The organism is Rhodococcus sp. PML026 (assembly GCF_000963615.1).
GTDB classification, from domain to species: Bacteria; Actinomycetota; Actinomycetes; order Mycobacteriales; family Mycobacteriaceae; genus Rhodococcoides; species Rhodococcoides fascians.
The window spans coordinates 1-57,671 of sequence record NZ_KQ031370.1 but is presented as its reverse complement, the minus strand read 5'-3'; the positions used below and the strand labels follow the sequence as shown (position 1 = coordinate 57,671).

Here is a 57,671-nt window from a genome sequence, read left to right as displayed (position 1 = left end):
GTGGTGGCGTCGTCGGGCCGGAACTGCAGGGCCTCGGTTCGACTCTGACCGTCGGGGAAGGTCACGGTGAATTCCGGGGCGTATCCGTGGCCGGTGAGGTAGATGCGTTCATCTCCGAGCCGGAGGGGTTCGTTGACTTTGAGTTGATAGTCGCGCCAGGTGTCTGCGGCGATGTCGTCGGCGGACTGGTAGGAGATGTTCGAGGTGAACATCTCTGCCTGGCCGTTCTCAAGGTAGTCGGCGTTGAAGTCCTTGACTCTGATGCAGAACGGCTCCAGCCCGGTTCCGTCGGTGCTGTTGCCGGCCCGGAAGGAGTCGTAGATGGCGGGCGAGGTGTTGCAGAAACCGGGCCCGTTGTCGGCGATGACGATGACCGATCCTTCGTAACCGAAGAGCTTGCCGATGGCGATGGCCGCGAGCAGACCGATCAGCGAGAAATGAAAAAGTAGGTTTCCCGCTTCGCGGGTATAGCCCTTCTCGGCGGAGAGGGTGAGCGCCCCATCGGGCTCGGGCCTAACGGCAGTACGCCACCCTCTCAAGTGGGGCGCGATGTCGTCGATGACGGTTTTCGGGCTACCGGCGAGAGCGCCCGAATGATGAAGCGGTAGTCGCGAAAGGTTTCGGGGTACGCGAACTGGCTGTGCGCGAAGGGCTTTACCGTGTTCGATCATTCGGGGAGTCAGGCAGCCGATCAACGACACAAACAGTAGGACGTAGATGGCGGTGAACCAGAAGCTTCCGAATACGTCGAACAATTCCAGCGTGTCCATGACGGCCCCGAGAGCCGGGCGCGCTGCGATGTAGGAATCAACCGCCTGGGTGTTGAGATTGCGCTGTGGCAGCAGGGCGCCTGGGATTGCTGCGATAGCGAGCAAAAACAGCAGCACCAGTGCCGTTCGCATCGAGGTCAGTTGCCGCCACCTGTTGCGCACCGCAGCGATTGCTCTGCGTAACCGTCCCTGCGATGTGAGCGCCGGGGTTTGATCAGCTGTCACACCGCCACACCCTTTCGACGATTGCATCTCAATTACTATGCAACATAGTAGTTGATGGGCCGTGTGCAGTTGTGTGCGGTAGTCGCCTCATATGGAGGTCGGCCTGTCAACGACGGCATGGTGAAGCGGTGGCACGCACCGTCGTGTGTGCCACCGCTTCCTGTTGCCGGGATGGTGATCGATGCGAGTGGGAGGTGAGCGTGTCGTAGTGTTCGACGCGTCGTCAACTCTCATATACGCGGGTTGGTTACCGCAGGACGGACTGTTTCGGCTGGAGTGGATCGCAAGTCTATGAGTCGAGCGTGATCCCAACGCGCAGTTGAGGATTGCTCATAGGCGGCTAGCGGGTCACTCCCAGACGCTCGGCCACATCCCACATCGTCGTCGACCGTTCATTCCGGACATCTATCCCGACGCAGATCGCTACTTCGGCGTCGGAGCTTCAGTCATTCCTCGAGCGTGGCCAACGACCAGCACCAGCCGGCCAGCTCTCGTGCGATCCCGGCATTGGCGACCACCGCACGTTTACCGCGTTCGTCGAAATGTTCCCACCGTGCGTGCAGCCGCCGGTTCGCTTGATGTCCTCGCGCTTTGGCTTTGGGAGTCGACGCCTTCCACCGTGCCACCAGTTCACGCCCCGGCCGATACGGCTTGCGATGATGCCAGGCAGCCTCGACCAGCAGTCGGCGTACGTGAGCATTGCCGGTTTTGCTGACACCGCCCTGCGACCGGGATTCACCGGAAGAATGCTCGGTCGGGATCAACCCGACGAACGCACCGATCGAGCGGCCGGTCAACCGGTCCCACTCACCGATCTCCGTCGCCAAACCGAACGCTGTCAACGTCGCCACCCCACGAAGGCACCCCAGCCGGGTCACCACCGGAGTGAACGACGAATGCGCAGCCATGTCCGCGATGGCGGTATCGAGACGATTCCGGCGTTCGGTGGTGGCGATGACGGTCTCGTAGGCGGTGTCGTAGGTGATCTGCAGTGCACGTGAATCGAACCGCTGGCGACGTAACCACAGATCGTGGGCTGCGGTCCAGGGTTTGCCGCCGCTGTAGATGATCCCTTGACGCAGCAGCACATGTGTCAGGCGATGCTGTGCGGACACCAGATCGCCGCGGCAGTCCTCCCTTGCTCGCACCAGATCACGAGCGGACTCCTGCTCGGTACTCGGAATCAGAACCGGCACAATAGAACTCAAATGAAGCAACCGAGCCAAATGCCGGGCATCACGGGCATCGGTCTTGATGCGGTCACCAGGGGGACGCTGAATTTTCGACGGTGCCGCCACCACACAATCGACACCGGCGGCCAACAGAAAACGGGCCAGACCGAAACCGGTCGGGCCCGCCTCGTAGACGACATGCACCAGTCCTGGCAGCGAACGAATCCACTCCAGGATTTCTTTGTGATCAGGCGACATGCGACGCTCGAACAACTCGCCCGTCTCGCCATCCAAACCGCACGCCACCACCGATCGTGCGTGCACATCCAAACCAACACTCGTACGATGATTCTTCACTGGGGCCTCCCACATCTGTGGCTCTACCGGCCAGGACCCACTCCTGTCGGCAACCCACGCTTACATGCGGAGGGGCCCCAGCCAAGACCTCCATACCGTCTATGATTCGACTCGATTCAATACTTTTGACCGTTTCATTACTTGCGCTAGCGTAATCGGCAACTTTGCCGCTAGGGTAGGTAAAACCGGCCGGTCTGCAACCGAGGCGGATTGCTGCAGACCTGTTGGTAGAGAACGCATTCGGTGCATTCTGCATTGATTCCGTTCGCGCTCGAATATGTCGACCAATGACAAGTCAGGAACAACGCCGGAGTTCCCAAAGCGTCGACGCGTGTTTACACGGCCTTCGGAAGCACTGTGCCGCAGGGTGTTATCGGCTCCAAAGCCCGCCTCTTCCGGGAGGGTGCGTTGTGCTCGGCGACGGACTACCAGTTCAACCTGTTCAACACGAGTTCTCAGACCGCTACGTCCACTCGAGACTGCGGACCCGGCTTCTACAACAGTCATGGATTCGTGGCGGTGTGGCCGTCCGGTGGAAACATGTCGGAGTACGTCACCTTCCCGTCCGACCCCCTCCAGTACCCTGCCCCCGCTGCCCTGGCTGCACCTCGCGCAGACGGCGACGCTGCGCGCGCACAAGGAACAAATCCGGACGGTGAGAGCTACGGAACCGGCGAGGCCGCGCAGGCAGATGCTGAACTCCCTGACCTGGTCAGCGCCATCGGTACCGATGGTGAGCTGGGGTACGTCAGGTCGGACGATTTGGTTGGTTCGGTAGTCGACGCTGCCGCGACGCCAGCTCCCCGGACGATTCCCCTGCTGTCACAGACCGGGGACCCCATCGGGTCGTTCCAGATCGGTTAGCATCTTGATCGTCGCCTCTGGCCTCGGCGCTTCGGCGGCCGAGGCCAGAGTTCGTTTCAGCCTAAAGGAGACGGTATGGCTCAATACTGGGGCGATTACCCGGTCGCGGATGACGAGGGTGAAATACCTGAAGGTCTGCCCACGGGTCGATACGTACCGCTCGTCGCCAACGGTCATGGGGCGTTGACTGCCTGGGCTGCGGGTCCGGGCCGATGCTTTCGGACGTCGTATCCAGCGGCGCTGCATCCGCCCGTGAAAGTGTCACGCGGTCACCAGGCAACCGGTGACCCGCAGGAAGTTTGGTTCGAGGCCTTCACTGAAGAAGATTTGCGTGCACAGAACGAGGACATCAATGCATACTTGGCCTCGGCAGGAGTTCGTCCACAACCGCGGGGTTACAAGTGGCACGTGCTGGTCCCCGACAACATCGTGAACGAAGATGCCCTCGAAGACGCGTTACGAGACAAGAACAATTATGTGGATCCCGTAGAAGTCTTCGAATCCATTGCACAGCTGTACGGAAATTTGTTCCGGTCCTGACCTTGCGAGCCGCCAATTTTCCTTGGCAGAGACAGAGGACGTGCGACCCCTCCTGTCGCCGTTTTGGTGTACCCGGTGGAAGTGTCTCGCCAAAGGAACCCGGGGCCGGACGTACACCGTGATGGGAGCTAATCGCTTAACCCGCAGGCGAACTGAGGTGCCGGTAGAGGGTGGCGCGGCCGATTCCGAGTACTGATGCGATTTCGGTTTTGGGTGTGCCGTCGTCGAGCATTCTGCGGATGTGACGAGCTTTGTCGGCGTCGATCTTGGCTGGTTGGCCACCGATGCGGCCGCGGGCTCGTGCGGCTGCGAGGCCGGCCATGGTGCGTTCTTTGACGAGGTCTCGTTCGAATTCGGCGAGGGAGCCGAAGATGTTGTAGGTCAGGCGTCCTCCGACTGTCGAGGTGTCGATGCCTTCGGTGATGCTGCGCAGTGTTGCACCTTTGGTTTCGATGAGGTTGACGGTTTCGATGAGGTGGCTCAGTGAGCGGCCGAGTCGATCGAGTCGCCATACTGCGACGACGTCGCCGGCGCGCACGCTCTCGAGGAGCAGCTGCAACTGAGGTCGGTCTTTGTCTGCTCCGGATGCGACCTCTTCCCAGATGCGGAAGCAGCCGGCGGCTGTCAGTGCGTCTCTCTGTAGATCCAGCGACTGATCGGTGGTCGAGACCCTCATGTATCCCAAAACGGCGCTCACGAGGATGACTGTCTCAGAAACGGCCGACAAGGCACAGGCGGCGCGTCAGAGCTTGAGACAGGTTTCTGAGACACATCACGATTGAGTCTCGATATCGATCCTGTCAGTTTCAGGAGTCGCGTTCACTGTGTCAGAAGTCGAATGCACTGAGCGCCAGCAATTGATGTGGGTTCGGCTCCTACTCCGGCTCGTCGGCGTTAGTGTTGCCTATGGGCATGTCGAAAGTGGTACCTGCGCTGCCGGTACGAGACATCGACACCGCTGTAGAGATATACGTCCGCGCGTTCGGCTTCACGACCCGGTACACCGACCCGACTTTCGCGAGACTTACCCGCGACGACGTCGAGATCCACTTGTGGGCCGCCGACGACGACAGCTGGAATACCCGTTCAGACCCTGCGGCATGGCCGGTATGCAGCGGAGCCGAGACGTTCCTTGCCGGCACAGCCAGCTGCCGCATCGCCGTGGACGAGATCAACGACCTTTACGCCGAGATGTCCCGCGCGGGAGTGCTCCATCCCGCAGACGCGGGTCGTCCCGTCTCGACGGACTGGGGAACGACGGAGTTCGCAGCTGTCGACACCGACGGCAATCTGATCACTTTCCATACCGATGAAAAAAGCCAACACGAGCCCACCACGGCAGGCAACGGCGCACCCTGACCGCACCCTCGAGCAGAAACTCGATGACCCGGACGTCCGTCGACGCGCTACGCGTGGTCATCGTCCTGAAATAAGCGCATGCTGGACTTGTCCACCCGCGCGCAGTCAGGCGACGGTCAGATAGATCAACGCGACATTGAGTGCGACGACGATTCCCGCGATGAGCCATGCCGCGTATGCCGTGATCCGGTGATTGACATCGCCGCCCATCAGGATGCGGTCCGAGGTGAACCGCACCAAGGGAATGAGCGCGAACGGAATACCGAAGGACAGGACGACTTGTGAGACGACCAGTGCCCGACTGGGGTCGACCCCCGCGGCCAGAATTGCCAGTGCGGGAACAAGTGTCACCAGTCGTCGCACCAGAATCGGAATGCGCTGACGTAGTAGGCCGTCCATGATCATCGCGCCGGCGTATGCCCCGACCGATGTCGATGCCAGGCCCGAGGCCAGCAGGCCCACCGCGAACAGCAGCGCTACCACCGGCCCCAGAGTGTCTCCTACTGCTGTGTGAGCTCCTTCGATGGAATCGACGCCCTCTCGGCCTCCCAGCGTCGAGGCCGCCAACAGCAGCATCGACATGTTCACTGCACCGGCCAGCAGCATCGCCAACCCGACATCGATCCGGGTGATCCGCAACAACCGCTGCCGGACAGGCCCTGCCTCGGGGTGTCCGTGCCGGTCACGTGCAAGGCCGGAGTGCAGATAGACCGCGTGCGGCATGATCGTCGCACCGAGCATAGCGGCGGCTATCAATACGCTTTCCGCGCCGTCGAACCGCGGAATCAACCCGGCGGCAGCGGCGGTGAACGATGGCGGTTCCACGACGACGCTGGCAAGAAATCCGACGGCGATGACACCGAGTAGACCGAGAATCACGAACTCGAACGGGCGCTGGCCCCGGCGATCCTGGACCAGCAACAAGATCATCGATACGGCTCCGGTGATGAGGCCGCCGATCAGGAGCGGCAGGTCGAAGAGCAAGTAAAGAGCGATCGCACCGCCGACGATCTCTGCGAGGTCGGTCGCCATGGCGACCACTTCTGCTTGCCCCCAATATGCCAGTCGCACACTCTTGCTCGACTTCTCGCGGACCACTTCGGGCAGTGTCATTCCGGTGACGATGCCGAGTTTGGCGGAGAGGAACTGCACGAGGCCGGCCATCACGTTCGCGGCGACGATCACCCAGACCAGCAGGTACCCGAACTGCGCGCCGGCGCTGACGTTGGAGGCGACATTGCCGGGGTCGACGTAGGCGATCGCGGCGACGAAAGCAGGACCGAGCAGAACGAGGCCAGACCGAAACCTCGAGGGCGGCCGAGACGATCGGCGCTGCAGCACAGACATGACCACACCCTCCGGCACCAACAATATGTCAGAACCCTGAAAATATAGTTCGGCCTCCCGAACAATGCAATGCGGCGTGGCGGTTCGGCGACATCACGATCAGATGGGCAGGATCACTGCACTGACGAATTCGTTGCGGATCCAGGCGATGAACAACCCCCACACCCCGGTCAGCAGTGCGATGCCGACGGCGATCATGATGACACCGCCCGCCACCTTGATCCTCTGAGAGTTCCTCCGAAGCCACCCCACACCGCGCATCGCCGAACTCGAACCGAACGCAAGAACGACGAACGGTAGGCCGAGTCCCAGGCAGTACGCGACGATGAGAGTGACCCCGCGGGCTGCGGTTGCACCTTCGGTGCCTGCCGCCACGGACAGCACGCCGGCAAGGGTCGGACCCAGGCACGGCGTCCAGCCGAGCGCGAACACCCCACCGAGCAGCGGCGCTCCTGCAAGGGACGAGATCTGCCGGGGTGCGAATCGGGTGTCGCGTTGCAGTGCGGGTATCAACCCGATGAACGCCGCACCCATGATGATCGTGATGACCCCGCCCACGCGTTGGAGTACTTGCTCGTTGATGCGCAAGGTGCCGATGACTCCGAAGACCGAGGCTGTGGCGAGGACGAAGACGATGGTGAACCCGGCGACGAACAACGACGCTGCACCGGCCACACGCCAGCGATTCACGAGACCCGTCGACGACGTACCGGCGGTCGCGGTGCTGGGTGTCCGGGCATCGGCTGACTGAGCCTCGCAGGCCGATTGGGTGCCGCGGGCTGATTGGGCGTCGCGGGCTGATTGGGCGTCGGCGCCGGCGATGCCTGCCAGGTAGGACAGGTATCCCGGCACCAGCGGCACCACGCACGGTGAGGCGAACGAGACCAACCCGGCGAGCATGCATGCCGCGATCGCCAGCAGTAGGGGCCCACTCGATGCCGCGTTCTGGAACGTCGACCCGATGTCTTGGGCGAGAAGAGTCGTCATTCCGCGGCTATCCGTTCGACGACGGGAAGCAGGTCTTCGGTGAGCAGGGCTCGCATGAAGACCGCGGCCACCCGGTGCTGGCGATCGAGTACCAGCGTCGAGGGAATGACGCTGGTCGGATAGTTCCCGCCGAGGGCGATCAGCGTCCGCATCGAGGGGTCGTAGATCGAAGGGTAAGTGACGTTGTTGTCGACCACGAAGTCCTGCGCTTTGTCCTTCTGCGGATCTCGGACATTGATACCGAGGAACTGCACACCGCGCTCACGGGTGGCCTCGTAGACCTCTTCGAGGTCGTCGGCTTCGCCGCGGCAGGGGCCACACCATTGACCCCAGAGATTGATCACGACGACCTTTCCGTCGTAGTCCGCCAGAGCGGTCGTCTTGCCCTCCTCCATCAGATCGGGGCCGGCGAGCTCGCCTATGGTTCCGCGTGTTTCGGGAGGGTCGTAGACGATGTCGGTTCGGCCACCGGGCGCGACGAAGTCGAAGCTCCCGCCGGACGGTGCAGCGTCGGCACCAGCGGAGCATCCGGAGATCAGTAGTACGACGGCAAGAATCGATCCGATTGCCGCGGTGGGCGTGCCGCCTTGTCGTCGAGTACCGACCCACACGGGTAGGAAACGTGTCATGAGGTGAAGTCCTTTATTGCAGTGCGGATCTGGTCTGTCGTCTCGAACACTGTCGGGTCGGTGATGCGCTCGATCGTTCCGTCCGGGCGGACGAGAAAACTCAGGGGAAGGACCGGCGGTGCCGAGAGCGCGTCCTGGACGCTGCCGCCGTCGATGTAGTTCGGATAGCGGATGCCCAGTTGCGTGAGCAGCGCGGCCGCGTCCGCGGGTCGGTCCTCGACGTTGATTCCGATGACTGGGATCGCGTCGGGTTCTGCGGCGTAGGCATCGACTACGGGCATCTCGGTGCGGCACGGGCCGCACCAGGATGCCCACAGGTTGATCAGCGTCACCTCGCTGCCGAGAACGTCGACGAGATCGACATCGTCGGCACTGCCGATGCAGCGCGCCATCACTCCCGCCAGCGGCCCACCTTCGTGTGGCACCGGCTGCGGACACAGCGGTAGCGCTGTTGCTCGTGCCGCGTCATCCGGCGGGCGGGACAGTGTGGGTTCGGGTCCGACCGGCGCGACATTGTTGGCGATGACGTCGGATGGGCCGCCCTCGACGCCACCGGAGCGGGGCCACAGTGCGACGATCGATGCAACGACAACGACGAGCATGACGATCGACCAGCCGCGCGTCATCGCCGTGACCTTCTTTCTCGAGAGATCGGCAGAGGGGCGAACGGTACGTCGCGGATCATAGGAGCGTGGACCAGTACGACCAGAAACGCTGCGCGATCAGGGCGATGAGGACGAGAAACCACACGGTCAGCGCAATCGAGTGATTGCGCATCAACACTCCCGCCCACTGCCGCCGGCCCGCACTCGGAGCCCCGCGGTCGAGGTTGCGCAGCGTGACGTACCAGAAGATCGGTACGGTGACCGCCCACACCGCCATGCAGTACGGGCACAGCGCGCCGATGTCGTAGAGGCTCTGCACGATCAGCCAGTGCACGAAGACCGCAGCAGCAGTGACACCGACCTGCAGTGCACTCCAGAACCACTGCGCGAACACGGCTCCGGCGAGCAGGGCGGCACCCACTGCCGCCACGACGGCGAAGCCCGCGATCCCGAGAAGGGAATTGGGAAATCCGAACGCAGACGCCTGCGGGGTGTCCATCACCGATCCGCAGTTGAGTACCGGATTGATACTGCAGGTCGGGGCGTAGGCGGGATCGAGCGCAAGGGCGAACTTCTCTACCGTGAGTACGAACGCGGCGGCCAGTCCGATCACGCCTCCTACCAGCAGCAGCCAGGGCAGGCTTCGGGCGAACGGTCCGCTGCGTCGGGTGAGAGCGGCTGCGCGGTCAGCCGAGTGCAGCGTCGAGGGCATCGGTGAGGTCTCCGTAGGTGGTGGGTTCGATCTTGGTGCCGTTGAGGAAGAACGTCGGGGTGCCCTGGACGCCGAGCGCGATCCCGTCGGCGACGTCGGCCTCGATGCGTTCGAGCGTCGCAGGGTCGGTGTAAGCGGCATCGAAGGCGCTCATGTCGAGTCCTTGCTCGACGGCGAAGCTCCGAAACAACTCGTCCTGCGGAACCTGCTGTTCGCCCCACTGCGCCTGCGTCTCGTACATGCGCTGATACATGTCCTCGAAGCCGCCCTGCTGTGCTGCGGCTTCGACAGCGCGTGCGGCGCGTTCGGCATTGAAGTGCGAGGCGATGGGAAAGTAGCGGGCCACGAAGCTCACCCGGTCGCCGTACTCCTCACGCAATTGTTCGATCGCTGGGTAGACAGACCGGCAGGCCTCGCACTCGAAGTCGAGGAACTCCACGAACGTGACCCGGCCGTCGGGCACCGAGTTCAACCGATGACTGTTCTCGCGCACCGCGATCGAGGCAGGGTCGGCGGCGGCCTGCTCGGCGGCGGCAGCATCCGGCGTGCCCGATCGGTCCACCACCAGAAATACAGCCAACGCGGCGGCGAACACGACCACCAGGGACAGGGAAATCTTCAACGCTCGGCTCATACAACTACCTTCTCGACTCGTTCGGACTGATCAACGGGCCCGATATGGGCGTTTCGACCCGTTGTGAGACTAACAATCGTACGAACGTCGACCGAAAGGTCTTCCCTGACGATCGCATGATTGTTAGATTGTGCCCATGGCCTTGGAACCTTTGGACTCGTGCGATCTGTTGTGTATGGACCTCCCTCACGCCGAGAGGGTGCGCGCAGCCTTGCCTGCTCTCGGCGATATCGAACCGGTCGCCGACGCTGCCCGAGCTTTCGGTGACCCCACCCGACTGACCATCGCGCTCGCGTTGAACGCCGGCGGGCAGATGTGCGGCTGCGATGTTGCGTGGATCGTGGGACAGAGCCAGAAGCTGGTCTCCCACCATCTCCGCAAACTCAAAGCCGCGGACGCCGTCACATCGAACAGAGAGGGAAAGTTGGTCATGTATTCGCTCACCGATCGCGGCGCCCGACTGCTCTCGATACTGACCGAGCCACTGGCCACCGCCTCGGCCACCGCTGATCTCACCGGGGTCGATCATGGCTGACGCGTGCTGCGGACCGACCCCCGCTGCGCCGACCACCGAACCGGCCGCCGACGGTACGGGCACGGCAGGTCCGGCTCCGACCGACGTACCCCAGAGGTTGTGGCAGGTCCGCGAGCTGCAACTCGCATCGGTAGCCGCGATCATCCTCGCCGCATCGTGGTTGCTCGGTCGAACGGGTGCCGATGCGGTCGCGACCGTCGGCGGTCTGATCGCTGCCGCGATCGCGGCCGTCACCTTCGTTCCCGCGACGGTGAGAAATCTGCGACACGGCCGCATCGGTGTCGGCACGCTGATGACGATCGCGCTCCTCGGTGCCATCGCATTGGGCCAGATCCCCGAGGCCGCGATGCTCGGCATCCTGTTTTCCGTCGCCGAGGGACTCGAGGAGTACGCGGTCACCAAGACCCGCCGCGGACTACGCGCACTTCTGTCCTTGGTGCCGCCGACAGTGTCGGTCCTGCGCGGTGGAACCGAGCAGGCCCTGCCCCCCGACGATGTCGTGATCGGGGACACCATGGTGCTGCGACCGGGCGAGCGAGCTGCCACGGACGGCACCATCGCACGCGGTTCGACGAATCTGGACGTGTCCGCGATCACCGGCGAGTCCGTGCCCATCGAAGCCGGTGTCGGCGACGAGGTGCATGCCGGTGCCATCAACGGCGGCGGAGCCATCGAGATCACCGTCACCGCGCCGGCATCGGAGAGTTCGCTTGCGCGCATCGTCCGCATCGTCGAACAGGCCCAGGACCGCAAAGGGGCCGGCCAGCGGCTCGCGGACCGGATCGCACGTCCCCTCGTGCCTTCGATCATGATTCTCGCCGCCCTCGTCGCCGGCGTCGGTGCGGTGCTCGGTGACCCCATGTTGTGGCTCGAACGCGCACTGGTGGTCCTGGTCGCGGCATCACCGTGCGCGTTGGCCATCTCGGTGCCGCTGTCGGTGGTGGCGGCGATCGGGGCTGCGAGCCGCAACGGGGCATTGATCAAAGGCGGTGCAGCAGTAGAAGAGCTGGGCCGCATCCGCGTCGTCGCCGTGGACAAGACCGGCACCCTCACCGCAGGACGACCGGAGGTCGTCGACGTCGTCACCGCTGCGGGAATCGGCCGCGACGCCGCGCTGGCCGTTGCTGCTGCGCTCGAAGCGCGCAGCGAGCATCCACTCGCCCGCGCCATCCTCGCTTCCGTATCGACCGTCGCGGCAGCCGATGATGTCACTGCCATCGCCGGACACGGCCTGACCGGCACCCTCGACGGAGCCGCGATCAGGCTCGGGAAACCGAGCTGGTTCGACACCCACCCCAGCTCCGAGGAGTTCCGCGCCGACGTCGCTCGTCTCCAAAGCAGCGGTGCCACAGTCGTTCTCGTCGAACGCGCCGGAGTCCTGATCGCTGCGATCGCCGTCCGCGACGAACTGCGGCCCGAGGCCGCCGAGGCTGTCCGCCAACTCACCGCGCTCGGTATCGACACTGCGATGCTCACCGGCGACAACGCACTCACTGCGCAGGCCCTGGCGACCCAGGCGGGTATCACCGCCGTCCACGCCGAACTACTGCCCGAGGACAAAGCGGCCCTGCTCGCCGACATCGCGGCCGGACGCAAGATTGCCATGGTCGGCGACGGCATCAACGACGCTCCCGCCTTGGCGACCGCAGATGTCGGTATCGCCATGGGCGCAATGGGAACCGACGTTGCCATCGAGACCGCCGATGTTGCCCTCATGGGGGAAGACCTCCGGCATCTACCGCAGGTGCTGGCCCACGCTCGGCATGCCCGCGGCATCATGGTCCAGAACATCGCCCTGTCGATCGCGATCATCGGCGTGCTCGTCCCACTGGCTGCCACCGGCGTCCTCGGTTTGGCGACTGTGGTGCTCGTCCACGAACTCGCCGAAGTCCTGGTGATCGCCAATGCGATTCGTGCCGCCCGCACCACACCGTTGGACGGGTTCGTCCCACCGCCTACGGCATCCGGTGCCCTCAATGTCACGATCGCACCCGCAGCGGCCTTCGAGGATGCCTGCTGCGCTCCGGCCCCGACGCCGAGGAACGCTGCGCCTCTCGCATCTGGGAACCTACTGGCCGCCACCACCGCACCGTCACCCTCGGCGATCGGAGCAGACGACGGCAGCAGCTCCGGGTGCTCGGATGGATGTACCTGCTGCACATCGACTCCCGCGCGAAGCGAACTCGGTCAGGGAAGGTAGAGACCTGCGGGCGGTGATCGGACTGCATGCAGGCTCTACGGGATCGACATGACCCCAGCAGCAGCGGCATCGACAACAGAGGTGCGCTGGCACCACCTCGAACGAACACACATCCTCTCGCAGCACTATCCGTGATTGCATGCTCTCAACCACGCCGCGATGGTGAAAGCTGCGGCGGTAGAACATGATCGGCGCGAATCCTGGGGTCAGGTGATCCGGATCGTGATCGCTGCTCCAGGATCGTGGTCGGGGCGATACCCGGCCGGTAACACCGGCCGGGTCGAGGCGGGACCGATGTCGCCGATGCCCATTCCGCAGGACCGTACGGACGCGCTGAGAGGCAGATAGCGGTCATCAGTTCAGGCCTGCGTAGGAGTGCAGGCCGGAGACGACCATGTTGATGATGAACAGATTGAACAGCATCGCCACGAATCCGGCGATGTTGATCCATGCTGCGCGGGTGTTGCGCCACCCGCTGGTGGCGCGGGCGTGCAGGTAGGAGGCGTAGACGATCCAGGTGATGAAGGAGACCGTTTCTTTCGGATCCCAGCCCCAGAACCGGCCCCACGCGGCTTCGGCCCAGATAGCGCCGAGGATGACGCCGACGCCGAAGAGCGGGAAGGCGAAGATCGTGGTCTTGTAGGCCACGATGTCCAGTGTCTGCGCGGAGGGCAGGCGGGCTGCGATCCGGCTCACGCGGCTGCCCGAGTCCTCGGGATGCTTCATGCGGATCAGGAACAGTATGCTCGCAACCCCGGAGATCAGGAACACCCCGCTGCCGAGCGAGACGATGGAGACGTGCACCGGCAGCCAGTACGACTGCAGTGCCGGTACCACCGGTGCTGCGTCGGCGTACAGCACGGTGCCGGCGACGAACAGCAGGATCAACGTCGGCACCAGAACGAACAACCACAGGGTGCGTAGCTGCGTCGAGCGCAGCACCACCAGTGCAGCGACTACACCTGCTGCGCAGGTGACCGAGACGAATTCGTACATGTTGCCCCACGGCGGCCTGCCGGTGGCGATCCCGCGAAGGATGATCGACCCGATATGCAGGGTCAGTGCCACCATCACCAGCCCGAGTCCGCTACGCCCGAAACGTTCGGATGGAACTCGCCGGGGTGCGTCGGGAATGCGTCCGGGCGTCGTCGACGTGGCAGCAATGATCCGAGCACGAAGTCGCTCCGTATTGTGCAGTTCCGCGCTACGGGTCGTTGCGAGCTGTGCGAGGAATGCGATCGCGGCGAGGAGATAGACCACGAAGGCGGTCTCGAAGCTGATGTCGCTCCACCGGGCGAGGGTGTCGTCGATCGGCATGGTGCTACACCGTTTCTCTGTCGTGGTTCTCGGACGGGCTCTGCGTGTGCGGCCAGATCTTCAACCGAAGGGTCTGGAATTCCGGTCCCCAGCCGGCGTGATCGGTGCGAGCCAGGCCACCCATGTCCACTGGCGAGAGACCGCGCTCGCCGGGGTGGACCCGGAACCAGACACGGCGACGTGTGATGACCAGGGACACCAGTAGTCCGGTCATCATCGTGACCGCGAACACGAGCACCCACCGCTGCGCGGGGTCGTATCCGACCTGGAGGTTCGCGAATTCCTTGGCACCGTCGAACCGGACGACGGTGCCGTCGGAGAGGGTCGTCGATTCTCCGGGCCGCAGGTTGACCCGGTCCTGCTTGACCAGCCGGCCCTGGTTGATCATCTCCTGGTCCAGGGAGAAGATCGACTGCGGGATGCCGGTGTCGAGACCGGTGTCGCCTTTGTAGATGTCCACTGCCACCGCGGGATCGACCAGTTCCGGGAAGCGGGAGGAGAGCAGGTTGCCGTTGAATTGCGCGGTGGGCGCGAAGAGTCCTTCGATGGCGATCTGCCCTCGGCGGCGCTCCTCGGCGGTGGCGTAGGTCCCCCCGGGTGGGTCGAATCGCAGCGCGCCGCTGCTGAGGAACGTGGTGGCGTCGTCGGGGCGGAACTGCAGCGCTTCGGTGCGGGTCTGGCCGTCGGGGAAGGTGACGGTGAACTCGGGGGCGTAGCCGTGTCCGGTGAGGTAGATGCGTTCGTCGCCGAGCCGGAGGGGTTCGTTGACTTTGAGTTGATAGTCGCGCCAGGTGTCGGCGGCGATGTCGTCGGCGCTCTGGTAGGAGATGTTCGAGGTGAACATCTCGGCCTGACCGTTCTCGAGGTAGTCGGCGGTGAAATCTCTGACCCGGATACAGAACGGCTCGAGTCCGGTGCCGTCGGTGCTGTTGCCGGCGCGAAAGGAGTCGTAGATCGCGGGCGAGGTGTTGCAGAAACCGGGCCCGTTGTCGGCGATGACGATGACCGAGCCTTCGTAGCCGAACAGTTTGCCGATCGCGATGGCCGCGAGCAGACCGATCAGCGAGAAGTGAAACAGCAGGTTCCCGGCCTCGCGGGTGTAGCCCTTCTCCGCCGAGAGAGTCAGTGCCCCATCGGGCTCGGGTCGAACGGCGGTACGCCACCCTTTCAAGTGCCGCGCGATGTCGGCGATCACCTTCTCGGGGTCACCGGCGAGGGTGCCCGAATGATGCAACGGTAGTCGAGTGAGGTTTCGCGGTACTCGAACAGGTTGTGCGCGAAGAGCTTTGCCGTGCTCGATCAACCGGGGAGTCAGACAGCCGATCAGCGACACGAACAACAGGACGTAGATCGCGGTGAACCAGGAACTCGCGAACACGTCGAACAATTCCAGCGTGTCCATCACCGGCCCGAGAACCGGACGCGCGGCAATGAAAGAATCGACGGCCTGGGTATTGAGATTGCGCTGCGGCAGCAAAGCGCCGGGGACAGCTGCGGCGGCGAGGAGGAACAGCAGCACCAACGCTGTCCGCATCGACGTCAGTTGTCGCCACCGGTTGCGCAGCATCGCCACTGTTCTGCGCACCAGTCCCGGCGAGTGCGCACGGGGGTGTTCGTCGATCGTCATCTCCGCACGCCCTTCACCGACCACCATCTAAATACTACGCGACATAGTAGTTTGCGGGGTTCGGTGTGATGGAGCGTGGTCGGCGCAGCAGCGAGAACGCCAGTGCTGCACCAGCGCCGGTGGCGGCAATCCATTCCGGAACGCTGCCGGTGATCGTCGCCGGGGTGAGGGTGGTGCTCAGTGACACCTCGGTGACGACAGCTGCGGGGGTGAACAGCTCCGTGCGCTCGACGACCTCCCCGCGTGCATCGATGACGGCGCTGACGCCGCTGGTGGCCGACACGACGACGCTGCGCCCGTGTTCGACCGCTCGTACCCGCGACATGGCGAGTTGTTGATAGGTCATGTTCGTCCGACCGAAAGTGGCGTTGTTGGTGGGCACTGCGATCAGCTGGGCACCGGCGCGCACGGAGTCGGTGAGCAACGAGTCGAAGGCGACCTCGTAGCAGGTGGCCACCGCGACGTGCACTCCGGCGAGGTCGAGGACGCCGTTGCCCTGGCCCGGGGTGAAGTTTCCTGCCTGGGCGGCATAGGGAGAGAGTGCGGTGACGATCGTGCGCATCGGCAGGTACTCCCCGAACGGCACCAGTTGCCGCTTGTCGTGCCTCTGCCCGGGCCCGGTGACGGGATCCCACACGATCGAGGTGTTGCTCGTGGTGCCGTCGTCTCGGCGGAGAACCGTGCCGACGAGTACGGGGACTCCGACGGCGCGGGCCGCGGCGTCGATACGTGCGGCGGCGTCGGGGTTGCGCAGGGGATCGATGTCGGAGGAGTTCTCCGGCCAGATGACCAGGTCGGGTGCGCGTACGCGGCCGGAGTCGATGTCGGCGGCGAGCTCGATGGTGCGCTGAACATGGTTGTCGAGAACCGCGCGTCGTTGGGCGTTGAAGTCGAGACCGAGACGCGGGACGTTGCCTTGCACCAAGGCGACGGTGACCGTGTCCTGCTGCGGCGGAGCGAACAGTGGAGCCACCACCGTGAGCGCCCCTACAGCAGTGGCCACACCGATGCACGACGCTGCTGCAGTTCTGCGGGTGATGCGACCGGAGGCAACGACGCCGGCCAGAGCGGACCCGATCAGCACCACGACGAACGACAACCCCGGCGCGCCGATCACCGCAGCCAGAGGCAGCAGCGGCCCGTCGGATTGACCGAATGCGATGCGGCCCCAAGGGAAGCCGCCGAACGGGACCCGAGATCGTGCCGCTTCCATCGCCACCCAGGCGCTCGCCACCCAGACCGGCGCCCACGGCAGTCGGGACATCCGATCCGCTACCGCACCGAACAGTGCCACGAAGAGTGCTTGAACGACGGACAGCGCCAGCCACGGCACCGATCCGACGTACTCCCCCACCCACGGCAGCAGAGGCACGAAGAACGCCGAGCCGGCGACGAAGCCGTAGCCGGCCCCCGCACGCGCCCCTCGCCCGCGCACAGCCAACAGCAGCATTGCAAGTGCTACCGGAGCGAGAAACCACAGATCGATGGGCGGGAATGTGGCATACAACATCAGCCCGGATGAGGCGGCGGCGAGGAGCCGGATCCACGCGCGGACTCCGTTGCTGCCGGTCACCCACCGCGCCCGGCTCGGGTCGTAGACGAGAGGTCGAGGCCCGGGCTCGATGCCGGGAGCCGATCTCATGACGGCACGCGCGTGCAGCCGGTACCGGAGGAGCCTCTGCCGTTCATCAACTACTATGGTGCATAGTATTTTATGTGATGGCAACTCTGCGGCGGTGACCGATCCCCTTCCGTCGACACCCAGCACCTGTCCGAGATACACACCCGAGAACGAGGATCCGTGAACCGCTCGCCCACCACGTCTCCCACGCGGCTGCGTGCTTACGCAGTGACTCTCGTGCTGACATTGGTCGCTACCGCGCTGACCGTCGACTACTGGGCGCAAGAAGCATTGGTCGGCTCTCCGATCCCACTACCGATCCTCGAATTGCGGCTCGCCTTCAACCGCGGAATGGCCTTCAGTCTGGGCAATTCGCTGCCCCTATGGGTGATCGTGTCGGTCACGGCGACGATCACCGCCGGGGTCGCGGCCTACGGATGGCACAGCGCTCGGCACGGGGAGCAGTGGACCACGGTGGCGCTGGCGTTGATCCTCGCCGGCGCGCTGTCCAACGTTCTGGACCGGCTTGTCGACGGTGCGGTCACGGACTACTTTCACACCGGTTGGTGGCCGACATTCAACCTCGCCGACATCTACATCACCTGCGGGGTGGTGCTGATGATCGGGGCGGCACTGGCACGCGAGAGGGCACAAGGGTTGCCCCTCTGCCCGCAGTGCCCGACAGCGCCGGATCGTGAACGTGCATGAGATATCTCGGCGTTCGAATCGAATGCCCTGCAGTGCACATACATTCGCGACAGGACAATCATGCTGATCCGCTCGAACAGTGAGGGTGATCGACACCGGAACTGCTCGAAACATAGTCGACTACAACCACCGACACGCGATCGTCGCCTCTCGCTCACCGAGGCGTACCGAGGGGAGCCTGCTGTATGAGCGAGGACATCCCGGCGCTACCGCGCCGTATTTTTCTCGCTACGAGCTGCGCTACAGCGTGCCTGACTGCCGCCGGATGCAGCGTCGGCGAAGCCCCGTCCGGTGAGGACACCGCTTCCGACGGTCCCGTCACCTTGTCGGTGAACGATGTTCCTGTCGGCGGTGGAATCGTGCTCGCCGACCGGCAGGTCGTCGTCACCCAACCGGAACCCGGTATCTTCCGGGCCTTCTCGGCTATCTGTTCTCACCGAGGGTGCACAGTGAACCGAGTTCGCAACGGCACGATCGAGTGCCCCTGCCACAACAGTGCGTTCTCGATCACCGACGGGGCGGTCATGCGCAGCCCCGCCACCGAGCCACTGCCGAACCGTGCCGTGACCAGAACCGTCGATACCCTCACCGTCGACTGATCCATCACCGGGCGCGAACATGCGAGGTGGACGGGTTCGGGGTGAACGGTCTCGACCGGGCCGATGTGCGGCACTCGAGGACCCACTCTGTGCCCCCACCCGACGGGTGCCGGTTCGGTACATCGCTGCCGTGTCGACGACAGCACAGCGTGCCGATCGCGCACCGGGTCGAGACCTGCCTACCAATTGACCTCTCGGCACCGGCCTTCGCCTTCCCGGGGTTCGACCTGCACAGTGGCGTGTTCGAGACCGAACTCGTTGCGGAGAACCTGCTGCGCTGCAGCGAGCACCCGCGGTGTCTCGGCCTCCGGGGCGACCGTCAGATGCGCCGACGCGACCTCCATCCCCGACGTCAGTGTCCATATGTGCAGATCGTGCACCTCTTCGACATCGTCGACATCGGTCAGGGCCCTTTCCACGGCGGCGACATCAATGCCCGCCGGAGCATGTTGCAGCAGAATTCGTACGGCGTGACGGCCCAGGTTGAACGCGCGTGGCAGGACGAACACGCCGATGGCGACCGCGATGACCGGGTCGGCGTACCGCCACCCGAACAGGACGGTGACCAGTCCGCTGACCAGTACGCCGATCGAGCCGAGCATGTCCGCCATCACCTCGAGATACGCACCCCGAACATTGAGGCTGTCCTTGGCGCCGCTGCGCAGCAGGACGAACGCGATGAGGTTCATCACGAGCCCGAGGGTGGCCACCGCCATCACCGGGACGCCGGGGACCTCGGGCGGATTCGTGATGCGTTGCGCGGCTTCGTAGAGAATCCAACCGGCCACACCGAACAGCAGAAGTGCATTGAACAATGCGGCGAACACCTCGGCTCGGTAGAGCCCGAACGTGCGGGCAGCCTTGGTCGATCGTCGCTGTGCGAGTGTGATCGCCACGATCGCCATCAGCACCCCGAACACGTCGGTGAACACGTGTGCGGAATCGGAGAGCAACGCCAGCGACGAGGTGGACAGGCCGACGACGACCTGCGTCACCAGGGTGACCGCCCCCAGACCGACAGCGATCCACAGTCGCCCGAGGTGCTTACCGGACGCGCTGGCCGGTGAACCCGGCTCTATCCCGTGGCCATGTCCGTGCCCCATCGTTGCTCCTTCGTCGTGTCAGATCCGCAGAACGACAACATATTGCGATATGCGCATACATGCAAGTGTTGAAGGATCATCCGGCGGTGGCTGCCCGGACTCGTACAACTATCATTCGTAGTAGTTCATTGTCGGCGCAGGTCGGACTGCCTCGCGCCCATGCCGGAAACACGATCCACCGGGAAGAGGCGCACACCATGGCCACCGAAGCGGCCCATTCGACCCGCGGCGCAGTGGATCGACGCTCCGGATCGCAGGTGATGGTGCTGTGCGCAGCGATTGCCGCGGTGGTCGCTGCACTGCTCGCAGCGATGTCGACGTCGCAAGCGCTCGTGCTGTTGGGTCTGCCCGATCCGGGCCCGATCACCACGTACGGGATCCCGGCACTGACCGCGATCGGCGAGGTGGCTGCCGTCGTGGCGGCGGGGTCGCTGCTCCTCGCGGCATTTCTCGTTCCGCCTCAGAGGTCGGGTGTGCTCGACATCGACGGGTACGTAGCCGTCCGCACCGCGGCGAAGGCCTCCGCAGTGTGGGCGGTGTGCGCGGCGGCGTTGGTGCCGCTGACACTCTCGGACGCCTCGGGTCAACCTGTCGGATCCGTTGCAGCGCAACCGGTGCAGTTCCTCGGTGCGATCGGCGATGTCGAGGCCTCCACTGCATGGGCCATCACCTCTGCGGTCGCGGCGATCACCGCCGCAGCATGCGCGGCGGTGTTGCGGCATCGATGGACCCCCGCCTTGTTCGCCCTGTCGATGCTCGCGTTGATCCCGCGCGCGGTCACCGGCCACTCCTCGACCGGCGGCAATCACGACATCGCGACGAACTCGTTGATCCTGCACATCCTCGCTGCCGCGCTGTGGGTGGGCGGACTCCTCGCACTTCTCGCTCATGCGCTGCGCGGAGGTGGGCACCTTGCCGTCGCGACCCGCCGCTACTCGACGCTCGCTCTGGTCGCGTTCGTGATCATGGCGGTCTCCGGAGTGGTCAACGCTGCCGTGCGAGTGCCCGTGACGTCGCTGTGGGATTCGACGTACGGCGCTCTGATACTGGCGAAGATCGCAGCTCTGGCGATCGTGGGGACCCTCGGGTGGATACAGCGACGACGAACGGTCCGCGCTCTGGCTCACGACCCCGCGAGGCGCAGATCCCTGATCACGTTGTCGATGATCGAGACCCTCGTTCTCGTCACCACCGTGGGCCTGGCGGTCGCACTGGGCCGCACTCCCCCGCCCCCGCCGCAGGACACCTCGCTGCCCCAGGCGCACGAAGAGGCCTTGGGCTACGTGTTGGACGGCCCGCCCACCGCTGCGCGGTTGGCGTTCGAGTGGCGTTTCGACCTGGTGTTCGGCTCCGCGGCGGTGATCGCGGCCGTCCTGTATCTGGTGGCCGTGCGGCGCCGTCGGCGGGCAGGCCTGTCATGGCGGCGGCGGTGGACAGCGAGCTGGTTGGCGGGTACTGCGGTGCTGCTCGTGGCGACCTCGTCCGGGGTCGGGTTCTACAGCCCGGCGATGTTCAGCGTGCACATGGCGGGACTGACCGCGGTCGCCGTCGCCGTGCCGTTGCTGTTGGTCCTCGGCCGACCGGCAACCTTGTTCGCCTCGGTCCTGCCGACCGCGTCGGCCGCCGAAGCACCGGGCTCGCGCGAATGGCTCCGGGCTGCATGGCAGAGCCGAGCAGCCCGGATCGCGATACACCCGTGGGTCAGCACCACGGTGTTCCTGAGCAGCTTCTACCTGCTCTACCCCGGCGGACTGTTCGACACCGTCGCCGACTCGCATGTGGCACACATGGTGATGAAGGGCTGGTTCCTGACCGTCGGGATGGTGATGTTCTGGGGCACGGTCGGCGAAGACCCGGTACCGAGACCGATCGCGGGACTGACGAAGTTGCTCGCGAGTATCACCGCATTGGCCGGGTTCGCATTCTTCCTCGTCGTGACGATCGATCTCGAGACCGCGCTCGGAGCGAGCTTCTACAGCGGACTGCGTCTGGACTGGAACGCAGACCTGCTGGCCGACCAGCGGCGCGGCGGCACTCTGGCGTGGGGCATCGGGGAGTTGCCGTTGCTCGCTGCCGCGGTTCTCGCCGCGGTCCGGTGGTCGGCGGCCGACGAGAGCGCGGCACGGCAACGAGACCGCCGAGTCGACGATCAAGGTGATACCGAACTCGAGGCGTACAACACCATGCTCGGTGGCCTGTCCTCTCGGCGCGATCACCCCTGATACCCGAAACGCCCAGCCCTGTTCCGGTGCGGATGTCGTAGCCCGGCGGGATGTCGTAGCCCGGCGGGATGTCGTAGCCCGGCGGGATGTCCTCCGAGGACCGTGACCAGCGGTACGGACGAATCCGGGTCGAGTGGGATGGAAAAACTATGCTCGATAGTAGTAACCTGTGGCCTGACCGTCACCATTTCGTTATCTCGAGCGAGGCCACGGCCTCGTAGCCACCAAGGATTGTGATCTTGGCCCGACACCGCACACCCGATCCGATCGACGACGACTACGCAGCGCCGGCACCCGGCGTCGCGGTCTCGATGCCCGTCGGCAACAGGCCGACGGCGCTCATCGATCACCCCCGTCATCGACACGCCGGGTTCGCACCCTCGCGTTTCGTGACCGAGTCGCCCGCCGAGACCGTGTACTCCGACAATCGGTCGCAGGACGAGCACACGCCTTCGGCGCAGACGCCCGCACCGGATGTACCCGCTCACGCGGTCAGCGCCGCCTGGGACACCGCGGCCGCGGACACTGCCGCGTCGATGTGGGTGCACGTGGCCGGTCCGGACGAGACGACACACGGCGACGGTGGCCGCGATGTAGTGCAGGCCGTGTCGCGACGTGCTCGCCGCGGACTTCATCGCCGCCGGGTGCCGAAGCCGGGTGGCCGCGCCATCGCTGCGTCGGTCGCGGTCGGTGCCTTTCTGTCCGCGGCAGCGACGTCTCCGAACACCGGGTCGCAGGACAGTGTGGCGCTCAGCGCTGCGAGTATCGATAGCCCTCCCGCCGGCGTCCTGCCGCCGAGCCCGGTCGTCGCCTCACCCCCGCAGGTGTTGCAAATGCCCGATCTCGATGTCGGCCGGCTCGCGCAGCGCATGACCGAGCAACTCGCCGAGGGGGGAGTTCGGGCGGCGGAGCGCGCCGCACGCGATGCCGAGGCGCGGCGCCCGCTCTCGGTGGTGCCGGTGTCGGGCACATTGACCTCCAGTTCTGGGCCGCGTTGGGGGACAACGCATTACGGACTCGACATCGCCAATACGATCGGGACGCCGATCGTATCGGTGACCGACGGTGAGGTCATCGAAGCAGGGCCGGCGCAAGGGTTCGGCCTGTGGGTGCGTATTCGTCAGGACGACGGCACGATCGGGGTGTACGGCCACATAGACCAGGCGCTCGTCACCGCCGGTCAACGCGTGAAAGCCGGCGAGCTCATTGCTACGGTAGGCAACCGAGGCCAATCCACCGGACCCCACCTGCATTACGAAGTGTGGCAACCCGACGGTGCCAAGTCCGACCCGACGGCGTGGCTGTCGGCACGCGGAGTCGATATCACCTGACACGACGAGGAAAGAAGAACTGGCGATGAAAAGGCTCGGTGATCTCGAAGCGGAGGTGATGAACGTGCTCTGGCAATGTGATCGACCGCAGTCGGTCCACGACCTGCGTGAACGCATGGCCGACAGAAACCCCGCCTACACCACGATCCTGACCGTCGTGACCCATCTCCACGAGAAGGGGTGGGTCGAGCGGACCAAGCAGTCACGCGCCTATCTCTACTCGCCCGTGCAATCTCGGGCCGAGGCCACCTCGCAAGCGCTGCGCGAAATCCTCGACACCAGCACCGACTCGGCCGCCGTGCTGATGCATTTCGCGAAAACCGTCACCGACGACGAACTGGACGCCCTGCGGGGGAACCTGCCGGACGCGAACCGGTGATCGTCGCACTGGCATTACTCCTCGCCGCGACCCTGGTGGCCGTTGCCATGCCGCCGCTGCTGACCTCACTCACCCGCACCGTCGGCCCCTCTCTCGCCTTGACCGCTTGGATCGGCAGCATCGCCGGGGTGCTGTTTCTCGTGGGATCCGCGGTGGCGGTGTTGCTCTGGCCCGGCCATGCGCCGGCCGAGGGCATGGTCGAACTCGCCGTCCGCTGCCTGGGCTCGCTGCAACACGCGGCCCAGCCGTGGATCGGGGAAGCGGTCGCCGGGGCATCGGTCGTCCTCGCGGCGTCGGCATCGGCGCGCGTCCTGCGCTCGACTCGCCGTCAGCTTCGAGCGCGGTCCAAAGTCCGCGACTATCACCGCGATGTCATCGCCGTCGTGGCGCGCACGGACCCCGGACCCGAACCGATCATGTGGCTCGACCACCCACTCCCGCTGGCCTACAGCATCGACGGTCGCCCCGGCTACGTCGTGGCCACCGAAGGCCTGCTCGCCCATCTCGATCCCGAACAACAGCGAGCAGTGATCGCACACGAACGTGCCCACCTGCGCGGGCGCCATCACCGCATCGTCAACATCTGCGAGATCCTGGCCAAAGCGCTTCCTCGCGTTCCCCTCTTCGCCGCGGCACCCGCGGCGGTACGGGTCCTGGTCGAGGTCGCAGCCGACCGGTCCGCGGCCGCAGTCACCAGCGCCGACACTGTACGTTCGGCATTGTCGACGGTCTCGCAGGCGCATTCTGCGCGGCCACTGTGGGCACTGGGCCTGATCGGGGACTCGACCACCGAGCGGTTGCATCACCTCGACACGAGCGCGCAAACACCGAGCCGAACCCGAGCGGGCGCTTATGCTGCCGCCGCCGTGCTGCCCCTCGTCGTGCCGGCCGTGTTGGCCGTCGTCTCGCTCAGCGCGGTCTCCGCCGCAGCGTGCGCGGTCCTGCTGATCTGAACAACCCCAAATACTATGCTGCATAGTATTTGGGTTACACTGGCGGACGCGTCCTGTAATTCGCGTGCGACACGAAGGTGGTTCCATGACGGCGCTGACATCTCCTCCGGCTGCGCCGGCGGTTCGCCCCTATCCACCCCGCGGGGCCCGCAAGGGGTCGTTCCTGCACACGATGGTCACCACCACCGATCCGAAGGTCATCGGACTGATGTACTTGGTGACCTCGTTCGGGTTCTTTCTCGTCGGTGGCCTGATGGCGTTGATCATGCGCTCCGAGCTCGCGGTCCCGGGAATGCAGTTCCTCTCCAACGAGCAGTACAACCAGCTCTTCACCATGCACGGCACGATCATGCTGCTGCTCTACGCCACCCCGATCGTCTTCGGCTTCGGCAACTACATCCTGCCGCTGCAGATCGGCGCACCCGATGTCGCCTTCCCCCGGCTCAATGCCTTCTCCTACTGGCTGTACCTGTTCGGCGCACTGGTCACCACCGCAGGTTTCATCAGCCCCGGCGGTGCCGCAGACTTCGGCTGGACCGCGTACACCCCGTTGAGCAGCGCCGTCTACTCCCCCGGTATCGGATCCGACCTGTGGATCGTGGGCCTGCTCGTCGCCGGCCTGGGCACCATCCTGGGCGGGGTCAACATGGTCACCACCGTGGTGTGCCTGCGCGCACCGGGAATGACGATGTTCCGGCTACCGATCTTCACCTGGAACATCCTGGTGACCTCGATCTTGATCCTGCTGGCGTTCCCACTGCTGACCGCAGCACTGATGGGCCTGCTCGCCGACCGTAAACTCGGCACCCACATCTTCGATCCCGCCAACGGCGGAGCGTTGCTCTGGCAGCACCTGTTCTGGTTCTTCGGACACCCCGAGGTCTACATCATCGCGCTACCGTTCTTCGGAATCGTCTCGGAGATCTTCCCGGTCTTCTCCCGCAAACCCATCTTCGGGTACAAGGGGTTGATCTACGCCACCGTCGGCATCGCCGCCCTGTCCATCGCGGTGTGGGCGCACCACATGTACGCCACCGGTGCCGTGCTGCTGCCGTTCTTCTCGTTCATGACCTTCCTCATCGCCGTGCCGACCGGGGTGAAGATCTTCAACTGGATCGGCACCATGTGGCGCGGCCAGGTCACCCTCGAATCCCCCATGCTCTTCTCCATCGGATTCCTGATCACGTTCGTCTTCGGTGGACTGTCCGGAGTGCTCCTGGCGAGCCCGCCCATCGACTTCAACGTCACCGACACCTACTTCGTCGTCGCGCACTTCCACTACGTCGTGTTCGGAACGGTCGTGTTCGCGACCTACGCCGGCATCTACTTCTGGTTCCCCAAGATGACCGGCCGCATGCTCGACGAACGACTGGGCAAGTGGCACTTCTGGCTGACGTTCCTCGGCTTCCACGCCACCTTCCTCGTCCAGCACTGGCTCGGCGCCCAAGGAATGCCGCGCCGCTACGCCGACTACCTCCCGTCCGACGGATTCACCACCCTCAACCAGATCTCGACCGTGGGATCGTTCGTCCTCGGGGCCTCGACGCTGCCGTTCATCTGGAACGTGTTCAAGAGCTACCGCTACGGCGAAGTGGTCACCGTCGACGACCCCTGGGGCTTCGGTAACTCCCTCGAGTGGGCGACCAGTTGCCCACCCCCGCGGCACAATTTCATCGAGATGCCCCGGATCCGCTCCGAGCGGCCGGCGTTCGAGCTGCACTATCCGCACATGGTCGAACGCATCCGCGCCGAGCAGCACGTCGGTGGCCCGCACTCGGATTCGATCGCGCCCTCGGAAGTGATCACCGAAGCGATTGCCGGACCGGACGTATCGAAACGGCCGGACGTCGACAAGTAACACGGTCGACCGACCCCCGTAGGCTCACACCCCCTTACTACTAGTGCGCATAGTAGTAAGGAGAATCAGTACGACCAGAGGAGAACCGAACGTGAAACGATGGATGCTGGTCGCCGTGCTCATGTGCGGCACAGCACTGTTCTCCGCGGCCCCGGCATCGGCGCACAGTGAACTCGTCAGCTCCGACCCCCCGGCCGATGTGACGCTCGAGTTCGCACCGATCGGCGTCGGCCTCAAGTTCAATCAGGACATCAACGAATCGTTCGCGACCATCAGCGTGGTAGGTCCTGGCGATACTCAGTGGACGCAGGGTACGGCCACGGTCGAGGGCCCCGACGTATCGGTCCTGCTCGAGGACGGCCTACCCAACGGGCAGTACACCGTCGGCTACCGCGTCACCTCCGCGGACGGGCACCCGATCACCGGGTCGTACGGCTTTTCGGTCGACGTCGCGGAGACCGCCACCCGCCCGGACGCTGCTGCACAGCAATCGCAGGGCGGTGCGACCTCGCCGGCTCCCTCGACCACGCCGACGCAGGCCTACGATCCGAACAACCCGTCCGCCAGCGAGGACCGGCCACCGAAACAGAACACCATGATGCTGCTCTCCATCGTGGGCCTGACTGTCCTCGGTCTCGCTGCCATCGCCCTGACGTTGGTGATCCGAGGCAAGGACAAGCAATGACAGGGGCCCGATGAACATCGCCGCCGTAACTCCCCCGGAAGGCCCGCCGACCCTGGCAGCGTTGCTGAGCTTCGATCTTCCGCCGCTCCCGATCCTGCCGATCGCCGGCATCGTCATGGCCGGACTGTACTGCTGGGGGCTCTACCGGATCCGCGGCCGGGGTATCGCATGGTCACGGTGGCGGAGTGCGAGTTTTCTGCTCGGCTGCGCGGCGCTGGTCCTGGTGACCGGACTGCAGGTCGAACGCTACGGATACAGCCTGTTCAGCGTCTTCATGTTCCAGCATCTGACGTTGTCGATGACCATCCCACCGTTGTTGGTGGTGGGTTCGCCCGGACGACTTCTGTTGCGTGCCACCGCTCATCACGGAGCCGGGCGGTGGGTACTGATCGCGGCGCTGACGGGGTTGCGTAGCCGCGCCGGGCGCATCGCACTACATCCAGGTCTGACGATCCCGTTGTTCCTCTTCAGCTATTACGGGCTGTATCTGTCGTCGATCTTCGATGTTCTCGCCATCACAGTCATCGGGCACGTATCGATGGAGATCTTCTTCTTCGCCAGCGGGCTGCTGTTCATCATCCCTGTGCTCGCCGTCGGCCCCCTCCCCGTTCGGCAGAGCAATCTGGGCCGGTTGTTCGACCTGTTCGTCGAGATGCCGTTGCATGTGTTCTTCGGTGTCATCCTGATGATGTCGAGCACCCCCATGCTCGCCACGTTCGCCTCCCCTCCCCCGCAGTGGGGTGTCGATCCGGTATCCGATCAGAAGCTCGCCGGGGCGCTTGCGTGGTCCTACGGTGAGCCGGTGGCCCTGCTGGTGGTGCTCATCTTCTGCATTCGGTGGAACCGGGACGAAAAGGAGGAATCGGCTGCCGCGGACCGGCACGCCGAAGAAGACGGGTACAGCGAACTCAACGCCTACAACGACTTTCTGAAAAAGATCGGTAGCGAGACCAGTCAACGGACCTGAGCTGTCGCGGCCGTCCCGCGCTCGGGGACTGCCGCGAGCTCATCGCCTGATCGCGCTTACTGGCAAGGGCCTGATCGGGCGCATTCATCGCGCACGTGTGCCCACCCCGATTCTGGCTCCACGCTCACCGAGCCAGGCTTGCGGATCGACCTTCTGTCCCGCGGGAGAAGTCGCCTCGAAATGCAGATGCGGACCCGTCGAGTTACCGCGGTTCCCGACCTCTGCAATCCGATCGCCCTTACGGACGCGCTGACCCACCGTGACCGAATTTCCGTTGTTGTGCCCGTAGGTGGTGATCGATCCATCGTCGTGTCTGATCCGAACCCACAGCCCGAAGCCCTGTGCGGGCCCGGCGCTGATGACCGTTCCATCGGCCGCGGCGACGATCGGTGAGCCCAGTGAGTCGGCGATGTCGACACCGCCGTGTTGTGTCCCGCTTCGGGTGCCGAAATTCGAGGTGACCAGTCCGCTGCTGGGTGCGACAGCAGACGCAGTACCTCGGGAGGTGGCCGAGCCACCGGACGTGGAACCGCGCTGCTGTGCTGCATCAGGAACAGAATCTTCGGGCGCGGTCGTCTCGGATGCGGGAGGGGTGTCGGTGGTGCCGGGCACGGGCGAATCGCGGCCGGTGTTGCCCGTCACCGGATCCTGTTCCCCACCTCGGTCGCCGTCATGCGGGACTGCGGGGTCGAGGGCGTCGACCTGGAGCGATGCGGCGATACGAAGGGCCAGGAGTGGGTCGAGAGTCGCCAACGGGGCCAGGCAGGACAGGGACTGCGCCGGGGCATTCGAGACTCCACGGGCGATGGCGTCGACGATGCATCCTGCCGACGCGGACACCGGGCCGGCGGTGTCCGCGATGACGCCGCCGGCCTGGGCGGCGGCCCACGTCGAGGATGCGAAGGCTGCGAGGTCTGCCACCGCGATCGGATCGGTACCGATTGTCGCGGCCCGATCGGCCAGGCGGATCAACCGGCTGACGGCGTCGGCGGTCTGCTGACCTTCGACCTCGTCCCCGGACTCCACGGCCGGTTGACCCGGATTCGCTTCGGCTACCGGGGCGTGCAGGAACACCGCACCGAGTGCGGCACCGACGATCACGTATGTCCGCGCACCTCGGCATGCGCGACGTCGCCCGCCGCTCGGCGTCGTCTTTCCCGCGTTGTTCACGTGGTCACCCCACCCTTCTCGTTGAATGCCGGTCACGATCGCAGTGGATGCCGTGTCGGCCGTGGGTCAGTGTTGCGTGATCCCATCGACACCACAAGCCCCTTCTGTCACACTCTCGACTGCATTCGTCGCTGTTTCGCCTATCGATTCGGCGTCGAAAGTGAGTGCTTTGCACAGTAACTCGACGATTCGACGCCTTTTCATGCGTGCCGATGCCGGTCATGGGGGTCATCCCAATCGTTATTACTATGCAACATAGTATTTAGATATCGGCGTCAGCTCTCCGGCAACGGTGAGACCCCGTGTGCGCTCAGCAGGACATCGATCTGACCGACCTCGGCGGTTTGCGCGGAGGCGATCGAGCCCGCGAGCGCGGCGACAGCGGGAACTGTCGCGTTCGCTGCTCCCTGCTCTGCCATCGGGATTCCCCCACGATGGTGGCGGCGGAGCAGTTGTAGATACCGGCCGTCGAATTCTTCGGCGTTCATCCGGCGAAGTGCCGTCAGCTCGGCGGTACTGGCCATGCCGGGCATCGACGTCGCGTCCTGTCCGCTGTCGTTCGCGGACGCGCTCATGTCCATCGGGTGACCCCCTGTCGAGCTGGCCCCGGTCATCCACGTCATCGTCGGGCCGTCGGGCAGATATGGCCTGTCCCACAGTGTCAACCAGCCTTGCATCGTGCCGACTTGGCTCTGCTGCGAGGTCAACACGTCGAAGGCGAGGGTCCGGATGACCGGATCCGTCGAGCGTCCCAACGCCATCGCCGACATCTCGATCGCCTGGTTGTGATGGACCGACATGTCCTGCGCGAAACCCACATCCACCGAATTCGATGCCGGTACGGCCACTCGTGCGCTGTCCGGTGTGAGCAGTACGCCGATGAGGACGCCGGACAGGACGAGAGCTGTCACCGCCAAGCCGATGAGCAGTGCCCTGGGCCTGGATCTGGGTCCCGTTTCCGCGGCGTCATTCTGTGCACTGTCGTTCTGTGCATCGTCGATCTGGGCATCGTCGGCCTGGCCGTGCACGGTCATCGACTCCCCTCCCCCATCGGCGCTGGCGCACTGTCGAGGGCCGGGTCTTCCTCGAGGGGCACCGCGTCCGGTCCTGGCTCGCTGGCGTCGAACGGCGGCGGGTTGTCGGGATCGAACGCGCCGGGAATGGTCGAGCAACTGGCTCCGCTCTCGGGGTGGGTCGAGGGGTTCTGTCGCAGAGCAGCGACGAACTGAGTGATGCGCCGGTCGGAGGCATTGTCGAGCTCGAGTCGATGGCCCCACGACTGCAGCGTGATCGGTGCCGTCAGGCCCGGGTAGGGCGACATCATCGTGTAGGGCTCGCCCTCGACCCGCCCGGCGAGTGAACCGACCTCGTCGGAGGAGACCCGGTTCGGGTCGTACGTCACCCACACCGCCCCGTGTTCGAGCGAATGAACCGCGTTCTCGCTGCGTAGCGGGACGGGGTACACCACTCCGGTACACGTCGCCCAGGTCTGGTCGTGAGGGCCGCCGAACGGCGGACTCTGATCGTAGGCAACTCTCTGAGCTGGTTCGACGTGCCGCGCGGCCGGATACTCGACCTCGACGACGCCGTCGATGCCGCGGGAGGGGTCCGGGTCGTCGGCGGTCGGCGCGAACCGCTCGGCCTGATTGCGTTCGAGGACGCGGGGGGCCAGGTTGTATCCGATCGCACCGACGAGCACGACGATGACGACACCCGCGCCTATCACCGCCCAGGGAGCGCGCACGCCCCCGGGCACTCCGGCTGGGCGTGATCGCCGAGTCGAGCTCCGTCGGCCTCGGGCGGGGTTTCTGCTGCTGTTCATATTGCTCCTCCATCAAATACTATGCACCATAGTATTTGAATCAAGGTCCCAGGAAGCCCCTACGCACGACAGGACGGCCGATGCCGGTGTTCCGCGCACCCTCAACTGCTCGCGGGCAGCTTGCCCTTCATGTGCTGGCCTACAACGGTGCACGCCTGCTCTTCGTGTGTGTCGCCGCAGGAGTGCTTTTGGCCGTCGACGCACTGACGAGCCTTGACATTTCCTTCGTGTTGGTACTGCTTGGCGCACTTGCAGCAAGCCTGCCGCTGTCGGCACTGACCCTGAGGAAGCTCCGCCGAACCATCAATGCGGACATCGAAGCAGTCGATCGCACGCGCTCGATCAAGAAGCGAGGCCCCGCGGCGGGACGACCCGGCACCGACAAACCGTGACGTCGGCGCACGGACTTCGGCGTTGGCGTTGGCGTTGGCGTTGGCGGATCGTCCGTGTCGGTCACTGTTCGCCGACCCATTCGACGGACGCTTCGGCGTCCGGCTCGATGTCTAGTAGTTCCAGGGTGCGGTGCATCAGAGTCTCGATCCGATACTCGAGATCATCGACGAGGTCAGGCACATCGGCCAGAGCGGCGTGGGCACGGCGGCGGGCATCGACACCGATTAGCTAGTAGTCCGAGCCTGGTGCAGCTGACACCGGGTGCGGTGGTGTGCCGGTGACGTCAGTTTCCCGCTCGCCACGACCGCGTCGCCACGACAGGGGCGGGCGTGGATCGCGCCGGGGCAGTCGCCCGGAGCGGTGAGCAGCGATGACCGCCCCGACCGCTACCTGGGGCATCGGGTCGGCGGGAAACGGCACGACCCCACCGGTCGATCGGAACGGCGACGGGGCCTGGACGCACCGGCCACCTGCACATACCGGGAAAAGTCTCCCCCGGTACGTGCTCGGTGAGTAGTAGCGTCGAGGGGTAGCGATAGAACCGCAGGACAGTACGCCAGCGTTCCCACATCTCGGCGGGACGGAAGCCTTCCGACTCATCGGCTGATATCCGGACACTGTGCCGCCCACCGATCCACAGGGATGGAACTGACCACGCGCGGATGGGCCGCGAGTTCGTGCTACTTGAGCACGCAAATTACACCGCTGGGTGGGCTTGTCACCGAGGTCGGCAGACGAGGTGCAGGTGGGAGTTCGATTGCTTCCGAAGGGAATACGAACACCGAAGAACCGCCGAGTGAGCTGCACCTCATCGACTTGCGGCTCCGTACACGGCCGGGAGACTTGGTTGCATGACATCTTCTGTGGCACTCAGCCGCGAAACAGCCGTCGGCGCGGAGGCGCGACTGTCGTGGATACTGTCCGCGCTGGCCGGAATGGTGGGTGCTGTCGCATTTCTGCATTCGGCGGGGTATTTCGTGACGTTCATGACCGGCAACACCGAACGCGCCGTCATCGGGCATTTCGGCAGTCCGGAAGGTAAGCCCGTTGCACCCGGCGCATCGCCGTGGGCGGCGCTGGCTTTGATGGGTGCCTTTCTGGCGGGAGTGGTGATCGCGTCGATCTGCCGCCGCCGATACTGGTCCAATCACCCACACGGAGCAACAGTTGTCACGACCATCGCCCTCGCCGCGGCAGGGCTCATCGATATCGGGATATCCGGCTGGGCGTCCGACGACGTAAATTTCTATCCCATTCTGTTGGTTGCGTTCGCTCTCGGCGCGCTCAACACAGCATTCACGAAACGAGAAGAAACCTACATCCCCCTGAGCTACGTCACCGGCACCGTCGTCAAACTGGGCCAAGGGATCGAAAGACACCTACTGGGCGGCGGTACTTACCTCGACTGGCTTTGCTATGCAATGCTTCTCGGGTCCTTCGCAGCCGGAGGCGCAGCCGGGGCTCTGATCGGTGCCGCGATCACCGGACCTCAAGTACTCCTGGTTACCGCAGCCATCAGCCTGCTTGCAAGCATCTTCACCTTCACTCACACCGAGCGACGATCCCTATGGGGATAGGTCTATTCCCGGCCAGCGAAAACCTACGGGTCCGCGCTCCCGAGATCGTTCTGCTCCACCGGCGGACTCGACCAACAGAAACACTGTCGCAACGTGAATCAATCGGTTTGAGCGTGTGGAGAGGATGTTCGATACACACCATCTCTCGCTTGGCCCTGATCTCTTCGCCAAGGCGTCAGCGATGCCGGTAGTTGCTAGGTGGGTTGGGAGGTCGGTGCCGAAACCGTCAATAGTCGGCGACGCCGACGAGCGAGCTCGGTTTCGCAGCTACGTCGTGCACGGCCGCATCGGTCCCCGTGTGCGATCCGGATCGGAGCCATTGCCGACGACGGATACGGCAGATTCTGGGTCTCCCGCTGTGGACAACCGCGGGTGGTTCGCCCGCATCGCTACGCGTTGGCCATCGCGCTCGGTGGGTCGATCGACGAGTCGGTGAACGCATTGCACATGTCCGACAACCCGATCTGTGTACGAGTGACGCTGGACGAGGCGCAGCAACAGCCTCTTCACGTGGTCGACGGGAACCAATCGCAGAATCTGCGCGACATGGCCGCGAAAGGTCGCGGCGGTGGACGCCGCCGACCCGGGCTTTGGTACGGGCCGGATCGAGCCGCACGGGCGACGCGCGCCGGTTGCGTACGGCGGTACGCCATGGCCGAGACGACGTATCGGTGCAGGCAGCCTACTGAAGAGCGGTACACCCACGCTGTTCTCTCTAGCGTCGACGGATCGCAACCCACAGTCCGCAACGTCGGCAGATATAGGCAGCTCCCCCTGCCAGGGAGTGCAACTTCACGGTCGGGAAATCGCGACCACAGCAGGAACAGGCCGAGGTGCCGTCACTCTCACTGGACAGATTCATGAGCAAGCCCTTTCCGTCGAGAGTGACGGGAGAAGTTCGGCACTCCGTCTCCTTCCGCGTAATCGAATTCTACGACCTGTGCGCTGCCAACTTCAGCACGGATATACCGTGGGTGGATGGAGATCACCCTGCAGTATTTCGACGGTTGCCCGAACTGGACGGTCACTGCTGAACGGTTGCAGCTCCTCGCCGCGGAACACTCGGACGCCGTGCTCGTCTATCAACGCGTGGACACGGTGGACATGGCCGAACAGGTGCGTTTTCGTGGCTCTCCGACCGTTCTCGTCGACGGCGTCGACGTCATGGGCGACACATCCGCCGCAGTCGGTCTGGCCTGCCGTGTGTACATGACAGGTGACGGGCCGGCGGGTGCGCCGAGCATGGCTCAGCTCCGGGAAGCCATCCTCGGCTGACACCCGAATCGGGATACCCCAGGGGGTACTCATTGGTATCGTCGGTGACATACAGTCAGCTGATCGGCATGGTCGACGGGGCACAGCTCCGGAGGCCGGTTTGCTGAAAGCACTGACGGTGTTCGGCGTGCTGTTAATGCCTTCGGTGACACCGAACAATGAAGGTGATACAGCCGTGCTCGGGGGCCCGCATCCCTTTTTGAGTGCGGAGTCGCGGACGTCGCTGAATCCGGCGGTCGTCGATCCGACGAGATGTCCCGTGCGGGCGTTCTTCATCCCGCAGATGCGGGCCGTCCCGTCTCGACGGACCAGGGATCGACGCAGTTCGCAACCGTCGACACCGACGGCAACCTGATCGCCTTGCATAACGACGCCCCCGCACCCGAGGGACAGTTCTACCCGTCGCTCGACGGACGAGGGCGCACGATTGAAATTGGCTCGGCGCGGCGACTGCCGTCACCACTGACCGATCGACCCGCTCTTGGCAGGACCACTCAAGAGCCCATCGGACCACACATGATCACACCCGCAGCGGCGAGGGCACCGAACACGATCGGACTCGCGGTGATCGAGAGGACGATCAAGGACAGTTGGGTGCGGGCCCGCGCGTGCACGGGGGTGGACACAGCGACGGTGAGGCGATGAGCACGAGCGAGCACGTCGCCTCCGCTCGCGCCGAGGGCACCCGCGGGAGCGACGGACGAACCAGTGAGGGCGAGCAGACCACCGAGTAGCGCCCGCCGACCATGGGAGCGGGCAGCGCTGTCGTCCGCGCACATCTCGAGCAGCAGGGCGATCTCGGTCGCCCCGTCGCGGAACAACCGCATCCATGGAGCTGCCGCGGCGAGTCCGCGAACAGAGGCGAGCAGCAGGTGATGGCGACCGATTAGGTGAGCACGTTCGTGCGCCAAGACGGCGCCTAACTGATCCGGGACGAGTGCATCCAGGGCACCAGTAGTGATCACGATGGTCTTCGGACGGCCAGCAACGCAGTAGGCGAGCCGATCCGCGGTGTCGACGACCACCGCGTCGGTACCGGGCAGGCGTTGGCCGATCACCCTCGCCGTCCGGGCGTGGCGAAGCGTGTGCGTTCGCATCCGCAGCATGCCCCGCCCAGCCCTCCACACCACCAACGGAAGCGCCGCCGCAGCGACCGCGGAGACTGCTATCAGTGTTCCCTGAAGCAGTGCTGCGGCACGGCCGTCGATCGACCGGAGCACCTCGACGACGCACGCTGACACCCAGTGAGCGTCTCTGTTCCAATGCACCGCTTCGGTGACGAGCATGATCGCCGCGCCGGTCCAGGTCAGGATCACCACCGCCATTGCTGCACTCCAGGCAGCTATCCCGAGCTGCGGAGCGATGCCCCGGCGGGTCAGTCGCGCGAGCACAGGCGGACCGGCTACCGAGACCACGAGCCCGTAGAGCAGCAGGCACAGAGTCAGAGTCATCGCGACTGGCCGGGGTCGGTCAGTCTGCGCAACGCTCTTCGCACACGCTCCGACTCTTCGTCGCTCATCTGCTCGACGAAATGGGTGAGCACCAGGTCCGACTTGCCGCCCGCAGCGAACGCGTGACGCATCAGCCGGGCACTGTGCTCCTCGCGAGACAACGTCGGCCAGTAGTCGAACGCCTTGCCCCTACGGGTGCGCTCCAACCAGCCCTTACGGTGCAGGTTGTCCATCGTCGACATCACCGTGGTGTAGGCAATCACCCGCTGCTCGGCCAATTCGTCGAACAACTCCCGCACGGTGCTTCGCGCACCGCGGGCCCACAGGCGATCCATCACTACCGCCTCGAGTTCACCGAATCCGTTCACCCGCACCTATCGCCTCCTGCCCTGTCGTCTCCTGATCCTAGGGTCGTCGGTAACACGACATCTACTATCTATGTACGTACTCAGTATATGGTCGTGATGTCCCGTCTCCTCGGGACCAGAATTGAGGGAGATTCCGATGACCGAACTGATGACCAACCTGCAGACGTGGTGGGATTGCCAGATCATGATGGCCACCGGCATGTGTGGGGACATGTGCGCCGCAATGATGTGTTGCTGACCGGCTGACGACCTGCGATAGGATACTTCCCCCGACTTCCCGAAAGTCGGGGGAAGCTTGCCGGGCGAGCCTCTCGCGCGGCGTCGTACAGAACGAATCGACAGGGCGAGCGCAGTCTTTGACGATTGCGTACGGACGAAGACCAGGCTTGCCGAAGCCCTGCTGATCTGATCTCGTAACTCTCCTCGGCGACGGGGTGCCGGCGACGACGCTGCGCTTCCACGAAAGCGAGGGGCTGCTGCCGGCGGACCGAGCCCCGAACGGGTACCGCGTCTACGACAAACGAGCACAGCAACGGTTGGCGTTCATCACCGCCGCGAAAAGCTCGAAACTGACGCTGCCACAGATCAAGACGATGCTGCGCGCATGGGAGAACGACTCCTGCGCCGCTGTGAAGACCGGGCTGCGGCCAACACTGCGCGAGCACATCACCCGGGAGGAGGAGTCGATCGCGCAGCTCACCGAGCTGCATGCCGCAATGACCGGTGCGTTCGATCGTCTCGACGACACTCCCGACGCGTCGGCGCGCCGTTCGACCCGCAATGCAGCTGGTTGACCTCGGCCTCCTCGCCGTCTCGGACGGATTCGGCGAGTAGGGAATCGAAAGCGCCTTCGTAGCAGGTGCCACCGCGATCGGGAAGTCGGCGATCTCGACCGCGCCGTACGGAGCAACTGCGGTTTGTCGCGTGCGTCCGCAGGTCCGGTGACCGGGTCCCACACCACGGAGGTGTTCTTCGTCGTGCCGTCGTCCTGTCTCAGTACGGCACGACGAGGATCGGACTCGTGCCGACGAGACCGGGGCCGAGCATTCACGCATAGCGATCATACCGGGCTTAGATGCTATCATCGTTGCATGACGATCAATAAGGATGGCCGCCTGCCCGGCGGTTCCACGTCGACTTTCGATGCGGCAGTGTCGTTGTTCCACAGCCTTTCCGATGCGACACGGTTGGCTATCGTTCGCCGTCTCGCCAGCAGGGAGGTGCGTGTAGCGGACCTGGTGAGCGAGCTGGGGCTGGCACAGTCGACGGTATCGGCGCACATGGCGTGCCTGCGGGACTGCGGATTGGTCGTCGGTCGCCCCCAGGGCCGGCAGGTGTTCTACTCCCTCGTCCGGCCGGAACTGTTGGACCTGCTCGCTTCGGCCGAGACCCTCCTCGCCGTCACGGGGAACGCGGTGGCACTCTGCCCGGTTTACGGCACCGCGCCCGCCGGGTCGGCGGTGACCGGATGAGCGACGCATGCGGCTGCGGCCACGACGAACCCCGCCTGGACGGCGACGAGGAGCACGAACCCGACAAGCTGTGGCAGATCACCGAGATCCGAGCTGCCGCGGTGGCCGGTGCACTGCTGGCGGCAGGGCTGATCATTGACTGGATCGGCGGCCCTGATCGGCTGACCCTGGTGCTCGAATCACTCGCGTTGATCGTCGCCGGCTACACCTTCGTCCCGTCGACCCTTCGGCGGCTCGCGCGCGGCAAGATCGGTGTCGGCACCCTGATGACCATCGCGGCGGTCGGTGCCGTGATCCTTGGTGAGGTCGGCGAGGCCGCGATGCTCGCGTTCTTGTTCGCGATCAGCGAGGGCCTCGAGGAGTACGCGGTCGCCCGCACACGGCGAGGTCTACGGGCACTGTTGTCCCTGGTTCCCGACACCGCCACAGTCCGACGAGACGGCCTCGAGCAGGCGGTGTCGCCGACCGAGTTGATGCTCGGGGAGATGATGATCGTCAAGCCCGGCGAGCGCATCGCCACCGACGGCACCATCCGCCGCGGCACCACCGCGCTCGACACCTCGGCGATCACCGGCGAATCGGTGCCCGTCGAGGCCGGGCCCGGCGACGACGTGTATGCCGGGGCGATCAACGGAACCGGCGTTCTCGAGGTGGAGGTCTCCGCACGTGCCGAGGACAACTCGCTGGCCAAGATCGTCCGGATCGTCGAGGCCGAGCAGTCCCGCAAGGGTGAGGCTCAGCGGTTGGCCGACACGATCGCCAGGCCCCTGGTGCCGGCAATCATGGTCGCCGCCGCCCTCATCGCCGCCGTGGGCAGCCTGCTCGGCGAACCACGGGTATGGATCGAACGCGCACTGGTCGTCCTCGTCGCCGCCTCACCGTGCGCACTGGCCATCGCCGTCCCGGTCACCGTCGTCGCGGCGATCGGCGCCGCCAGCAAACTCGGCGTCCTGGTCAAGGGAGGCTCAGCTCTTGAGGCGCTGGGCCGCATCCGCGTGATCGCGCTCGACAAGACCGGCACCCTGACCCGCAACAAGCCGGTCGTCATCGACGTCGCCACCGCGGACGGTGCGACCCGCGAACAGGTCCTCGCCGTGGCCGCAGCGCTGGAAGTGCGCAGCGAGCACCCCCTGGCCGCGGCGATCCTCGCCGCCGTCGACGACCACACACCCGCCGACGACGTCGTCGCAGTCACCGGAGCCGGCCTCACCGGCCGCCTCTGCGGCGACGACGTCCGCCTCGGCCGACCAGGGTGGATCGACCCCGGCCCGCTGGCCGCGGACGTGGAACGGATGCAGCACGCCGGAGCCACCGCCGTCCTCGTCGAACAGGACGGCCGCACCCTCGGCGCGATAGCGGTCCGCGACGAACTGCGACCCGAAGCCGCGGAAGTCGTCGCCGGTCTCCGCCGCGACGGGTACCACGTCGCGATGCTCACCGGGGACAACGAACGCACCGCCCGCGCACTGGCCGCCGACGTCGGCATCGAGGAGGTCCACGCGGATCTGCGACCGGAGGACAAAGCACGCATCATCGGCGACCTGAAGGGCCGCCGGTCGACCGCGATGGTCGGCGACGGCGTCAACGACGCCCCCGCACTGGCCACCGCCGACCTCGGTATCGCCATGGGCGCCATGGGCACCGACGTGGCCATCGAGACCGCCGACGTCGCCCTGATGGGTGAGGACCTGCGGCACCTGCCGCACGCCCTGGCCCACGCGCGCCGATCCCGACGCATCATGCTGCAGAACGTCGGGCTGTCGCTGGCGATCATCACCGTGCTGATGCCGCTCGCCCTGTTCGGAATCCTCGGCCTGGCCGCGGTGGTGCTGGTGCACGAACTCGCCGAGATCGTGGTCATCGCCAACGGAGTCCGCGCCGGCCGCACCCACCCCCTGTCCGCCGCAGCGGTGCCCGCACCTGCCCCGGCAGCAGCCGAGGCCTGGACATGAGCCCAGACCCCACTTCGGGCCCGATGCCGGGTGTCTCGACCGGGGGACGCTCGGCGACTCGATCCCGGTGGACCCTGGCGATCGTCGTCGCCGTCCTCGTCGCGGCGGCACTCGCGGCCGACCCCGTCGCCCGCCGCGCACTCTCCGACGGCCGCGTCATCGAACTGGGGTTGCTGCAACTCAGGCTTGCCTACAACAGCGGTGTCGCCTTCAGCGTCGGGAACGGGCTGCCGCCAGGGGTCATCATCGCGGTCACCGCCATCATCACTCTCGCCATCGCCGTGTACGCGTGGCGCACCGTCCCCGTCGGCTCACTGACCGGGACGGTGGGGCTGTCGGCGGTCGTCGCCGGAGCGGCCGCCAACGTCATCGACCGCGCTGCCGACGGCCGCGTGACGGACTACTTCCACACCGGATGGTGGCCCACCTTCAACCTCGCCGACACCTACCTCACATGCGGCGTAGTCCTGGTCGTCCTCGCGTCGCTCCGGGAGGGCCGAACCCGCGTCGATCCCACGGGCACGGAGCAACGATCCGTATGACTGCTCCCCGACCTCGAATCCGATCGACCTCCATGACGGTCGCGTGCGGCACCGGGGGCGTCCGGTTACATCCTCACCGACGCCCGGTGCGGCAGTGATCACCACCATCGCCGCGGCAGTGGCGATGTTCGCCGGCACCAACATCGACGACATCGTCGTGCTGACGGTGCTGTTCGTCGCCTCCGCCAGCCAGGGTAGGCCGCGGGCGTGGCAGATCGTCACCGGCCAGTACCTCGGCCTGATCACCCTCGTCGCGACCAGCGTCGTCGCCGCTCTGGGACTGGTGATCGTGCCGCAAGAATGGGTCGGGCTACTCGGTGTGCTGCCCCTGTCGCTGGGGCTCTGGACGCTGATCCGCTGGCTGCGCAGCGACGACGAGGACGAACCCCCGGTCGCTGCCACCGGAATGGCAGGCGTTGCTGCCATCACCATCGCCAACGGTGCCGACAACATCGCCGTCTACACCCCGGTCTTTCGGACGCTCGGTCCACCACAGACCGCAGTCACCATCGCCGTGTTCCTGATCTGCGTCGGGATCTGGTGCTACGCCGGCAGGCTGCTGGGCACTCGCAGGAAGGTCGTCGACACTCTCGAACGGGTCGAGCACTGGCTCGTCCCAGCGGTGTTCATCGGCTTGGGTCTCTTCATCCTCCTCGAATCCGGAGTTCTCGCCCGGCTGATCGCCGCCGCGTCATGACCGACACCCGCTCGCGCGCAGCCTGCGGAACCGCTACGGCCCGACTCAGATCGGTTCCCGCCACCGCCCGGTGGCGTCACCTCCATGCCATCGATCGAAGCGTGAGGGTGAGCAAAGGGCGGCGCATCGATACTCGGTCGATCCGTCGGCGATCATCAGATCGACCACGGTGCGACAATCGGACCGGACTTGCCGAATCGACCGCCGAGTAGGCGTCGCTGACCCCGATCATCTGTGTCCGAGCGGTGTGTGGACAGACGAGCCACGCTCGTCCGCGCGGGCGCGGAGTCGTATTCGTCGCCGGAAGGTTAGGTTCGGCAGCCCTTATAGACTCGCTCGGTGCCCAGAGACTTCAACCGCCCGAAACGCCCCAGTGTGCGCTTAGCGCACGATTTGGGCAGATTCGGTGACGCACCGGGTCTGATATCGGTGAACGAGACGATCACCTACCGCGACCTGGACGAGCGCATCGACCGGCAGGCGGCCAGACTTGGACGTGGCCGTCGTCTGGTACTGATCGCCGGCACCAACAAGGTCGAGGTCGTCGTCACCTACCTCGCGGCGCTGCGTGCAGGACACCCCGTACTGCTGGCCTCGGACGACAATCCCGACCATCTCGACGGGCTCATCGACACATATCGGCCCGATGTGGTGGTGCGCACCCTCGACGGCAACACAGTCGTCGAAGAACTCGATCGACAATCCAGACATGAGCTGCACCCTGATCTCGCGTTGCTGCTGAGCACCTCGGGTTCGACCGGATCACCCAAACTCGTCCGTCTCTCGCACGACAACGTGCAGGCCAACGCCGAGTCGATTGCCGAATACCTGGGCATCCGCCCCACCGACCGTGCCGTGACCACGCTACCCATGCACTACTGCTATGGGCTTTCGGTCGTCCACAGCCACCTCCTGCGCGGTGCCGCCTTGATTCTGACCAACTCTTCGGTCACAGATACTCGACTGTGGGACCTTGCGCGCACCCACCGCGCCTCCACCTTCGCGGGTGTGCCGTACACCTTCGATCTGCTCGACCGTATCGGGTTCGAACAGCTGAATCTTCACGACCTGCGGTACGTCACGCAGGCCGGCGGAAAGCTGTCGCCCGATCGCGTCCGCACGTATGCCGAGCTGGGCCGACGCCAGGGATGGGACTTGTTCGTCATGTACGGGCAAACGGAGGCGACCGCCCGAATGGCGTATCTGCCACCGGATCTTGCCGCCGCTCATCCGCATTCCATCGGACGGCCGATTCCCGACGGGTCCTTTCGGCTCGATCCGGTCGCGGATGCCCCGGACGGGACGGGTGAGCTCGTCTATTCGGGGCCGAACGTCATGCTCGGCTACGCACACGACCCCGGCGACTTGCGCCTGGGTGACACGCTCGCCGGCGAGCTGCGAACAGGCGACCTGGCCCGGCGAACGGCCGATGGACTGTACGAAGTGGTCGGCCGACGCAGCCGTTTCGCGAAAGTGTTCGGTCTACGTATCGATCTGCACCGCGTCGAGTCCGCGCTCGCACACCTGGGATTGACCGTGTGCTGCACCGACGGCACGGACGAACTCGTCGTCGTCGCGGAGAACGCTGACGTCGCCGACGTGCGACGCTTGACAGCACAGTTCAGCGGCCTTCCCGCAACAGCAGTTCGGGTGTGTGTCGTCGATGAGCTGCCGCGCACCTCCACCGGCAAACCCGATGCGCGAGCGGTCGCGGAATTCGCAGGCAAGCCCGGCCCTGTTCAGCCCACCTCGACGACGACAAAGCCCGAGACCACCGATGTCAAAGCGATGTATGCCGAGGTCCTGCATCACGCAAGGGTCGACGACGACAGCACGTTCGTGAGCTTGGGCGGTGACTCTTTGTCGTATGTGCGGATGTCCATTCGGCTGGAGGAGCTGCTCGGTCACCTCCCGGCGGACTGGCACAACACCCGAGTCGTGGACTTCGTTCAGGCACCGCACCTGCGCCGCGGCTGGCGACGGGTGGAGACCAACGTTGTGCTGCGCGCCCTTGCGATCGTGCTGATCACCGGCTCGCACATACACCTGTTTTCGGTGCTCGGCGGGGCGCACGTGCTTCTCGGAATCGCCGGCTACAACTTCGCCCGCTTCCACCTCGGCGCGGTCGATCGCACCGCCCGCGCACGCAATGCTGTGCGCAGCGTCGCTCGGATCGCCATCCCCAGCATGGTGTGGATCGGGGCCATCATCGCTCTGACCGGGGACTACCGCATCACCAGTGCATTGCTGCTCAACGGAATCTTCGGCCCGGACGGTTGGTCTGTCGAATGGCGATACTGGTTCGTCGAGGCGATTGTGTACATCGTCCTCGTAGCCGCCGCTGTGCTCTATGTTCCGGCGGTCGCACGTCTCGAACGCAGTCACCCGTTCTGGTTTCCTATGGGGTTGGTGGCATTGGGCCTGGTTACCCGTTACGGATTGATCGAGATCGACGACAGCCGCAATCGCATTCTGACCGCGGCGGTTGTCTTCTGGTTGTTCGCCCTCGGCTGGGCCGCCGCCCGGGCGCAGACCGTGTGGCATCGAGTGGGGGTCACCGCGGCAATCGTGCTATCGATTCCCGGGTTCTTCTTCGGCGACATCCAGCGAGAAGTCATCGTGATTGTCGGACTTTGCCTGCTGGTGTGGCTCACATCCGTCCCATGTCCCGCAGTTGTGGGCCGGGTTGCGGGGGTGTTGGCAAGCGCGTCACTCTACATCTACCTGACCCATTTTCAGGTCTATCTACCGCTGCGCGACGACCATCCCTGGACAGCATTCGCCCTGTCGATCGTCGTGGGGGTTGTCTACTGGCAGGCCGCGACCTTCGTGCTCGCCCGTCTACCGTGGAGCGGGACAGGGCCGGGCATTAGGTTTGCCAATCCTCTAAGTACCATGGCGGCGGGGACGACCGGAGGTGGTCCGGTAAATGCGAAGGACGGACGATGAGCAAGCGGATCGAACTGATGGCGGGCCTCGCACTGGCGACCGCGGCACTGTTGACGGTGTCGGGGTGTTCGAGCGCTGAGTCCGACCCGGGCGGGGACAACCGGATCACCGTCTACAACGCCCAACACGAGTCGCTGACGAAAGAATGGGCCGACGCGTTCACCTCGGAGACCGGCATCGAGGTCGACCTGCGCCAAGGGAGCGATACCGAACTCGGCAACCAACTCGTAGCGGAGGGTGACCGATCGCCAGCGGATGTGTTCCTCACGGAGAACTCTCCGGCGATGACGCTCGTCGAGAACGCGGGTCTGTTCACCGACGTCGACCAGGCCGTGCTGGCCCAGGTTCCGAGCCAATACCGCCCGTCGAACGGCAAGTGGACGGGTATCGCCGCCCGCTCGACCGTGTTCGCCTACAACACGGACATGCTGACCCCCGATCAGCTCCCGGCCTCACTCCTGGACCTGCAGGACCCCGCCTGGAAGGACCGCTGGGCAGCATCGCCGTCGGGAGCCGATTTCCAAGCCATCGTCAGTGCGCTGCTCGAGTTGAAAGGCGAGGACGCTACACGCACCTGGTTGGAGGGGATGAAGAACAACGTCCGCGCCTACAACGGTAACGGCACGGTGATGAAAGCCGTCAACGCCGGAGAAATCCCGGGCGGCGTGATCTACCACTACTACTGGTTCGGCGATCAGGCCAAGACCGGAGAGAACAGCAGTAACGTCGCCCTGCACTACTTCAAGAACGAAGACCCCGGCGCATTTGTCAGCGTCTCCGGCGGCGGCGTCCTGCAGTCCAGCGCGAAACAGGATGCAGCGCAGCAGTTCCTGGCGTTCGTCACCGGACCGAAGGGTCAGGAAGTTCTGCGGGACGGGATGTCGTTCGAGTACTCGGTGGGCAGCGAAGTGGCGGCCAACGCGGATCTGGTCCCCTTGACCGAACTGCAGGCCCCGCAGGTGGACCCGGCGAAGCTCAACAGCCCGAAGGTCACCGAGCTCATGACCGAAGCCGGTTTGCTCTGATTCCAACGACGAACGGTCGAGAACAACGGGGGCCGGCCCACACGCTGCGGTGCCCAGCAGGCCGGTCGCGTATGCCCTTGCCTCTGGCTGTCACCGCAGTGATTGTCGTGGCGATCTCGCTCATCCCGCTCGGGTACGTGATCGTGGAGAGCGTGGACACCGGCTGGGCCACCGCGTCGGCGCTGCTGTTCCGATCGCGGGTCCGCGAATTGTTGGCCAACACCGTGATGTTGGTAGTGATCACGGTGCCCATCTGTGTCGCAATCGGCGTCGCGGCTGCTTGGTTGGTCGAGCGCACACGAGTATTCGGAGCGAAGGTGTGGGCGGTATTGCTTGCCGCGCCGCTGGCTGTCCCGGCGTTCGTGAACGGCTACTCGTGGGTGACGGCGATCCCTTCCCTCGGCGGGCTGCGCGGCGGCGTTCTGATCGCAACGCTCTCGTATTTTCCTCTCGTCTACATTCCCGTGGCCGCGACGCTACGCAGGCTCGACCCCGCGGTCGAGGAATCGGCGCGAGGACTCGGAATCGGACCGTGGGCAGTGTTCTTTCGCGTCGTGGTGCCGCAGCTGCGGCTGGCAATCGCCGGCGGCGCGCTTCTGGTCGCGTTGCACCTACTCGCCGAATACGGTGCCTTCGTCTTCATCCGCTTCGACACATTCACTACAGCGATTTTCGAGCAGTATCAATCGACGTTCAACGGAGCGGCGGCGACCATGCTCGCCGGGGTGCTGGTATTGCTGTGCCTCACATTGTTGGTGATCGAAGCGGTTGTGCGTGGCAGTGCCAGGTATGCCCGCATCGGCTCGGGTGCAGCCCGCCCGGCCGTGCCTGCAGAACTCGGTTGGCAGTATTCGCCGATCGCGCTCGTCTTCCTGGGGATGTTGATCGCACTGTCTCTCGGAGTCCCGATCGCCAGTGTTCTGCGGTGGCTTGTCGTCGGCGGCAGCGCGGTGTGGGAGTGGGACGAAATCTCGTCCGCGCTGCTGCAGACGCTCGGGTTCGGAATTGCCGGTGCGGTCATGACGTGTGCACTCGCGTTCCCGGTCGCGTGGATCTCGATTCGCCACCGCGGACGGTTCAGCCGTGTCCTCGAGGGCGGTACCTACATCTCGAGTTCGTTGCCCGGCATCGTGGTTGCGTTGGCGTTCGTCACCGTCGCCATTCGGTACGCAAATCCGCTGTATCAAACAGTTGTCGTCGTGATCGCGGCCTACGCATTGCTCTTCCTGCCACGCGCATTGGTCAACCTGCGGGCGGGGCTCGCGCAGGCGCCCGTCGGGTTGGACGAGGCGGCTCGGTCGCTGGGTCTGTCACCGCTGTCGAGTTTCTTTCGGGTGACTCTCAGATTGGCTGCGCCGGCCACCGCAGCGGGCGGTGCGTTGGTGTTCTTGGGGATCGTGAACGAGTTGACCGCGACATTGCTGCTGGCACCGACCGGAACCCGCACTCTGTCGATGCAGTTCTGGTCGCTGAGCAGCGAGATCGACTACTCGGGGGCTGCTCCGTACGCGTTGATCATGATCGTGCTGTCTCTGCCCATGACCTACGTTCTCTTCTCCCAGTCGAAAAAGGCGGCAGGACTATGACATACGCGGTGGAGGTGGATGGGCTGGACAAGTCGTTCGGTCCTGTGACGGTGCTACGTCGTGTTGAGTTCGCTGTCGATGCCGGGTCGACCACAGCCATCGTCGGACCGTCCGGTTGCGGTAAGACGACGCTGCTGCGTCTGATCGCGGGTTTCGACAAACCCGACGCAGGCACTGTCGCACTGACCGGGAAGGTCGTCGCGGGATCCGGCTGGACGCCTGCGCACCGAAGGTCGGTGGGGTACGTCGCCCAGGACGGGGCACTGTTCCCACACGCCACGGTCGGCGCGAACATCGGGTTCGGCCTGCCACGCCGTGCCCGCACCGTCTCGAAGATCACCGAACTGCTCGAGATGGTGTCGCTGGATTCGTCCTACGCCTCACGTCGACCCGACCAGCTCTCCGGCGGCCAGCAGCAACGGGTCGCGCTCGCGCGGGCGCTGGCGCGTGAACCTGAATTGATGCTGCTCGACGAACCGTTCTCGGCACTCGATGCCGGCTTGCGGGCGAACACTCGACGGATCGTCGCCGACGTCCTCGCCAAGGCTGGGATCACCACCATCCTCGTCACCCACGATCAACCCGAGGCCCTGTCGTTCGCCGACCGGGTTGCGGTGATGAGCTCGGGCAGGCTCGCACAGATCGGTACACCTCGTGAAATCTATTCCCGCCCTGTGGACGTCACCACCGCGGAATTCATCGGTGACGCCGTGATCTTGACGGCCCACATCGAGAACGGCCGTGCCCGCTGCGCCCTCGGCGACGTCGCCGTCGCCCCTTCCCCGAACGCCATCGAAGGTGCAGCCCGAATCATGTTGCGGCCGGAGCAAATCGAGGTGACCACCGACGGCGCGGGTGCATCGGGGGCCGTCGTCGACGTGGAGTACTTCGGGTCGGAGATGCTGCTCGGGATCCGCCTCGACACCGCGGACACCGCTATGGCCCAGCGGGTCACCGTGCGCCGCTTCGGCGCCACGGCTCTGACGCCCGGCGACAGGGTCGCCATCCGCGTCATCGGCGACGCCGTAGTGTACGACCTGTGAGAGAGCTACTCAGTGTGAGGCAGCCTCTCGCGTCCTGCTCGATCATGCGATCGATGCCGAACAATGTGCGTAGTTAGTGGGCAGACTTGCACCATCCAGACTGAGGCAACGCCCCGGAGGCAATCACGTCTCGACCCCAAGCATGGAACGGGCCGGCCGGCATCGACTGTCACCGCCGTCTACGATCCGCACGCGGGTTGATGTCTTGAAGGTGGTGGGCGGCTTCGTCGTCATCCAAACTGGGGGCATCGATTGCGTTGCTTGCAAATCTGGTGGCCCGCACTAAGTCTTCTTTCTTTCGAGGACGGACTCCCCCTGAGCGGCGGAAGAACCCACTGATTCCGATTTCCCACGCACACCACCACCATCGCGAGCGGTAATCGGTCCTGGAACACAGAGGCAAGCAGGAGACGTTCACCCGCGCACAATCAGACGACGGTTAGATGGATCAGTGCAATGCTGAGTGCGACGACGATTCCCGCGATGAACCGGGCTGCATATCGAGTGATCCGGTAATTTGACATCGCTGCCCATCAACATGCGGTCAGAGGTGAACCGCACCAACGGAATCAGCGCGATCGGAATACCGAAGGACAACACGACCTGCGAGACGACGAGAGCGCGACTGGGGTCAACCCCAGCGGCGAGGATCGCCAGTGCCGGAACCAGCCGCCGCACACGATCGGGATGCGCTTGCGTGGACGGTGCACGCCTGCTTTTCGTGTGTGTCGCTGCAGGAGCGATCGTGACCATCGACGCACTGACCAGTCTCGACATCCCCTTCGTGTTGGTACTTCTCACCGCGCTTGCCGCTGTCGGCACTGACCCTCAGGAAACGTCGCCGAACCATCAACGCAGACATCGATGCAGTGGATCGGAAGCGCACCGCGAGACGAGGTCCAGCGACACGACCACCCCGTACCAAGAGACCGTGAAGCCCGCGTGCGAACTTTCGACACAGACCCGGTCGTCGTTCGGTGCAATGTTCGCTGACTCACTCACAACAGGGGTCGCTCCTGCGGGGTGACACCTGGGATCGTCGCGCGCTGAAGACTATTGCTCGCACTCCGGCATTTCCGCATCTAAGAACTCGAGAAGTTCCCTGAGCAGTCGGTCTGCGCGGTTTTCGACATCGGCAAGAACCGAATCGACGTCGTCGAGGAGCGCGTGGGAGTGCCTTCGTGCGAGTGTGCCGCGTTCGTAGTAACCAGGGTCGAGCGAGACCGCCGATGCAGGCTCGAGCGTAAAGACACGCTTTGGGTTCGTCTCTCGGACGGGGGGCGGTATGTGCGTGGGAGCGCGTCCCCCGAGGTGTGCTCGAACGATATCGGCTATTCCCCGGGAGGTGAGAGGGGTTGCGACCAGCGGGGTATGGCCCCACCGGTCGATCGTGGTCAACAACGGCCGTTCGCTGCCTGGGTCGAGATGAGTAACGGAGTCGGCGAGTTCGGTTCCGTCGACGTGCTCGATGGCGTCGGCGAGCATGCGTGTGCTGGGGTGCCGCTCGCCGTGGGCCAGGACCTCGTACCAGCGCCTGTACACCTTTCTCGGTGATGCGCCCGCCCTCACGAGCTCCAACGAAGTGACGGCATGTACACCGGTGCCCGTTTCGATTGTGAGGGCATCGAATTCGGGTTCGACGGCGACATCTCTTATTCGCAGTGCCGCGATCTCGGTGTATGGCAGCCCGGCCGCGGCAAGAGTGAGGACCAGTGCATCTCGGCGAGCGAACAACGCCGCCGGCCACCCTGTTCCGGGGAGGCGCGTGACGATGCCGCCGATCCGAGTTGCGGTGTCGCGCAAACGCGCTGCACGCAGCGCGTCCAGAGCCGCTCGCACGCTCTGACCGCGACCCGGCGGGGGCAGGGCGCGGTCTCGATGAACAGCGTCGATGACGGCGATGCGACGACGTTGCGTTGCCGGCGCGGCAGGGTTGGCTCGGAGGAACCGAACGAACAACTCCGGTGAGACCGGCAACGCCGACTGATCATGAGCGGTGCACCAGTCCGCGAACAGCGACCACGTGTGTCGACCCCGTTCCGGGACAGTGTCGTTCGATACTGGAGTTGTTCGGACAAGGTCGGTGTTGTCGCCGCTCGTCGAGGTGTCGGTGCCGTGCATGAGGGTCACAAGCCGAGATCGTTCACGGCGTTGCCGACCAGAGGCGCGTTCTCGCGGGCATAGATTTCGACCATTCCCGGGCTTCTGTGTCCGGTCTGTCGCATGATCGCGTGTGCGTCGGCACCGTTACGGAACGCTTGAGTGACGAATCCGGCACGCAGTGAATGTCCGCCCAGCTGGGCGAGAAGGTCTGCGTCGTAGCCGGCGCGGCCGGCGCGGCGGCGGATCGCGGCGTGCACTGCCGCACCCGACAGTGCGGTCTGGGATAGGTTGCCGTTCTTGCGGATCGACCGGAACAGCGCCGACCGCGTGTCAGCGGTGGGCAGGGTGCTGTGGCAGAGATGGGAGTCGAACTTCGCTGCGCGGGAAAGCAAACGAATGATCGCGGTTCTGCCACCGGTATCGAATGCAGCAACGATCTGCAGCCAGCGAACCCACGCGCAGACCGGGCATGATTCGTGCCGGTCGGTGAACGGCAGCGCCTTCACCGTTCCGGTTCCGTCCTGGTCGGTCTTCGAGTGCCGCAGGCGGACATGCGCACCGTCGAGGCGATCGCGGCGCACATCACGACATTCGAGGTCCACGAGTTCGCTGCGCCGAAATGCCCCGGAGTACCCCATCAGCAGTAGTGCGGTGTCGCGGCGTTCGAGCACTTCACTGGCCCAGCCGGTGACACCGGCACGTGCTACGTCAACGATGGCAGTGATATCGGACGTCAGGAGTGGGGCGCGGGGATTGCGGGGGCGCTCCCCCGCGGCGGCGTAGTCTCGGCGGATACCGGCGAGGGTGGCGCGCACCATCTCGTGGCCACACGGGGTGTCGTGGCCGAGCCCGCGGTGACGGTCGGTGATCGCAGCGACCCATTTGCCGAAGGTCGACGGTGCATACGCCCGGACTCCGTCGACGGTCAGCGAGTCCGCCGCGTCAACGAGATACGCAGCCACGGTCGCAGGGTGCGCCGGCAACGAGATGTGCCCGGCGGCAGTGCACCAGGTCTCGAATCGCCGCCACGCCGAATCGTAGGCGCGGCGGGTTGCGGCAGACCGCGCCGACGCCATCGACCGTTCGATACGCGCAGCCACCTCGGCCGACAGGTCCGGAAACACCACCGCACCACTCACCAGGGCAACTGAATCTGCGTCCAGGACCTCACCGAGCTGCCGTTCTGCCATGGCAAGAACTGTAGTGCGCACCTCCGACAGGCTTTTTGATTTCAAAACACGCTCACCTGGTGTTTCGCCGGGGATGGTGCGGGAAAATGGGCGTACGACGGCCTGCAGTACCACTTCTCGGTGCTCTGAGCGTCGGTTGAGGAGCAGAAGTTTGCTCCGTACACGGCCGCACCGGTCTGTTCGAATTGCTCGACAGTTGAGTATCCCTGGGACGGGTCGCAAGCGTAGCCGTCGAGGACTTGTCCGGCCACGAGATCAGGTCGTTCCACTGAGCAGTAGCTCTTTGGACGGGAAACCCGTCGAATCTCCTTCACTTTGACACCTACACCGGCAGCTCGTGGCGGGGTCGCAGCCCTACGAGGACCTAGTCGGGGCGTGACACCCGAATAGTTCTCGAGTACGCGGCTCGGAATTATCGGGAACTTCCGGGACCGCTGGCCCGACTACTGCACGAGTAGGACCGGCTGAGCGCCCAGTGCAGCCCGAGGAGAAGGAACCGAAACACGCAGATGTCCACCAGTGAAATCGATCGACCGCCTGCGCCCGGTGACACCCCGCCTTCGGTGACGAAGATCCCGTTGTGGCCACAGATCAGGCCGTTCGTGCTGCGGTTGCACTTTTATGCCGGCATCCTGGTCGGACCGTTTCTGCTGATCGCGGCCGTGACCGGCCTGCTGTACACCATCAGCCCGCAGTTGTCGGACTACGTTCATCGCCACGAACTGACAGTCGATCAGGTCGGCGATCAGCAGCTGCCGCTCAGTGAGCAGGTCGCCGCGGCCCGGGCCGCCCACCCAGAAGGCTCGATCACCGAGGTCCGGCCCCCCATCGACGCCGAGAGCACCCACCCGTGTCGTGCTGGCGGTCGACGACGTTCCCGAGGGGTACGGGCGGACCGTGTTCGTCGACCCTTACACCGCGCAGGTCCGCGGAGAACTGACCACGTTCGGTGAGTGGCTCCCGGTGCGCGCGTGGATCGACGAACTGCACCGCAACCTCCACCTCGGCGATCTGGGCCGTAACTACAGTGAGTTGGCCGCCAGTTGGCTGTGGGTGGTCGCACTCGGCGGGCTCGTGTTGTGGACGCCCGGGTCCGCCAACGCTCGTCCAGTGCCTCCGAAGCCGCCAGAGCTGCTCTGGTGCCGGAGCCGAGGAAGAGGGGCCGCGCCCGCGCGTTGTCGTGGCACGGCACGGTCGGGGTGTGGATCATCGCCGCTCTCCTGCTTCTCTCGGTCACCGGTTTGACGTGGTCACGGTATGCCGGAGAGACCATCGGGGACGTACGTACGGCGCTGTCGTGAACGACACCGTCGGTCGAGACTCATCCTGCCGGAACGGGCGAGAATGCAGGCGGTGATCACCACGGGGGAGACGGTGCGCCGGTCACCGACACCGTGATCGGTGAAGGCGCGGAATCGACGGTGTCGAGGCCGCCGCCCAGGGCGCGGGCCTGCAGGCACCGATGAAGCTCGTTCCTCCCGCCGAATAGGGACAGGCATGGAAAGTGCAAGAGGCCAAACGTGATTGGCCCACACGCTACGATTCGGTAGCCGTCGATGCCGCGTCGGGCCAGGTGATCGACAAGGTCGAGTTCGCGAACTGGCCGCTCATGGCCAAGATGACCAACTGGACCATCGACGCCCACATGGGCATCCTGTTCGGACTCGTCAACCAGATCCTGTTGGCGCTCACCGCTATCGGTCTGATCGCCGTCATCCTTCGCGGCTACCGGATGTGGTGGCTGCGGTGCCCGACCCGGGCACGAGGAATCAGGTTCGGACCACCTGCCAAACGCGGGGCGCTGCGCCGGATGCCGCCGTGGGCCGCGGTAACCGCGGTAGTGATCGCAGTGATCCTGGGCTGGTACATGCCGTTGTTCGGAATAACACTGGCAGTGTTCGTCGCCGTCGACGTCGCTCTGGGACTACGTCACCACCGTCGATCGCGCGGAACCACACTCGAATCCGCGTCGCTGCCGTCGCGGGAAGAACGAGCCGACGCGGATCGAGCACCGGGTATCGATGCACACAATCGGCAGGACGCGTCGTGATCGCTGATAGTTCGCTGCGGTGGATCACCACAGCACTGTTCGTGTTCGCGGCCGGATACTGCGTGTACCGCATCATCCGCGCCGCGCAGTGGAACGTACGGATCGACCACGGGTTCCACCTCGTGATGTGCGCGGCCATGATTGCGATGGCGTGGCCGTGGGGGCTCGGCGTCCCGCTGTTACCGCAGGGAGTGTTCTTTGCCGCGGCGACGGTGTGGTTCGCGATCTCCGCAGCACGCACGGCACCGGGCACGACCGGTGTCGACGAGCACCCCCACGGACCTGCGATGGGCAGCTATCACGTGTTCATGATGGCTGCGATGGTGTGGATGGTCGCGGTGATGGCCGGGTGGCTTCCCGGCACCGCCGCGCACGATCACACCGCCGACGCCGCCGACGGTGACATGTCCGGAATGGGCGCGCACGCACACACCCCCGACATGGACATGAGCAGTCCTGACCATACGGCCGCGATGAGCGGACCGGGATGGATCTCCGCGGTATCACTCACGCTCACAGTCGTCTTCGCTGTCGCAGCGATCGTGTGGCTCTACCGTCTGTTCGTCGCCGAACAGAGCACTGCTCTCGCACCTGTACATCCTTCGCCTGGATCGCAGGCAGGTAATATCGCCGTCGATGCGCTACCGGCGTCGCGGCCGCAGAGTGTCGCTGCGGCGTGCGAGGTGGCGATGGCAGCCGGAATGGCGATCATGATGGGCGTCGTGTAACACCGATGATCGACCGACGCCACTGCAGTACAGCGACATCGAACGAGGCTATGTGACAACCGATTCACCGCACCATATTTCGCGCACACGCCAGTCGCTGTGTGTGCGTTACGTCCTTGCGATCGCGCTCGTATGCGCGGCCGCGTTGGTCGTTGTCGTCACCGTCCGCTCGGGGGACACCCGACACGCAGCCAGCGGTGACTCGTTCCCTGGCACCTTCACATCGCTTCTGTACGTCCTGCTCCGTTTCACCGTCTCACTCGCCGCCGCGATCACGATGGGCTCATTGGTATACGGGATAGTCTGTACCCGTTTCTGCCGTGTGGGCCGGGTCGGTCCCGACGGATACGCGACCCTGCTCACTGCTGGCCGATCGAGCCTGAGAACCGTCTGACGCTCCCTCGCTCGAGCAGTTCGCGACCTTCTGGCGGTTTGACTTCGTCACCGGCGGCGCGGCAGTCGTCCTGATCGCGCTGTACGGGTGGGCAGTTCTGCGGTTGCGACGGCGCGGAGATCAGTGGCCCCTCGGGCGTACCATCGCCTGGATGACCGGGTGCCTGGCGTTGCTGGTGGCGACGAGTTCAGGTCTCGCTGCATACGGTTCGGCGATGTTCAGCGTCAATATGGGTGCGCACATGACGCTCAACATGTTCGTTCCGGTCCTGCTCGTGCTCGGCGGGCCGGTCACGCTCGCGTTGCGGGCGCTGCCCCCAGCTCGGGAGGACAGGATGCCGGGACCGCGGGAATGGATCGTGTGGGTGGTCCATTCACCACTGATGCGAGTGCTGTCGAACCCCGCCGTCGCGGTCGGGTTGTTCGTCCTCTCCATCTATGCAGTGTATTTCAGCCCGCTGTTCGACGAGCTGGTCCGCTACCACTGGGGACACGAGGTGATGAATATCCACTTCATCGTCACCGGGTACCTCTACTACTGGGTCATCATCGGCATCGACCCCGGACTGCACCGGGTTCAGGCCGCACGAAGGAACGCAGCTGGGATCCACGAGCAACTCGTAACGTTCGATCACCAGGATCAGTGATGCGCGCAGCCCTATGCTTCCTGCAATGCGCATTCCCCCATCCCGCCCCGAAAGATGCTGGTCTATACCGTTGTGTAGGAGATGTCGGTCATGCCGTTCACGGGATGGCACGTACCGCGGCGTCGAGAGCACCGGGTGTGCTCAGGGCGATCGGTTCGCCGTTGAGCAGGACTGTGGGAGTGGCGTTGATGGTCTTGAGCACCGACTGGGTGGAGTCGGCCACCCAGTCGGTGTAGTGGCCGCCGGTGATGCAGTCGCCGGCGGTGTCGGGAACTCCCGCTGCGACAGCGATATCGGTCAGTTGCTCGTCGCTCAGCCCCGAACCGCCTTCGGCGGGCTGCTGCCCGTATACGGCGGCGGATCAGGAGTGTCGCCCGGGGTCCTGCTCGGTCTGGGGTCTGCTCACCGTCGGTGGCGCAGCGAGCCGACAGGGCGAGCACAGGACCAAACCGGGGGCGGACTGCACGACCGCCTCCGATTCGGGCGTGTTCGATCAGACTGTTTCGAGGTTGCGTGCGGACCAGGCGGCGTAGCTGCCCTCGAGTTCGACAACTCGGTAGCCGGCGCGACGCAGGGCGCTGGCTGCGACCGCGTTACGGACGCCGCTCTGGCAGTAGGTCACGATCGGACCGCCCGTGGGCAGTCCGTCGAGGTTCCACAGCAATCGCCCACCGCTGAGCTGTTCGGAGCCAGGTATGTGGCCGTCGGCGTGTTCGGTTTTGTTGCGCACGTCCAGCACCATTGCCGAGTCGAACGAATCCAGCTCGTCCGCACCGATCGTCTCGGGTGTCGTCATGGGAAATCCTCGTAGACTTGTGACGTACCCGGTCACCGTATCGATGCCGACCCGCAGCAGGTGATCACGTAGCTCGTCGGCGACGGCGCGGTCCTCGGCAAGCACCACCAGTGGAGTGTCCTCTCGTTCGGGGTCGTAGACCCAGGCACCGAACGAGGCTGCCTTGCCGATACCGGGGATGTTGAGCGCTCCGGGGACAGCGCCGGCGTGCACCTCATATTGGCCGCGGGTGTCGAGGAGGACGACCTCGTCGGAGTCGAGGGCGCGTGCCAATTCGGTGGAGTCGTACTCGTGCAGTGGAGAGAGTGGCCCGAGAACGACCGGGCCCTGCTTGTTCTGACGCTTCATCCGGCCGAAGTAGGCGTGTGCATCCGGTTGGCCGTCGAGCATCTCATCGACGAAGCCCTGCTCGTCGTCGCGCTCGACATACCCGGCCCACCAAGCGAAACGACGTTCGTAGCCGACGCTGGTCGACGGCAACGCGCCGAGAGCTTTTCCGCAGGCACTGCCCGAACCGTGACCCGGAAAGACCTGGATATGATCTGGCTGCGTGACGAACGACCGCTTCAGACTGCGGAAGATCTGTTTGGCACCCTCGAAACGGGTGTCGACACCGTCGGCAGCTTCGTCGAGTAGGTCCGGATCATCGAGATCACTCCTGCGAGCTGACCCTGCGCACGCCGCAAACGGTTCAATACCAATGCGATGCTTACGGTGTCACCAGTCATGTCGTTCAGTCCTTCGTTCGATGAAACTCCAGTTTACCCCTAGCGGTAAGGGTGGTCGAGGTGGCCGAAGCTGGACGGTGGCCTCGGTGCGGATGTCGCGGCCCATGGGCTGGAGAGGCCGGGTCAGTCATCGTTGCACCGAGGGGTCGGGGCCACCCGTGACCTGTCGTAGTCGCCCATTGATGGGCTATACCGGTAGGGGTATACGGAAGACCGCGTCGCCGCCGACCTCAGGTTCACTTAAGACTCGACCGCTATCGTCGGCACCACCGCACCACCGCACCGGAAGGACAACCACTGATGACACTCACCATTGGCGACACCGCCCCCGATTTCCACGCCCAAACCACCCAGGGTCCGATCAACTTCCACGAGTGGATCGGTGAAAGCTGGGCAGTTCTGTTCTCCCACCCCCGCGATTTCACCCCGGTGTGCACGACCGAACTCGGTTACATGGCCACGATCAAACCCGAATTCGACCAACGCAACACCAAGATCATCGGGTTGTCAGTCGACCCACTCGACAACCACGTCGCATGGGCCGACGACATCGCCGAAACACAAGGTACCGCGCCCAACTATCCGATGATTTCCGACAACGACTACACCATTTCGAAGGCCTACGGGATGCTACCCGCCGAAATCGCCGGCGACCCGACCAGTCACACTCCGGCCGAGATGGCGACGCTGCGCAATGTCTTCGTCATCGGCCCCGATAAGACGATCAAGTTGGTGCTCATTTACCCGATGACCACCGGCCGCAACTTCGACGAGGTGCTGCGTGTAATCGACTCGCTACAACTCACTGCCGCGCACAAGGTGGCCACCCCCGCCCAGTGGAATAGAGGTGGCGACGTGATCATTGCCGGCTCGGTCAGCGACGAGGATGCTAAAAAGATCTATCCGGATGGCTGGACTGCCCCTCGCCCCTACTTGCGCATCGTTGCCGACCCCACCCAAGGCTGAGGGCGACGCCCACGGGCATGCTGAACCGTCCTGGATCTGACGGAGACCTGGTTCGAGCCACTTGGCGGTCGGAGGTGTCGGTCGAGATTGCTGACGGTGCTCGTTCTCATAGGGGTCGCGGTGGGCCGAATATCACCAGGGACACCAGTAGTCCGGTCATCATCGTGACCGCGAACACGAGCACCCACCGCTGCGCGGGGTCGTATCCGACCTGGAGGTTCGCGAATTCCTTGGCACCGTCGAACCGGACGACGGTGCCGTCGGAGAGGGTCGTCGATTCTCCGGGCCGCAGGTTGACCCGGTCCTGCTTGACCAGCCGGCCCTGGTTGATCATCTCCTGGTCCAGGGAGAAGATCGACTGCGGGATGCCGGTGTCGAGACCGGTGTCGCCTTTGTAGATGTCCACTGCCACCGCGGGATCGACCAGTTCCGGGAAGCGGGA

Annotated in this window: 51 protein-coding genes and 6 pseudogenes (1 of these 57 running past the window's edge); 32 read left to right on the top strand and 25 right to left on the bottom strand. The window is 64.9% G+C overall.

Going from position 1 to position 57,671, the window contains the following annotated elements:
* Positions 1-1,022, bottom strand: partial view of a cytochrome c biogenesis protein ResB gene (gene resB / locus VF34_RS04835; RefSeq protein ID WP_052061714.1) — the 5' portion only. Its footprint begins 631 nt before the window's first position; 1,022 of the gene's 1,653 nt are visible here — the first part of the coding sequence; the start codon lies at positions 1,020-1,022; its stop codon lies off the left edge, out of view.
* A gap of 419 nt (positions 1,023-1,441) precedes the next feature.
* Positions 1,442-2,524, bottom strand: a complete 1,083-nt coding sequence (locus tag VF34_RS04830) for an IS110 family RNA-guided transposase (protein ID WP_426374983.1) — start codon at positions 2,522-2,524, stop codon at positions 1,442-1,444.
* A gap of 357 nt (positions 2,525-2,881) precedes the next feature.
* On the opposite strand from VF34_RS04830, the gene VF34_RS04825 reads away from it, so the two are divergent.
* On the top strand, positions 2,882-3,388 hold the full coding sequence (locus VF34_RS04825; protein WP_032373336.1) for a hypothetical protein: 507 nt from the start codon (positions 2,882-2,884) through the stop codon (positions 3,386-3,388).
* A 75-nt stretch (positions 3,389-3,463) separates the two neighbouring features.
* Positions 3,464-3,928: a DUF5956 family protein gene (locus VF34_RS04820; protein ID WP_032373337.1), complete on the top strand. Its 465-nt coding sequence runs from the start codon at positions 3,464-3,466 to the stop codon at positions 3,926-3,928.
* A 136-nt stretch (positions 3,929-4,064) separates the two neighbouring features.
* On the opposite strand, the gene VF34_RS04815 is transcribed toward VF34_RS04820, so the two are convergent.
* Positions 4,065-4,625, bottom strand: a complete 561-nt coding sequence (locus VF34_RS04815) for a recombinase family protein (RefSeq protein ID WP_094642704.1) — start codon at positions 4,623-4,625, stop codon at positions 4,065-4,067.
* A gap of 215 nt (positions 4,626-4,840) precedes the next feature.
* Here VF34_RS04815 and VF34_RS04810 point away from each other — a divergent pair, with 215 nt between their 5' ends.
* Complete coding sequence (locus VF34_RS04810) at positions 4,841-5,287, top strand: bleomycin resistance protein (RefSeq protein ID WP_197077431.1); 447 nt, start codon at positions 4,841-4,843, stop codon at positions 5,285-5,287.
* 105 nt (positions 5,288-5,392) lie between these two features.
* Here the strand turns inward: VF34_RS04810 and VF34_RS04805 are convergent, their stop codons facing one another.
* The 6 genes from VF34_RS04805 to VF34_RS04780 all read right to left on the bottom strand — a co-directional run bounded on the left by VF34_RS04805 (position 5,393) and on the right by VF34_RS04780 (position 10,201).
* Positions 5,393-6,634, bottom strand: a complete 1,242-nt coding sequence (locus tag VF34_RS04805) for an Nramp family divalent metal transporter (protein WP_008720147.1) — start codon at positions 6,632-6,634, stop codon at positions 5,393-5,395.
* 99 nt (positions 6,635-6,733) lie between these two features.
* The gene (locus tag VF34_RS04800) at positions 6,734-7,621 is read right to left on the bottom strand and encodes a cytochrome c biogenesis CcdA family protein (protein WP_032373339.1); all 888 of its coding nucleotides are present in this window, start codon (positions 7,619-7,621) and stop codon (positions 6,734-6,736) included.
* Entirely contained in the window at positions 7,618-8,250 is a 633-nt protein-coding gene (locus VF34_RS04795) for a TlpA disulfide reductase family protein (RefSeq protein WP_080733221.1), read from the bottom strand. The genes VF34_RS04800 and VF34_RS04795 overlap by 4 nt, the downstream gene beginning before the upstream one ends.
* Positions 8,247-8,876, bottom strand: a complete 630-nt coding sequence (locus VF34_RS04790) for a TlpA family protein disulfide reductase (RefSeq protein ID WP_008720130.1) — start codon at positions 8,874-8,876, stop codon at positions 8,247-8,249. The genes VF34_RS04795 and VF34_RS04790 overlap by 4 nt, the downstream gene beginning before the upstream one ends.
* 55 nt (positions 8,877-8,931) lie before the next feature.
* Positions 8,932-9,567 carry a vitamin K epoxide reductase family protein gene (locus tag VF34_RS04785; protein WP_008720128.1) on the bottom strand — a complete coding sequence of 212 codons (636 nt, stop codon included), beginning with the start codon at positions 9,565-9,567 and terminating at the stop codon, positions 8,932-8,934.
* Complete coding sequence (locus tag VF34_RS04780) at positions 9,542-10,201, bottom strand: DsbA family protein (protein ID WP_008720127.1); 660 nt, start codon at positions 10,199-10,201, stop codon at positions 9,542-9,544. The genes VF34_RS04785 and VF34_RS04780 overlap by 26 nt, the downstream gene beginning before the upstream one ends.
* Positions 10,202-10,337: 136 nt before the next feature.
* On the opposite strand from VF34_RS04780, the gene VF34_RS04775 reads away from it, so the two are divergent.
* The 3 genes and pseudogenes from VF34_RS04775 to VF34_RS24545 all read left to right on the top strand — a co-directional run bounded on the left by VF34_RS04775 (position 10,338) and on the right by VF34_RS24545 (position 13,284).
* Entirely contained in the window at positions 10,338-10,736 is a 399-nt protein-coding gene (locus tag VF34_RS04775; RefSeq protein WP_032373340.1) for an ArsR/SmtB family transcription factor, read from the top strand.
* On the top strand, positions 10,729-12,936 hold the full coding sequence (locus VF34_RS04770) for a heavy metal translocating P-type ATPase (protein ID WP_032373341.1): 2,208 nt from the start codon (positions 10,729-10,731) through the stop codon (positions 12,934-12,936). The genes VF34_RS04775 and VF34_RS04770 overlap by 8 nt, the downstream gene beginning before the upstream one ends.
* 48 nt (positions 12,937-12,984) lie before the next feature.
* Positions 12,985-13,284, top strand: a pseudogene (locus tag VF34_RS24545) (DUF3703 domain-containing protein).
* Positions 13,285-13,290: 6 nt separating this feature from the next.
* Here VF34_RS24545 and ccsB read toward each other — a convergent pair.
* From ccsB to lnt, 3 genes are read right to left on the bottom strand one after another with little or no spacing between them, the layout of a single operon-like run.
* The gene (gene ccsB / locus VF34_RS04765; RefSeq protein WP_032373342.1) at positions 13,291-14,253 is read right to left on the bottom strand and encodes a c-type cytochrome biogenesis protein CcsB; all 963 of its coding nucleotides are present in this window, start codon (positions 14,251-14,253) and stop codon (positions 13,291-13,293) included.
* 4 nt (positions 14,254-14,257) lie between these two features.
* On the bottom strand, positions 14,258-15,880 hold the full coding sequence (resB, locus tag VF34_RS04760) for a cytochrome c biogenesis protein ResB (RefSeq protein WP_045841170.1): 1,623 nt from the start codon (positions 15,878-15,880) through the stop codon (positions 14,258-14,260).
* A 34-nt stretch (positions 15,881-15,914) separates the two neighbouring features.
* Positions 15,915-17,390, bottom strand: coding sequence for an apolipoprotein N-acyltransferase (gene lnt / locus VF34_RS04755; RefSeq protein WP_231578201.1), 1,476 nt, complete (start codon positions 17,388-17,390; stop codon positions 15,915-15,917).
* A 291-nt stretch (positions 17,391-17,681) separates the two neighbouring features.
* On the opposite strand from lnt, the gene lspA reads away from it, so the two are divergent.
* Positions 17,682-18,209, top strand: coding sequence for a signal peptidase II (gene lspA / locus VF34_RS04750; RefSeq protein ID WP_052061206.1), 528 nt, complete (start codon positions 17,682-17,684; stop codon positions 18,207-18,209).
* Positions 18,210-18,394: 185 nt separating this feature from the next.
* A complete protein-coding gene (locus tag VF34_RS04745) occupies positions 18,395-18,808 on the top strand; it encodes a Rieske (2Fe-2S) protein (protein ID WP_008720941.1) in 414 nt (137 codons plus the stop codon).
* A 179-nt stretch (positions 18,809-18,987) separates the two neighbouring features.
* Here VF34_RS04745 and VF34_RS04740 read toward each other — a convergent pair whose 3' ends face one another.
* Entirely contained in the window at positions 18,988-19,911 is a 924-nt protein-coding gene (locus VF34_RS04740; RefSeq protein WP_008720942.1) for a cation diffusion facilitator family transporter, read from the bottom strand.
* Positions 19,912-20,108: 197 nt separating this feature from the next.
* Here VF34_RS04740 and VF34_RS04735 point away from each other — a divergent pair, with 197 nt between their 5' ends.
* The 7 genes from VF34_RS04735 (at position 20,109) to VF34_RS04705 (ending at position 28,306) form a co-directional block, all read left to right on the top strand.
* Positions 20,109-22,133 carry a bifunctional copper resistance protein CopD/cytochrome c oxidase assembly protein gene (locus VF34_RS04735; RefSeq protein ID WP_032373357.1) on the top strand — a complete coding sequence of 675 codons (2,025 nt, stop codon included), beginning with the start codon at positions 20,109-20,111 and terminating at the stop codon, positions 22,131-22,133.
* A 536-nt stretch (positions 22,134-22,669) separates the two neighbouring features.
* Complete coding sequence (locus VF34_RS24245; protein WP_080733228.1) at positions 22,670-23,464, top strand: M23 family metallopeptidase; 795 nt, start codon at positions 22,670-22,672, stop codon at positions 23,462-23,464.
* Between the two features lie 25 nt (positions 23,465-23,489).
* Positions 23,490-23,843, top strand: coding sequence for a BlaI/MecI/CopY family transcriptional regulator (locus VF34_RS04725; protein WP_027494220.1), 354 nt, complete (start codon positions 23,490-23,492; stop codon positions 23,841-23,843).
* Positions 23,840-24,796 carry a M56 family metallopeptidase gene (locus VF34_RS04720; RefSeq protein WP_008720986.1) on the top strand — a complete coding sequence of 319 codons (957 nt, stop codon included), beginning with the start codon at positions 23,840-23,842 and terminating at the stop codon, positions 24,794-24,796. Before VF34_RS04725 ends, VF34_RS04720 begins: the two co-directional genes overlap by 4 nt.
* An 85-nt stretch (positions 24,797-24,881) precedes the next feature.
* Positions 24,882-26,654 (top strand): aa3-type cytochrome oxidase subunit I, encoded by a 1,773-nt coding sequence (ctaD, locus tag VF34_RS04715; RefSeq protein ID WP_072692203.1) that lies wholly within the window; start codon positions 24,882-24,884, stop codon positions 26,652-26,654.
* A 91-nt stretch (positions 26,655-26,745) separates the two neighbouring features.
* A complete protein-coding gene (locus VF34_RS04710) occupies positions 26,746-27,339 on the top strand; it encodes a copper resistance CopC family protein (RefSeq protein WP_008720475.1) in 594 nt (197 codons plus the stop codon).
* Positions 27,340-27,349: 10 nt separating this feature from the next.
* The gene (locus tag VF34_RS04705; RefSeq protein ID WP_008720478.1) at positions 27,350-28,306 is read left to right on the top strand and encodes a cytochrome c oxidase assembly protein; all 957 of its coding nucleotides are present in this window, start codon (positions 27,350-27,352) and stop codon (positions 28,304-28,306) included.
* An 84-nt stretch (positions 28,307-28,390) separates the two neighbouring features.
* Here the strand turns inward: VF34_RS04705 and VF34_RS04700 are convergent, their stop codons facing one another.
* The 3 genes from VF34_RS04700 to VF34_RS04690 all read right to left on the bottom strand — a co-directional run bounded on the left by VF34_RS04700 (position 28,391) and on the right by VF34_RS04690 (position 31,298).
* A complete protein-coding gene (locus tag VF34_RS04700) occupies positions 28,391-29,512 on the bottom strand; it encodes a M23 family metallopeptidase (RefSeq protein ID WP_230558228.1) in 1,122 nt (373 codons plus the stop codon).
* Positions 29,513-29,751: 239 nt separating this feature from the next.
* Positions 29,752-30,510, bottom strand: coding sequence for a DUF305 domain-containing protein (locus VF34_RS04695; protein WP_008720482.1), 759 nt, complete (start codon positions 30,508-30,510; stop codon positions 29,752-29,754).
* Positions 30,507-31,298, bottom strand: coding sequence for a DUF3105 domain-containing protein (locus VF34_RS04690; RefSeq protein ID WP_032373348.1), 792 nt, complete (start codon positions 31,296-31,298; stop codon positions 30,507-30,509). The genes VF34_RS04695 and VF34_RS04690 overlap by 4 nt, the downstream gene beginning before the upstream one ends.
* Positions 31,299-31,378: 80 nt before the next feature.
* Here VF34_RS04690 and VF34_RS04685 point away from each other — a divergent pair, with 80 nt between their 5' ends.
* From VF34_RS04685 to VF34_RS04670, 3 genes are all read left to right on the top strand, one after another.
* Positions 31,379-31,690 (top strand): DUF4229 domain-containing protein, encoded by a 312-nt coding sequence (locus tag VF34_RS04685; RefSeq protein ID WP_008720486.1) that lies wholly within the window; start codon positions 31,379-31,381, stop codon positions 31,688-31,690.
* 852 nt (positions 31,691-32,542) lie between these two features.
* Positions 32,543-33,268, top strand: a complete 726-nt coding sequence (locus tag VF34_RS04680; RefSeq protein ID WP_008720488.1) for a YoaK family protein — start codon at positions 32,543-32,545, stop codon at positions 33,266-33,268.
* 978 nt (positions 33,269-34,246) lie between these two features.
* The gene (locus tag VF34_RS04670) at positions 34,247-34,543 is read left to right on the top strand and encodes a hypothetical protein (protein WP_008720468.1); all 297 of its coding nucleotides are present in this window, start codon (positions 34,247-34,249) and stop codon (positions 34,541-34,543) included.
* 494 nt (positions 34,544-35,037) lie between these two features.
* On the opposite strand, the gene VF34_RS04665 is transcribed toward VF34_RS04670, so the two are convergent.
* Both VF34_RS04665 and VF34_RS04660 read right to left on the bottom strand, forming a co-directional pair.
* Complete coding sequence (locus tag VF34_RS04665) at positions 35,038-35,994, bottom strand: M56 family metallopeptidase (RefSeq protein ID WP_008720467.1); 957 nt, start codon at positions 35,992-35,994, stop codon at positions 35,038-35,040.
* Positions 35,991-36,368 (bottom strand): BlaI/MecI/CopY family transcriptional regulator, encoded by a 378-nt coding sequence (locus VF34_RS04660; RefSeq protein ID WP_008720466.1) that lies wholly within the window; start codon positions 36,366-36,368, stop codon positions 35,991-35,993. Before VF34_RS04660 ends, VF34_RS04665 begins: the two co-directional genes overlap by 4 nt.
* 428 nt (positions 36,369-36,796) lie before the next feature.
* On the opposite strand from VF34_RS04660, the gene VF34_RS04655 reads away from it, so the two are divergent.
* The 9 genes from VF34_RS04655 (at position 36,797) to VF34_RS04615 (ending at position 47,628) form a co-directional block, all read left to right on the top strand.
* Positions 36,797-37,156 carry a MerR family transcriptional regulator gene (locus VF34_RS04655; RefSeq protein ID WP_008720465.1) on the top strand — a complete coding sequence of 120 codons (360 nt, stop codon included), beginning with the start codon at positions 36,797-36,799 and terminating at the stop codon, positions 37,154-37,156.
* A gap of 297 nt (positions 37,157-37,453) precedes the next feature.
* Positions 37,454-37,834, top strand: coding sequence for an ArsR/SmtB family transcription factor (locus tag VF34_RS04650; RefSeq protein WP_008720464.1), 381 nt, complete (start codon positions 37,454-37,456; stop codon positions 37,832-37,834).
* Positions 37,831-39,786, top strand: a complete 1,956-nt coding sequence (locus VF34_RS04645; protein ID WP_008720463.1) for a heavy metal translocating P-type ATPase — start codon at positions 37,831-37,833, stop codon at positions 39,784-39,786. The genes VF34_RS04650 and VF34_RS04645 overlap by 4 nt, the downstream gene beginning before the upstream one ends.
* On the top strand, positions 39,783-40,328 hold the full coding sequence (locus tag VF34_RS04640; RefSeq protein WP_008720462.1) for a signal peptidase II: 546 nt from the start codon (positions 39,783-39,785) through the stop codon (positions 40,326-40,328). Before VF34_RS04645 ends, VF34_RS04640 begins: the two co-directional genes overlap by 4 nt.
* Positions 40,329-40,422: 94 nt before the next feature.
* Positions 40,423-41,025 carry a cadmium resistance transporter gene (locus VF34_RS04635; protein ID WP_008720461.1) on the top strand — a complete coding sequence of 201 codons (603 nt, stop codon included), beginning with the start codon at positions 40,423-40,425 and terminating at the stop codon, positions 41,023-41,025.
* A 375-nt stretch (positions 41,026-41,400) separates the two neighbouring features.
* Positions 41,401-43,974 carry an AMP-binding protein gene (locus VF34_RS04630; RefSeq protein WP_080733224.1) on the top strand — a complete coding sequence of 858 codons (2,574 nt, stop codon included), beginning with the start codon at positions 41,401-41,403 and terminating at the stop codon, positions 43,972-43,974.
* The gene (locus tag VF34_RS04625) at positions 43,971-44,999 is read left to right on the top strand and encodes an iron ABC transporter substrate-binding protein (protein WP_008720459.1); all 1,029 of its coding nucleotides are present in this window, start codon (positions 43,971-43,973) and stop codon (positions 44,997-44,999) included. The genes VF34_RS04630 and VF34_RS04625 overlap by 4 nt, the downstream gene beginning before the upstream one ends.
* Before the next feature lie 71 nt (positions 45,000-45,070).
* Positions 45,071-46,585 (top strand): ABC transporter permease, encoded by a 1,515-nt coding sequence (locus VF34_RS04620; RefSeq protein ID WP_080733225.1) that lies wholly within the window; start codon positions 45,071-45,073, stop codon positions 46,583-46,585.
* The gene (locus tag VF34_RS04615; protein WP_008720455.1) at positions 46,582-47,628 is read left to right on the top strand and encodes an ABC transporter ATP-binding protein; all 1,047 of its coding nucleotides are present in this window, start codon (positions 46,582-46,584) and stop codon (positions 47,626-47,628) included. Before VF34_RS04620 ends, VF34_RS04615 begins: the two co-directional genes overlap by 4 nt.
* A 428-nt stretch (positions 47,629-48,056) precedes the next feature.
* On the opposite strand, the pseudogene VF34_RS24530 reads toward VF34_RS04615, so the two are convergent.
* Both VF34_RS24530 and VF34_RS25485 read right to left on the bottom strand, forming a co-directional pair.
* Positions 48,057-48,405: pseudogene (locus VF34_RS24530) on the bottom strand (divalent metal cation transporter).
* A 276-nt stretch (positions 48,406-48,681) separates the two neighbouring features.
* Positions 48,682-49,206, bottom strand: a complete 525-nt coding sequence (locus VF34_RS25485; protein WP_230593321.1) for a hypothetical protein — start codon at positions 49,204-49,206, stop codon at positions 48,682-48,684.
* Between the two features lie 12 nt (positions 49,207-49,218).
* Between VF34_RS25485 and VF34_RS25480 the strand changes: the two genes are divergently transcribed.
* Positions 49,219-49,596, top strand: a complete 378-nt coding sequence (locus VF34_RS25480) for a hypothetical protein (protein ID WP_230593320.1) — start codon at positions 49,219-49,221, stop codon at positions 49,594-49,596.
* A 158-nt stretch (positions 49,597-49,754) separates the two neighbouring features.
* Here the strand turns inward: VF34_RS25480 and VF34_RS04600 are convergent, their stop codons facing one another.
* A complete protein-coding gene (locus VF34_RS04600; protein ID WP_008720452.1) occupies positions 49,755-50,921 on the bottom strand; it encodes a site-specific integrase in 1,167 nt (388 codons plus the stop codon).
* A 509-nt stretch (positions 50,922-51,430) separates the two neighbouring features.
* Between VF34_RS04600 and VF34_RS25830 the strand changes: the two are divergent.
* The 3 genes and pseudogenes from VF34_RS25830 to VF34_RS24230 all read left to right on the top strand — a co-directional run.
* A pseudogene (locus VF34_RS25830) lies at positions 51,431-52,971 on the top strand (PepSY-associated TM helix domain-containing protein).
* Complete coding sequence (locus tag VF34_RS24240; protein WP_008720441.1) at positions 52,968-53,699, top strand: DUF5134 domain-containing protein; 732 nt, start codon at positions 52,968-52,970, stop codon at positions 53,697-53,699. Before VF34_RS25830 ends, VF34_RS24240 begins: the two are co-directional and overlap by 4 nt.
* 413 nt (positions 53,700-54,112) lie before the next feature.
* Positions 54,113-54,670 (top strand): annotated as a pseudogene (locus tag VF34_RS24230) (cytochrome c oxidase assembly protein); the annotation flags it as partial.
* 166 nt (positions 54,671-54,836) lie between these two features.
* Here VF34_RS24230 and VF34_RS25690 read toward each other — a convergent pair.
* The 3 genes and pseudogenes from VF34_RS25690 to VF34_RS25825 all read right to left on the bottom strand — a co-directional run.
* On the bottom strand, positions 54,837-54,962 hold the full coding sequence (locus VF34_RS25690) for a hypothetical protein (protein WP_268987753.1): 126 nt from the start codon (positions 54,960-54,962) through the stop codon (positions 54,837-54,839).
* Positions 54,963-55,232: 270 nt separating this feature from the next.
* A complete protein-coding gene (locus VF34_RS04575) occupies positions 55,233-56,015 on the bottom strand; it encodes a rhodanese-like domain-containing protein (RefSeq protein ID WP_230595152.1) in 783 nt (260 codons plus the stop codon).
* Positions 56,016-56,128: 113 nt separating this feature from the next.
* Positions 56,129-56,263, bottom strand: a pseudogene (locus VF34_RS25825) (metal-sensing transcriptional repressor); the annotation flags it as partial.
* Positions 56,264-56,563: 300 nt separating this feature from the next.
* Here VF34_RS25825 and VF34_RS04570 point away from each other — a divergent pair.
* Positions 56,564-57,229: a peroxiredoxin gene (locus tag VF34_RS04570; RefSeq protein WP_008720432.1), complete on the top strand. Its 666-nt coding sequence runs from the start codon at positions 56,564-56,566 to the stop codon at positions 57,227-57,229.
* Positions 57,230-57,359: 130 nt separating this feature from the next.
* Here VF34_RS04570 and VF34_RS04565 read toward each other — a convergent pair.
* Positions 57,360-57,671: pseudogene (locus VF34_RS04565) on the bottom strand (cytochrome c biogenesis protein ResB); the annotation flags it as partial.

Bases quoted from the DNA above. Each gene is read 5' to 3' on its own strand.
- VF34_RS04820 (WP_032373337.1), top strand. From the start codon at position 3,464: ATGGCTCAATACTGGGGCGATTACCCGGTCGCGGATGACGAGGGTGAA.
- VF34_RS04810 (WP_197077431.1), top strand. From the start codon at position 4,841: ATGTCGAAAGTGGTACCTGCGCTGCCGGTACGAGACATCGACACCGCT.
- VF34_RS04805 (WP_008720147.1), bottom strand. From the start codon at position 6,634: ATGTCTGTGCTGCAGCGCCGATCGTCTCGGCCGCCCTCGAGGTTTCGG.
- VF34_RS04800 (WP_032373339.1), bottom strand. From the start codon at position 7,621: ATGACGACTCTTCTCGCCCAAGACATCGGGTCGACGTTCCAGAACGCG.
- VF34_RS04795 (WP_080733221.1), bottom strand. From the start codon at position 8,250: ATGACACGTTTCCTACCCGTGTGGGTCGGTACTCGACGACAAGGCGGC.
- VF34_RS04790 (WP_008720130.1), bottom strand. From the start codon at position 8,876: ATGACGCGCGGCTGGTCGATCGTCATGCTCGTCGTTGTCGTTGCATCG.
- VF34_RS04785 (WP_008720128.1), bottom strand. From the start codon at position 9,567: ATGCCCTCGACGCTGCACTCGGCTGACCGCGCAGCCGCTCTCACCCGA.
- VF34_RS04780 (WP_008720127.1), bottom strand. From the start codon at position 10,201: ATGAGCCGAGCGTTGAAGATTTCCCTGTCCCTGGTGGTCGTGTTCGCC.
- VF34_RS04775 (WP_032373340.1), top strand. From the start codon at position 10,338: ATGGCCTTGGAACCTTTGGACTCGTGCGATCTGTTGTGTATGGACCTC.
- VF34_RS04770 (WP_032373341.1), top strand. From the start codon at position 10,729: ATGGCTGACGCGTGCTGCGGACCGACCCCCGCTGCGCCGACCACCGAA.
- ccsB (WP_032373342.1), bottom strand. From the start codon at position 14,253: ATGCCGATCGACGACACCCTCGCCCGGTGGAGCGACATCAGCTTCGAG.
- resB (WP_045841170.1), bottom strand. From the start codon at position 15,880: ATGACGATCGACGAACACCCCCGTGCGCACTCGCCGGGACTGGTGCGC.
- lnt (WP_231578201.1), bottom strand. From the start codon at position 17,390: ATGTTGTATGCCACATTCCCGCCCATCGATCTGTGGTTTCTCGCTCCG.
- VF34_RS04745 (WP_008720941.1), top strand. From the start codon at position 18,395: ATGAGCGAGGACATCCCGGCGCTACCGCGCCGTATTTTTCTCGCTACG.
- VF34_RS04740 (WP_008720942.1), bottom strand. From the start codon at position 19,911: ATGGGGCACGGACATGGCCACGGGATAGAGCCGGGTTCACCGGCCAGC.
- VF34_RS04735 (WP_032373357.1), top strand. From the start codon at position 20,109: ATGGCCACCGAAGCGGCCCATTCGACCCGCGGCGCAGTGGATCGACGC.
- VF34_RS24245 (WP_080733228.1), top strand. From the start codon at position 22,670: ATGTGGGTGCACGTGGCCGGTCCGGACGAGACGACACACGGCGACGGT.
- VF34_RS04725 (WP_027494220.1), top strand. From the start codon at position 23,490: ATGAAAAGGCTCGGTGATCTCGAAGCGGAGGTGATGAACGTGCTCTGG.
- ctaD (WP_072692203.1), top strand. From the start codon at position 24,882: ATGACGGCGCTGACATCTCCTCCGGCTGCGCCGGCGGTTCGCCCCTAT.
- VF34_RS04705 (WP_008720478.1), top strand. From the start codon at position 27,350: ATGAACATCGCCGCCGTAACTCCCCCGGAAGGCCCGCCGACCCTGGCA.
- VF34_RS04695 (WP_008720482.1), bottom strand. From the start codon at position 30,510: ATGACCGTGCACGGCCAGGCCGACGATGCCCAGATCGACGATGCACAG.
- VF34_RS04690 (WP_032373348.1), bottom strand. From the start codon at position 31,298: ATGAACAGCAGCAGAAACCCCGCCCGAGGCCGACGGAGCTCGACTCGG.
- VF34_RS04685 (WP_008720486.1), top strand. From the start codon at position 31,379: ATGCCGGTGTTCCGCGCACCCTCAACTGCTCGCGGGCAGCTTGCCCTT.
- VF34_RS04680 (WP_008720488.1), top strand. From the start codon at position 32,543: ATGACATCTTCTGTGGCACTCAGCCGCGAAACAGCCGTCGGCGCGGAG.
- VF34_RS04670 (WP_008720468.1), top strand. From the start codon at position 34,247: ATGGAGATCACCCTGCAGTATTTCGACGGTTGCCCGAACTGGACGGTC.
- VF34_RS04665 (WP_008720467.1), bottom strand. From the start codon at position 35,994: ATGACTCTGACTCTGTGCCTGCTGCTCTACGGGCTCGTGGTCTCGGTA.
- VF34_RS04650 (WP_008720464.1), top strand. From the start codon at position 37,454: ATGACGATCAATAAGGATGGCCGCCTGCCCGGCGGTTCCACGTCGACT.
- VF34_RS04645 (WP_008720463.1), top strand. From the start codon at position 37,831: ATGAGCGACGCATGCGGCTGCGGCCACGACGAACCCCGCCTGGACGGC.
- VF34_RS04640 (WP_008720462.1), top strand. From the start codon at position 39,783: ATGAGCCCAGACCCCACTTCGGGCCCGATGCCGGGTGTCTCGACCGGG.
- VF34_RS04625 (WP_008720459.1), top strand. From the start codon at position 43,971: ATGAGCAAGCGGATCGAACTGATGGCGGGCCTCGCACTGGCGACCGCG.
- VF34_RS04620 (WP_080733225.1), top strand. From the start codon at position 45,071: ATGCCCTTGCCTCTGGCTGTCACCGCAGTGATTGTCGTGGCGATCTCG.
- VF34_RS04615 (WP_008720455.1), top strand. From the start codon at position 46,582: ATGACATACGCGGTGGAGGTGGATGGGCTGGACAAGTCGTTCGGTCCT.
- VF34_RS25480 (WP_230593320.1), top strand. From the start codon at position 49,219: ATGTACACCGGTGCCCGTTTCGATTGTGAGGGCATCGAATTCGGGTTC.
- VF34_RS04600 (WP_008720452.1), bottom strand. From the start codon at position 50,921: ATGGCAGAACGGCAGCTCGGTGAGGTCCTGGACGCAGATTCAGTTGCC.
- VF34_RS04570 (WP_008720432.1), top strand. From the start codon at position 56,564: ATGACACTCACCATTGGCGACACCGCCCCCGATTTCCACGCCCAAACC.